This window comes from Serratia sp. PL17 (assembly GCF_017832355.1).
Classification (GTDB): domain Bacteria; phylum Pseudomonadota; class Gammaproteobacteria; order Enterobacterales; family Enterobacteriaceae; genus Serratia.
Genome location: NZ_JAFIBY010000002.1, coordinates 516,287 through 573,957, shown reverse-complemented (window position 1 = coordinate 573,957; position 57,671 = coordinate 516,287). Strand labels below are relative to the sequence as shown.

Annotated in this window: 49 protein-coding genes and 2 pseudogenes (2 of these 51 running past the window's edge); 21 read left to right on the top strand and 30 right to left on the bottom strand. The window is 53.9% G+C overall.

From position 1 onward, the window contains the following. Positions 1 to 673 carry the final stretch of a DNA mismatch repair protein MutS gene (gene mutS / locus JOE25_RS11370; protein WP_209635198.1) on the top strand. The gene continues 1,883 nt to the left of window position 1, outside the view, so the window shows 673 of its 2,556 coding nt (coding positions 1,884–2,556); the start codon falls outside the window, past its left edge; its stop codon occupies positions 671 to 673. A gap of 82 nt (positions 674 to 755) precedes the next feature. Here mutS and rpoS read toward each other — a convergent pair whose 3' ends face one another. The 4 genes from rpoS to surE form a co-directional block, all read right to left on the bottom strand. After that, positions 756 to 1,754, bottom strand: coding sequence for an RNA polymerase sigma factor RpoS (rpoS, locus tag JOE25_RS11365; protein WP_209635196.1), 999 nt, complete (start codon positions 1,752 to 1,754; stop codon positions 756 to 758). 53 nt (positions 1,755 to 1,807) lie between these two features. Next, complete coding sequence (gene nlpD / locus JOE25_RS11360) at positions 1,808 to 2,794, bottom strand: murein hydrolase activator NlpD (RefSeq protein WP_209635194.1); 987 nt, start codon at positions 2,792 to 2,794, stop codon at positions 1,808 to 1,810. A 325-nt stretch (positions 2,795 to 3,119) separates the two neighbouring features. Continuing rightward, the gene (locus JOE25_RS11355; protein ID WP_209635192.1) at positions 3,120 to 3,746 is read right to left on the bottom strand and encodes a protein-L-isoaspartate(D-aspartate) O-methyltransferase; all 627 of its coding nucleotides are present in this window, start codon (positions 3,744 to 3,746) and stop codon (positions 3,120 to 3,122) included. Continuing rightward, a complete protein-coding gene (surE, locus tag JOE25_RS11350) occupies positions 3,740 to 4,501 on the bottom strand; it encodes a 5'/3'-nucleotidase SurE (RefSeq protein ID WP_209635189.1) in 762 nt (253 codons plus the stop codon). The genes JOE25_RS11355 and surE overlap by 7 nt, the downstream gene beginning before the upstream one ends. A gap of 277 nt (positions 4,502 to 4,778) precedes the next feature. On the opposite strand from surE, the gene JOE25_RS11345 reads away from it, so the two are divergent. Further along, entirely contained in the window at positions 4,779 to 5,891 is a 1,113-nt protein-coding gene (locus tag JOE25_RS11345) for an acyltransferase (protein WP_209635188.1), read from the top strand. 38 nt (positions 5,892 to 5,929) lie between these two features. Here the strand turns inward: JOE25_RS11345 and truD are convergent, their stop codons facing one another. The 4 genes from truD to ftsB are packed head-to-tail and all read right to left on the bottom strand — an operon-like array spanning position 5,930 to position 8,496. Further along, on the bottom strand, positions 5,930 to 6,976 hold the full coding sequence (gene truD / locus JOE25_RS11340) for a tRNA pseudouridine(13) synthase TruD (RefSeq protein ID WP_209635185.1): 1,047 nt from the start codon (positions 6,974 to 6,976) through the stop codon (positions 5,930 to 5,932). 4 nt (positions 6,977 to 6,980) lie between these two features. Further along, the gene (gene ispF / locus JOE25_RS11335; RefSeq protein ID WP_004950274.1) at positions 6,981 to 7,454 is read right to left on the bottom strand and encodes a 2-C-methyl-D-erythritol 2,4-cyclodiphosphate synthase; all 474 of its coding nucleotides are present in this window, start codon (positions 7,452 to 7,454) and stop codon (positions 6,981 to 6,983) included. 10 nt (positions 7,455 to 7,464) lie between these two features. Beyond that, a complete protein-coding gene (gene ispD, locus JOE25_RS11330; RefSeq protein ID WP_209635183.1) occupies positions 7,465 to 8,172 on the bottom strand; it encodes a 2-C-methyl-D-erythritol 4-phosphate cytidylyltransferase in 708 nt (235 codons plus the stop codon). A gap of 3 nt (positions 8,173 to 8,175) precedes the next feature. Continuing rightward, on the bottom strand, positions 8,176 to 8,496 hold the full coding sequence (ftsB, locus tag JOE25_RS11325) for a cell division protein FtsB (protein WP_037424733.1): 321 nt from the start codon (positions 8,494 to 8,496) through the stop codon (positions 8,176 to 8,178). A gap of 406 nt (positions 8,497 to 8,902) precedes the next feature. Between ftsB and JOE25_RS11320 the strand changes: the two genes are divergently transcribed. From JOE25_RS11320 to JOE25_RS11310, 3 genes are all read left to right on the top strand, one after another. Then, complete coding sequence (locus tag JOE25_RS11320) at positions 8,903 to 9,673, top strand: basic amino acid ABC transporter substrate-binding protein (protein WP_209635182.1); 771 nt, start codon at positions 8,903 to 8,905, stop codon at positions 9,671 to 9,673. A gap of 215 nt (positions 9,674 to 9,888) precedes the next feature. Further along, positions 9,889 to 10,608, top strand: a complete 720-nt coding sequence (locus JOE25_RS11315; RefSeq protein WP_209635297.1) for an amino acid ABC transporter permease — start codon at positions 9,889 to 9,891, stop codon at positions 10,606 to 10,608. Continuing rightward, positions 10,592 to 11,314, top strand: a complete 723-nt coding sequence (locus tag JOE25_RS11310; protein ID WP_209635299.1) for an amino acid ABC transporter ATP-binding protein — start codon at positions 10,592 to 10,594, stop codon at positions 11,312 to 11,314. Before JOE25_RS11315 ends, JOE25_RS11310 begins: the two co-directional genes overlap by 17 nt. Positions 11,315 to 11,367: 53 nt before the next feature. On the opposite strand, the gene JOE25_RS11305 is transcribed toward JOE25_RS11310, so the two are convergent. The 5 genes from JOE25_RS11305 to cysG all read right to left on the bottom strand — a co-directional run bounded on the left by JOE25_RS11305 (position 11,368) and on the right by cysG (position 16,189). Continuing rightward, positions 11,368 to 11,685 (bottom strand): DUF3561 family protein, encoded by a 318-nt coding sequence (locus tag JOE25_RS11305; RefSeq protein ID WP_209635180.1) that lies wholly within the window; start codon positions 11,683 to 11,685, stop codon positions 11,368 to 11,370. Between the two features lie 85 nt (positions 11,686 to 11,770). Next, positions 11,771 to 12,400: an adenylyl-sulfate kinase gene (cysC, locus tag JOE25_RS11300; RefSeq protein WP_209635178.1), complete on the bottom strand. Its 630-nt coding sequence runs from the start codon at positions 12,398 to 12,400 to the stop codon at positions 11,771 to 11,773. A gap of 1 nt (position 12,401) precedes the next feature. Continuing rightward, positions 12,402 to 13,829: a sulfate adenylyltransferase subunit CysN gene (gene cysN / locus JOE25_RS11295; protein ID WP_209635175.1), complete on the bottom strand. Its 1,428-nt coding sequence runs from the start codon at positions 13,827 to 13,829 to the stop codon at positions 12,402 to 12,404. Between the two features lie 11 nt (positions 13,830 to 13,840). After that, positions 13,841 to 14,749, bottom strand: a complete 909-nt coding sequence (cysD, locus tag JOE25_RS11290; protein WP_037424720.1) for a sulfate adenylyltransferase subunit CysD — start codon at positions 14,747 to 14,749, stop codon at positions 13,841 to 13,843. Positions 14,750 to 14,758: 9 nt separating this feature from the next. Further along, positions 14,759 to 16,189, bottom strand: coding sequence for a siroheme synthase CysG (gene cysG / locus JOE25_RS11285; protein ID WP_209635173.1), 1,431 nt, complete (start codon positions 16,187 to 16,189; stop codon positions 14,759 to 14,761). Positions 16,190 to 16,450: 261 nt separating this feature from the next. Here cysG and JOE25_RS11280 point away from each other — a divergent pair, with 261 nt between their 5' ends. After that, positions 16,451 to 17,524, top strand: coding sequence for an aminopeptidase (locus JOE25_RS11280; protein ID WP_209635171.1), 1,074 nt, complete (start codon positions 16,451 to 16,453; stop codon positions 17,522 to 17,524). 60 nt (positions 17,525 to 17,584) lie between these two features. Here the strand turns inward: JOE25_RS11280 and JOE25_RS11275 are convergent, their stop codons facing one another. From JOE25_RS11275 to cysJ, 3 genes are all read right to left on the bottom strand, one after another. Next, positions 17,585 to 18,319, bottom strand: coding sequence for a phosphoadenylyl-sulfate reductase (locus JOE25_RS11275; RefSeq protein ID WP_209635169.1), 735 nt, complete (start codon positions 18,317 to 18,319; stop codon positions 17,585 to 17,587). Between the two features lie 119 nt (positions 18,320 to 18,438). Then, entirely contained in the window at positions 18,439 to 20,154 is a 1,716-nt protein-coding gene (gene cysI / locus JOE25_RS11270) for an assimilatory sulfite reductase (NADPH) hemoprotein subunit (RefSeq protein WP_209635167.1), read from the bottom strand. Continuing rightward, the gene (cysJ, locus tag JOE25_RS11265; RefSeq protein ID WP_209635165.1) at positions 20,154 to 21,953 is read right to left on the bottom strand and encodes an NADPH-dependent assimilatory sulfite reductase flavoprotein subunit; all 1,800 of its coding nucleotides are present in this window, start codon (positions 21,951 to 21,953) and stop codon (positions 20,154 to 20,156) included. Before cysJ ends, cysI begins: the two co-directional genes overlap by 1 nt. 437 nt (positions 21,954 to 22,390) lie before the next feature. On the opposite strand from cysJ, the gene queD reads away from it, so the two are divergent. After that, the gene (gene queD, locus JOE25_RS11260; RefSeq protein ID WP_209635163.1) at positions 22,391 to 22,750 is read left to right on the top strand and encodes a 6-carboxytetrahydropterin synthase QueD; all 360 of its coding nucleotides are present in this window, start codon (positions 22,391 to 22,393) and stop codon (positions 22,748 to 22,750) included. Positions 22,751 to 22,889: 139 nt separating this feature from the next. Here queD and queE read toward each other — a convergent pair whose 3' ends face one another. Next, positions 22,890 to 23,561 (bottom strand): 7-carboxy-7-deazaguanine synthase QueE, encoded by a 672-nt coding sequence (queE, locus tag JOE25_RS11255; protein ID WP_209635162.1) that lies wholly within the window; start codon positions 23,559 to 23,561, stop codon positions 22,890 to 22,892. A 324-nt stretch (positions 23,562 to 23,885) separates the two neighbouring features. Between queE and JOE25_RS11250 the strand changes: the two genes are divergently transcribed. From JOE25_RS11250 to JOE25_RS11235, 4 genes are all read left to right on the top strand, one after another. Beyond that, the gene (locus tag JOE25_RS11250) at positions 23,886 to 25,232 is read left to right on the top strand and encodes an aromatic acid/H+ symport family MFS transporter (protein ID WP_209635160.1); all 1,347 of its coding nucleotides are present in this window, start codon (positions 23,886 to 23,888) and stop codon (positions 25,230 to 25,232) included. 484 nt (positions 25,233 to 25,716) lie between these two features. Beyond that, positions 25,717 to 27,408, top strand: coding sequence for a urocanate hydratase (gene hutU, locus JOE25_RS11245; RefSeq protein ID WP_037424785.1), 1,692 nt, complete (start codon positions 25,717 to 25,719; stop codon positions 27,406 to 27,408). Next, a complete protein-coding gene (gene hutH / locus JOE25_RS11240; RefSeq protein WP_209635157.1) occupies positions 27,405 to 28,940 on the top strand; it encodes a histidine ammonia-lyase in 1,536 nt (511 codons plus the stop codon). Before hutU ends, hutH begins: the two co-directional genes overlap by 4 nt. Positions 28,941 to 29,040: 100 nt before the next feature. After that, a complete protein-coding gene (locus JOE25_RS11235) occupies positions 29,041 to 30,435 on the top strand; it encodes an amino acid permease (protein ID WP_209635155.1) in 1,395 nt (464 codons plus the stop codon). A gap of 46 nt (positions 30,436 to 30,481) precedes the next feature. On the opposite strand, the pseudogene JOE25_RS11230 reads toward JOE25_RS11235, so the two are convergent. The 8 genes and pseudogenes from JOE25_RS11230 to rumA form a co-directional block, all read right to left on the bottom strand. Continuing rightward, positions 30,482 to 31,673, bottom strand: a pseudogene (locus tag JOE25_RS11230) (methionine gamma-lyase). 46 nt (positions 31,674 to 31,719) lie between these two features. After that, positions 31,720 to 32,091, bottom strand: coding sequence for a hypothetical protein (locus JOE25_RS11225; RefSeq protein ID WP_209635153.1), 372 nt, complete (start codon positions 32,089 to 32,091; stop codon positions 31,720 to 31,722). Between the two features lie 10 nt (positions 32,092 to 32,101). Continuing rightward, a complete protein-coding gene (locus JOE25_RS11220; protein WP_209635152.1) occupies positions 32,102 to 33,292 on the bottom strand; it encodes an FAD/NAD(P)-binding oxidoreductase in 1,191 nt (396 codons plus the stop codon). A gap of 299 nt (positions 33,293 to 33,591) precedes the next feature. Next, positions 33,592 to 34,887 carry a phosphopyruvate hydratase gene (eno, locus tag JOE25_RS11215; RefSeq protein WP_209635150.1) on the bottom strand — a complete coding sequence of 432 codons (1,296 nt, stop codon included), beginning with the start codon at positions 34,885 to 34,887 and terminating at the stop codon, positions 33,592 to 33,594. 206 nt (positions 34,888 to 35,093) lie between these two features. Beyond that, the gene (pyrG, locus tag JOE25_RS11210; RefSeq protein ID WP_209635148.1) at positions 35,094 to 36,731 is read right to left on the bottom strand and encodes a glutamine hydrolyzing CTP synthase; all 1,638 of its coding nucleotides are present in this window, start codon (positions 36,729 to 36,731) and stop codon (positions 35,094 to 35,096) included. Positions 36,732 to 37,098: 367 nt separating this feature from the next. Beyond that, positions 37,099 to 37,893, bottom strand: a complete 795-nt coding sequence (gene mazG, locus JOE25_RS11205) for a nucleoside triphosphate pyrophosphohydrolase (RefSeq protein WP_209635146.1) — start codon at positions 37,891 to 37,893, stop codon at positions 37,099 to 37,101. A 150-nt stretch (positions 37,894 to 38,043) separates the two neighbouring features. Then, positions 38,044 to 40,275, bottom strand: coding sequence for a GTP diphosphokinase (gene relA / locus JOE25_RS11200; RefSeq protein ID WP_209635144.1), 2,232 nt, complete (start codon positions 40,273 to 40,275; stop codon positions 38,044 to 38,046). Between the two features lie 9 nt (positions 40,276 to 40,284). Further along, positions 40,285 to 40,871 (bottom strand): annotated as a pseudogene (gene rumA / locus JOE25_RS11195) (23S rRNA (uracil(1939)-C(5))-methyltransferase RlmD); the annotation flags it as partial. 111 nt (positions 40,872 to 40,982) lie between these two features. Between rumA and barA the strand changes: the two are divergent. Then, positions 40,983 to 43,703 carry a two-component sensor histidine kinase BarA gene (gene barA / locus JOE25_RS11190; RefSeq protein ID WP_209635142.1) on the top strand — a complete coding sequence of 907 codons (2,721 nt, stop codon included), beginning with the start codon at positions 40,983 to 40,985 and terminating at the stop codon, positions 43,701 to 43,703. A 64-nt stretch (positions 43,704 to 43,767) separates the two neighbouring features. Here the strand turns inward: barA and degP are convergent, their stop codons facing one another. Together degP and dgt are read right to left on the bottom strand one after the other, a co-directional pair. After that, on the bottom strand, positions 43,768 to 45,204 hold the full coding sequence (gene degP / locus JOE25_RS11185) for a serine endoprotease DegP (protein WP_209635140.1): 1,437 nt from the start codon (positions 45,202 to 45,204) through the stop codon (positions 43,768 to 43,770). A gap of 190 nt (positions 45,205 to 45,394) precedes the next feature. Then, positions 45,395 to 46,912: a dGTPase gene (gene dgt / locus JOE25_RS11180; RefSeq protein ID WP_209635139.1), complete on the bottom strand. Its 1,518-nt coding sequence runs from the start codon at positions 46,910 to 46,912 to the stop codon at positions 45,395 to 45,397. 129 nt (positions 46,913 to 47,041) lie between these two features. Here dgt and mtnN point away from each other — a divergent pair, with 129 nt between their 5' ends. From mtnN to JOE25_RS11160, 4 genes are all read left to right on the top strand, one after another. Beyond that, a complete protein-coding gene (gene mtnN, locus JOE25_RS11175; RefSeq protein WP_209635137.1) occupies positions 47,042 to 47,743 on the top strand; it encodes a 5'-methylthioadenosine/S-adenosylhomocysteine nucleosidase in 702 nt (233 codons plus the stop codon). A gap of 1 nt (position 47,744) precedes the next feature. Further along, positions 47,745 to 48,551: a vitamin B12 ABC transporter substrate-binding protein BtuF gene (gene btuF, locus JOE25_RS11170; protein ID WP_209635134.1), complete on the top strand. Its 807-nt coding sequence runs from the start codon at positions 47,745 to 47,747 to the stop codon at positions 48,549 to 48,551. Next, complete coding sequence (locus JOE25_RS11165) at positions 48,551 to 49,165, top strand: TRIC cation channel family protein (RefSeq protein WP_012005233.1); 615 nt, start codon at positions 48,551 to 48,553, stop codon at positions 49,163 to 49,165. Before btuF ends, JOE25_RS11165 begins: the two co-directional genes overlap by 1 nt. 229 nt (positions 49,166 to 49,394) lie before the next feature. Then, on the top strand, positions 49,395 to 49,640 hold the full coding sequence (locus tag JOE25_RS11160; RefSeq protein WP_245209819.1) for a hypothetical protein: 246 nt from the start codon (positions 49,395 to 49,397) through the stop codon (positions 49,638 to 49,640). Between the two features lie 57 nt (positions 49,641 to 49,697). Here the strand turns inward: JOE25_RS11160 and erpA are convergent, their stop codons facing one another. Together erpA and clcA are read right to left on the bottom strand one after the other, a co-directional pair. Then, the gene (gene erpA / locus JOE25_RS11155) at positions 49,698 to 50,042 is read right to left on the bottom strand and encodes an iron-sulfur cluster insertion protein ErpA (RefSeq protein WP_004950184.1); all 345 of its coding nucleotides are present in this window, start codon (positions 50,040 to 50,042) and stop codon (positions 49,698 to 49,700) included. An 89-nt stretch (positions 50,043 to 50,131) separates the two neighbouring features. Next, positions 50,132 to 51,571 (bottom strand): H(+)/Cl(-) exchange transporter ClcA, encoded by a 1,440-nt coding sequence (clcA, locus tag JOE25_RS11150; protein ID WP_209635110.1) that lies wholly within the window; start codon positions 51,569 to 51,571, stop codon positions 50,132 to 50,134. A gap of 178 nt (positions 51,572 to 51,749) precedes the next feature. On the opposite strand from clcA, the gene hemL reads away from it, so the two are divergent. Then, a complete protein-coding gene (gene hemL, locus JOE25_RS11145; RefSeq protein WP_209635108.1) occupies positions 51,750 to 53,039 on the top strand; it encodes a glutamate-1-semialdehyde 2,1-aminomutase in 1,290 nt (429 codons plus the stop codon). A gap of 72 nt (positions 53,040 to 53,111) precedes the next feature. Here the strand turns inward: hemL and ampE are convergent, their stop codons facing one another. Continuing rightward, positions 53,112 to 53,966, bottom strand: a complete 855-nt coding sequence (gene ampE, locus JOE25_RS11140) for a beta-lactamase regulator AmpE (protein ID WP_209635105.1) — start codon at positions 53,964 to 53,966, stop codon at positions 53,112 to 53,114. 250 nt (positions 53,967 to 54,216) lie between these two features. Here ampE and nadC point away from each other — a divergent pair, with 250 nt between their 5' ends. The 4 genes from nadC to hofC all read left to right on the top strand — a co-directional run. Continuing rightward, the gene (gene nadC, locus JOE25_RS11135) at positions 54,217 to 55,107 is read left to right on the top strand and encodes a carboxylating nicotinate-nucleotide diphosphorylase (RefSeq protein ID WP_209635103.1); all 891 of its coding nucleotides are present in this window, start codon (positions 54,217 to 54,219) and stop codon (positions 55,105 to 55,107) included. 190 nt (positions 55,108 to 55,297) lie between these two features. Continuing rightward, the gene (ppdD, locus tag JOE25_RS11130; protein ID WP_209635102.1) at positions 55,298 to 55,747 is read left to right on the top strand and encodes a prepilin peptidase-dependent pilin; all 450 of its coding nucleotides are present in this window, start codon (positions 55,298 to 55,300) and stop codon (positions 55,745 to 55,747) included. Then, the gene (gene gspE, locus JOE25_RS11125) at positions 55,744 to 57,195 is read left to right on the top strand and encodes a type II secretion system protein GspE (protein ID WP_209635099.1); all 1,452 of its coding nucleotides are present in this window, start codon (positions 55,744 to 55,746) and stop codon (positions 57,193 to 57,195) included. Before ppdD ends, gspE begins: the two co-directional genes overlap by 4 nt. Further along, positions 57,192 to 57,671 carry the 5' portion of a protein transport protein HofC gene (gene hofC / locus JOE25_RS11120; RefSeq protein ID WP_209635097.1) on the top strand. 720 nt of this gene lie beyond the right edge of the window, so only the first 480 of its 1,200 coding nucleotides appear in the window; it begins with the start codon at positions 57,192 to 57,194; the stop codon falls past the right edge of the window. The genes gspE and hofC overlap by 4 nt, the downstream gene beginning before the upstream one ends.

The following is a 57,671-nucleotide window of genomic DNA, read 5'->3' as shown; positions in this document are numbered from 1 at the left end:
GCTGATCGTGTTGATGGCACATATCGGCAGCTACGTGCCGGCGAGTAAGGCCGTGATCGGCCCGGTTGACCGCATCTTTACGCGCGTTGGTGCCGCGGATGACCTGGCCTCTGGCCGCTCTACCTTTATGGTGGAGATGACTGAAACAGCCAATATCCTGCATAACGCCACTGAAAACAGCCTGGTATTGATGGATGAAATTGGCCGCGGTACGTCAACCTACGACGGTTTATCCCTGGCTTGGGCCTGTGCCGAAAACCTGGCCAACCGCATTAAAGCCATGACGCTGTTCGCCACCCATTACTTTGAGCTGACGACCCTGCCGGAGAAAATGGAAGGCGTGGTTAACGTGCACCTGGATGCGCTGGAACATGGCGACACTATCGCCTTTATGCACAGCGTACAGGACGGTGCAGCCAGCAAGAGTTATGGTTTGGCTGTGGCCGCACTGGCCGGTGTGCCACGTGAGGTAATCAAACGTGCACGGCAGAAGTTACGTGAGCTGGAAGCTATCTCAAGCCATACAGCCAGCGGCACCGTTGACGCGACCCAGATGACGCTGCTAAATGAGGAAAGCTCACCGGCAGTCGAAGCGCTCGAGGCGCTGGATCCGGATTCGCTGTCGCCACGCCAGGCGCTGGAGTGGATTTACCGCCTGAAAGGTATGGTCTAACCCGCGTATCATTTTGCGGGCATAAAAAAACGGTGAGCATTATGCTCACCGTTTTTATTTTAATGCGATTCACCTTCCAGCGTTACTCGCGGAACAGTGCCTCAATACTCAGGCCCTGCATCTGCAGAATTTCACGCAGGCGACGCAAACCTTCAACCTGGATCTGACGTACACGCTCACGAGTCAGGCCAATCTCACGACCTACATCTTCGAGCGTTGCCGCTTCGTAGCCCAACAGACCAAAACGACGTGCCAGCACTTCACGCTGTTTAGCGTTCAGTTCGAACAGCCACTTAACGATGCTCTGCTTCATGTCATCGTCTTGTGTGGTGTCTTCCGGTCCGTTGTCTTTTTCGTCCGCCAAAATGTCCAGCAACGCTTTCTCTGAATCCCCGCCCAACGGCGTATCAACAGAAGTGATACGTTCGTTCAGACGCAGCATACGGCTGACATCATCGACCGGCTTGTCGAGTTGCTCTGCAATCTCTTCTGCGCTCGGTTCATGATCCAGTTTATGAGAAAGTTCGCGCGCGGTGCGCAGATAGACATTCAGTTCTTTGACAATGTGGATAGGCAAGCGGATGGTACGGGTTTGGTTCATGATCGCCCGTTCAATCGTCTGCCGGATCCACCAGGTTGCGTAAGTCGAGAAACGGAAACCACGTTCTGGGTCAAACTTTTCCACTGCGCGGATCAGACCGAGGTTACCCTCTTCAATCAGATCCAGCAGCGCCAGGCCGCGATTGCTGTAACGGCGGGCGATTTTCACCACCAACCGCAGGTTACTTTCAATCATTCGGCGGCGGGACGGCACGTCACCGCGCAGTGCACGCCGCGCAAAATAAACTTCTTCCTCTGCGGTCAGCAGCGGAGAATAGCCGATTTCGCCAAGATAGAGCTGCGTCGCATCCAATACGCGTTGGGTCACGCCTTGTGACAACAACTCTTCTTCCGCTAGATCACTCTCACTGGCCTCTTCTTCAACCAGTGCTTTTTCGTCGAATGATTCCACTTCCGTTGCGTTCTCGTCGAAATCCGCATCATCATGTAACTCGTTAACTTTCAGCGTATTTTGGCTCATATGCTGCTCCTACCCGTGATACCGCGAGCAGAATACAGCGTATTCTGCCCAATCTATCGCTGCGGAAGATAACGCAGCGGGTTTACGGATTTCCCCTTGTAACGAATTTCAAAATGCAAACGTACTGAACTGGTTCCGGTGCTACCCATGGTGGCTATTTTTTGACCCGCCTTCACTTCTTGTTGTTCCCGGACCAGCATTGTGTCGTTGTGAGCGTAGGCGCTCAGGTAATCATCATTGTGTTTAATGATGATTAGATTACCGTAACCCCGTAAAGCGTTGCCTGCATACACTACACGACCATCGGCGGTAGCGAGAATCGGCTGCCCACGGGACCCGGCGATATCGACTCCTTTATTCCCACCTTCTGATGAGGAAAAGTTATCAATAATCTTACCGTCAGTAGGCCATCTCCAGGTACTTACTGGGGCACTATTGCTGACGGTGCTGCTCACTGGTGGAGCAACGACCGGTGCGGTAACAGGGGCTGTTGCGGTAGTTGCCGCCACTGCGCCTGCTGCAGGTAACATCTTACCTACATTCTGTTTACCCGAGTTATCAGAATACGCGTTAGTTGATTGAGAATCAACCGTTGCAGTTTGTATCTGAGTGCTCGATGGCGGCTTAGGAACACCGCCGCTGGTCGCGTCTGTTGCCGCCAACATGCCGCCATTTCCGTTGGCAGAACCATTACCAAGCTGAATGTTTTGACCCACATTCAGGCTGTATGGTTCAGGAATATTATTGCGCTGAGCCAGGTCACGGTAGTCGTTACCGGTGATCCAGGCGATATAAAACAGCGTGTCTCCGCGCTTAACCGTATAGGTATTACCGCTGTAGCTCCCTTTGGGAATCGACGTGTAACTGCGGTTGTAAACAATATGGCCTTCAGAGCTCACCGGCACACCGGCATTGTTGGATGCGGCAGATCCGCCACCGTCCACACTACTGATAGGGGCCGATGTCGACGCGTTGTTTGTACAACCCGCCAACCACAAACTTACCATCGTACACACCGCAACCCGGCGTAATGTAATCATTGGGCTTCCCGTGCTCATGCTTCCCCCATGACAGCAATATCAGCGATATATCCAAAATACCCTTTACATCGTAGCTGAGCTTTTACCATTCTCTCAGTTTCTACCATGAAAGGTGCCCGCGGCCGATCCCTGAACGTCAGGAAATTTCATGCCCGAGCCTCAAAACAGCGCGCCAATGCTAACCACATTAGCGGTGCTGCACCATAAGACAACTACGCAGAAAGGCAATTGTATTGAAAATTAGTTTTATTGAAACGGTAAAACCTTAACCAGAGGTGATGAAAGTGCAACAGATTTCGTATCCTGTCGAAAATTCAGACAATCGCTAGGCTAACTCACCCTTCACCAAGGGTACAAAGCGCACGGCTTCGACGATATCGACGACAAACTCGCTCCCTTGTCGTTGAATGCGCTTGAGGATTTGAGACTGCTCACCCACTGGCAATACCAGAATGCCGCCGTCATCCAACTGCTCCATCAACGCGGGGGGGATTTCCGGCGGCGCGGCAGTGACAATAATGGCATCAAACGGACCACGAGATGCCCAGCCCTGCCAGCCATCACCGTGACGAGTTGAAACATTGTGAAGATCAAGTTGCTTCAGGCGGCGTTTGGCCTGCCATTGCAACCCCTTGATGCGTTCAACGGAGCAAACATGTTGCACCAGATGCGCCAAAATAGCGGTTTGATAGCCTGAGCCGGTACCGATCTCCAACACCCTTGACGTGGGTGTCAGGTTCAGGAGTTCGGTCATCCGTGCGACCATATAAGGCTGGGAGATCGTTTGGCCAGACCCGATGGGCAACGCAGTATTCTCATAGGCTTTGTGTTCAAGTGCTTCATCAACAAAACGTTCGCGCGGCACCGCCTCGATCGCCTGCAGCAACCGCTCGTCCCGGATCCCTTGTTGACGCAGCTGCGTCAGCAATGTTTGCATACGCTTGTTCACCATTCCCCGCCAACCCCTGCTTTGGTTAACCACGTTTTTACCACGTCTTGGGCCGTATAGGCGGTTAAATCCACCTGCAATGGTGTGATTGCCACGTAACCCTGCTCAACTGCAGCGAAATCCGTGTCCGGCCCGGCATCAAACTTATCACCCGGTGGCCCAATCCAATAGAGGTTTTGCCCACGAGGATCCTGCTGGCAGAACACTTTGTCGGCAGGGTGTCGGCTACCGCAGCGTGTCACGCGAATTCCCTTGATCTGTTCCAAGGGTAAATCAGGCACGTTGATATTCAGAATTTTACCGGTACGTAACGGCTCACGCTGTAGCGCTCGCAGTATCCGGCAGGTAATCACTGCGGCAGTAGCATAATGCTGGTGGCCGTTCAGCGACACCGCCAGCGCCGGTAAACCCAAATGGCGTCCTTCCATGGCGGCGGCAACAGTACCGGAATAAATAACATCATCACCCAAATTAGGGCCGGCGTTGATACCAGAAACCACGATATCCGGCGCGGGTTGCATCAGAGCATTCACGCCCAGATACACGCAATCGGTCGGCGTCCCTTGCTGTACAGCAATATCCCCATTGGGCATCGTCAGGGTGCGCAATGGGGATTCCAGCGTCAACGCATTGGAAGAACCGCTACGGTTACGATCGGGCGCTACAACTTGTACTTCGGCGAACTCACGCAGTGCCGCCGCCAGCACCTGAATGCCTGGGGCGGTCACGCCGTCGTCATTACTCAGCAATATCCGCATATGAGGTTATCTTCTTTTTATCTCTCAACCAGACCCCTTGCAACGCGGCCCAGCATGTAAATACTTGGTAGAAAGTGCCTAAAAGGAGGCGCTTAACCAGCAGATATTATGTTTACTCCCCCCGGCATGTCCAGTCACCAAGGGAAAAGCCCCCCAATGCTGCAACCCTGCTCACAGAGAATATCTGAAGATCATCACGCAATCCTTACGAAAACCTGACAATACGGTCGCACTCAAGTAAAATCGTAATTCAATAACTTCAAGGTTTCTCTCCTCAATGCCAATAACAAGACTAAAATATTTAGATGGTTTACGTGGTGTGTTTGCGTTAACTGTCGCGCTAAGCCATTTTTTTGGTAGTCAATATGGGTGGAATGACTATCCCTTCCAAAATGCGTATATATCCGTTGATTTCTTTTTTATTCTTTCGGGTTTTGTTTTGTCACATGTTTATGGCCAAGCCTTATCATCAGGCTTAATGAGTGATAGAAAGTTTATCTTCTATCGCTTCGCACGGATGTACCCGTTGCATATTGCCACTATGATTATCGTTGGTATCATTTATCTGCTGACCCAACGAGGTTTTCCCTTTGACGAGCCATTTATTTCTGGCATTGCAAATATTTTTCTTCTGCAGAATATGGGTTTTGTCAACAACTGGAACTGGAATGATCCTAGCTGGTCAATCTCAGTCGAGTTTTGGGTTTCCGTATTTTTGGTTCCTTGGTGTATCCGTCGTGTAAAAACCAACCTTCTGCTATTTATTTCCTTAATGTGTTACACCGTTTTATATACATCATTCGGTTCACTGATGGTCGCTCATGAAATGATGTACGGTATTGTCACCTCAGGCTTTGTTAGATGCATCGCCGGCGTCACACTGGGGATCGCAGTTTGTAGAATGGCCCAAGGAATGAGGCCAGTAGGACTTACCCACATACAGAAATCTATCATTGGTTGCCTTGACGTCATTCTTTTCGCAACCGTTGTATACTTAGTTTATCAAAAGACTCCGATTGGAAAACTTAGCTTCTTACCGATTCCACTTATCGCGTTACTCATTTTAAGCTTGGCAACACTAAGTTCGTGGTTCCATCAGATTATCAGTAGTCGAATTCCAGCTTGGCTCGGTGATATCAGCTACTCTGTTTACCTTATACATACTCCTATTATTTTGATCATGGGAGCGATACTCTCCCCACTAAACTTACCATTCGGAATAAAATTCGTCGTTTTTGTTGCGTTGACATTATTCTTATCACAACTCACTCATCGCTTCTTTGAGAAGCCCTGTTATGAATGGTTAAAAAAGCGTTTCTCCGAACAATCGCAAGCCAATGTGAAAGAGATAAAATTAAATGCAGAAAAAAAATTAGCCAATCAACGCTAAGGTATCTGATAAAAAAACCTGCTTTCGCAGGTTTCTTATTACTCGCTAATGTCCGTATCACTGTTGTCCTGCCGCATAATTTCGCGCACCACGCTGGTGGCGAAACTGCCGGCAGGTAGCCAAAAACGCAGTTCAACGGTGGCATCGTCCCACCAGTCCCACTGCATATTTTTTGGCTGTAACAACAGCGCACGGCGTGCCGGATCAACGCGCTCGCGCGTTAATAGCGCCATCAGTTCAGGTTGTTCCAGCAGGCATTGCTGTTCAAAACTCAACGCCTCCCCGGCAGTGCCTGGTTCGCCGTCACCCGGCAGGGGAGCCGTAATCAGCAATTCACCGGCATCAAGCCGTTGCTGTAAAGTATCCAGTTCGTCCGCTTTGGCAACAAACCAGCTACCACGGCCGCTGAGCTGCAAGGCATCGCCTTCAAGCACAGTGTGTTGCTGCTGATTAGCCAAACGTCGACTTGCAATCAGGTTAAACAGTGCACTACGACTGGCGGACAGATAAAAGCTGCGTTTACTGCGTTCTTTTACCCGGATCTCATCCTTCGCCCAACGCCGTGCCATCACCAGGTTATTTCCGCCACGGCCAAAACGCTGGCTGCCAAAGTAGTTTGGGACGCCACCGGCCGCAATCGCCTGCAGGCGAGATTCAACATCCTGGCGATCGGAAATATGGCGCAGCACTAACGTGAAGGCATTGCCTTTCAGCGTGCCGATGCGCATTTTGCGTAGATGGCGGGCACTGGCCAGAACTTCGCAGCCTTCCAGTGAGAACTGGGTGAAATCGGGAGTTTCTTTCCCCGGTAGATGCAGACAGAACCACTGCTCGGTCACGGCATGGCGATCTTTCAGACCGGCATAGCTGACAGAGCGGGCATGAATACCCGCAAAACGCGCCAGGTAATCTGCGACAAACTGAGTGTTACATCCATTTTTACGGATGTTCACCAACACATGTTCGCCTTCCCCGTCCGGCTCAAAGCCCAGGTCTTCCACCACCACGAAATCTTCCGGGTTGGCTTTCAGCACGCCAGTGCTCTGCGGCTGGCCGTGGAGCCAGGTCAAGTTAGCCATATCCATGCAGTTATTCCTTGATCAACAAGGCAACCGCTTCGCAGGCAATGCCCTCACCGCGTCCGGTAAAACCGAGCTGTTCGGTAGTGGTGGCCTTAACGTTGACATCGTCCATATGGCACTGCAGGTCTTCCGCCAGGAAAATACGCATTTGCGGGATATGCGGCGCCATTTTAGGTGCCTGAGCAATAATGGTAATGTCCAAATTCCCCAGACGATAGCCTTTCGCACGGATACGCTTCCAGGCTTCGCGAAGCAGCTCACGGCTGTCGGCACCTTTGAAAGCGGGGTCGGTATCCGGGAACAGTTTACCAATATCCCCCAGCGCCGCCGCACCCAACAAGGCATCGGTCGCTGCATGCAGCGCTACATCACCGTCGGAATGGGCCAGCAAACCTTTCTCATAAGGGATACGAACACCACCGATCACCAGCGGCCCTTCGCCACCAAATTTATGTACGTCAAAACCGTGACCGATACGCATGATGCGCTCCTTAATTGTCCAACTGAGTTAAATAGAATGCTGCCAGCGCCAAATCTTCTGGTCGCGTGACTTTAATGTTGTCCGAACGCCCGGTTACCAACAGCGGATGATAGCCGCAATGCTCTAGGGCTGAGGCTTCATCAGTGACTGTTGCACCTTCATCCAGCGCCCGCTGCAAACAGAGTTTAAGCAACGCCAATGGAAATAGCTGTGGTGTCAATGCATGCCACAGGTCCTGACGTTCAACGGTATGTGAAATTGCGTTGCGACCCGCTTCGGCGCGCTTCATGGTATCACGCACCGGCGCAGCCAAAATGCCGCCCACATCGCTGTGCTCAGTAATCGCCAGCAGACGTTCGAGATCGTCTGCATGCAGACATGGCCGAGCCGCGTCGTGCACCAGAACCCATTTAGCGTCGCCGGCCAGTTGTAGCCCGGCCATTACCGAATCAGCGCGTTGTTGACCGCCGATGGTCACCCGCACACGGGGGTCTTTTGCTATGGGTAACTGGCGGAACTGCTGGTCATCTGGGCCGATCGCGACAATCACCTGAGGAATACGCGGATGCCGCAACAATGCATGGATCGCGTGTTCGAGAATGGTTTGATGGCCGATCGTTAAATACTGCTTTGGGCAATCCGCCTGCATACGGCTGCCAATACCGGCAGCGGGCAGGACGGCAATCACCGATGGAAAGGTTCCTGCGGAGTGATTCATGCGTTACTTTTGTAGGTTATTTTGCGAGGAGGACGCCGCGTTGCGTCTGGATTGATCAGGAACCAAACGATAGAAAGTCTCACCGGGCTTAATCATGCTCAGTTCATTGCGCGCACGCTCTTCGATCGCTTCCTGACCGCCGTTCAAATCGTCGATTTCGGCGAACAGCTGATCGTTACGCGCTTTCAATTTTGCATTGCTGCCCTGTTGGAGCGCAACGTCATCATTGACCCGCACATAATCGTGAACACCATTTTTGCCCAGCCACAGTGAATACTGTAACCAACCGAGCAATGCCAGCAATAACAGCGTAAGTTTTCCCATCTCCGCCCCCTGAAAAACCGCCTAATCATCCCACAACTTTTCGTTGGACTCCACACTGGGAACGGCATTTCACCGCCAAATTCAGAGTAGGATGAGAATTTCCTCAGTTTATAACCTAAATTCGAGCCGAAAGCGGCAAAAAAAAGCACTTTCGCCCATTCGTAAACCTACCAGATAAAGCAGCACGCTCTCATTTAGCAATTTCCCCGTTATGCAGTAAGAAAAACTGGCTGATTCCACATTTGACCAACGCTTCTTCCAAACACCAACAGAAATTGCATATTTAACACCATTAAAAAATCCATCATCAGGTAGGAGTTGTATTTTTATTCATTAAAGATTATTTTTATGCATCAATAGTGCATAAATAAACTTCAAGCACGACATTTAATTACCGGGGATATCGATGTTAAAACACCTAGTTCTGATTGGCGCCTGTCTGGCCGCCACCCTGTCGGCGTCAGTCTTGGCGGCTGAACCGACTTATGTCGTCGGCTCCGGCGGCACCTATCGTCCCTTCGAGTTTGAAAACAGCAGCAAACAGCTGGAAGGTTTTGATATTGATATTATCAAGGCGGTGGCCAACGCAGAGAGCTTTCAAGTCAAGCTGGTAAATACGCCGTGGGAAGGCATCTTTGCCACGCTAAACTCCGGCGATCGTGACATCATTATTTCGGGTATCACCATTACCGACAAACGTAAGCAAATGGTCGACTTTTCCGCACCTTACTTCCCGGCCGAACAGGCTATTGTCGTACCCAAAGAGTCCACCGTGGATTCTATCGCTGCACTCAAAGCCTTGAGGGTCGGCGTTGTGAACTCCAGCACCGGCGACATTGTGGTGTCCGACACTCTGGGCAAGAACAGCACCGCCATTAAGCGTTTCGACAATACGCCGCTGATGTTACAGGAATTGTATGAAGACGGTATTGGCGCCGCGGTCGGCGACGTCGGGGTAGCCAAGTTCTACATCAAGACCCACCCGGATAAAGAATTCAAATTGGTGTCCGACGCCAAATTCGAACGCCAATATTTCGGTATCGCCGTCGCCAAAGGCAACGACGAACTGCGCGGTAAGATTAACGCCGGTTTGAAGAAGATCGTTGCTGACGGGACCTACGCCAAAATCTACCAGACCTGGTTTGACAGCAACGTCCCTACGCTGCCCGTCGAGTGAACCAACGGATGCCAACCTGCCGATCGGCAGGCGTAACGAGCTAGCCATAGCGGGTGCGGGCAGCGCACAGCCACCGGAGTGGACATGCAGTCCATGAGGATGGCGTTCACTGCCCAATCCCAATATGGCGACGCGCAGTAGCCTGAACTCGCTAAAAAAGGAACGAGAAAGTGAATTTCCGTTGGGAGATTATCCAAGAGTATGCCCCATTGTTTATGGAAGGCGCCTGGATGACCATCAAATGCACCATTATCTGCGTGATACTGGGTACCACCTGGGGTCTGATCCTCGGGCTAGGTCGTCTGGCGCAAGCGCCGCACGGCATCTGGAAACCTATCTTGCATTACGGCGTACAATGGCCCGTGCGCATTTACATCAGCGCCTTTCGCGGTACGCCACTGTTTGTGCAGATTATGGTGGTGCACTTCGCATTAGTGCCGTTGTTTATCAATCCCCGTGACGGCCTGCTGGTCACCAGCGGCCTGATGAGCAGCGACTTCGCCCGCGCACTGCGCTCGGATTACGGCGCGTTTCTTTCCTGCGTCGTGGCGATTACGCTCAACGCTGGCGCTTACGTCTCGGAAATCTTCCGTGCAGGCATTCAGTCAATCGATCGTGGGCAGATGGAAGCGTCGCGCTCACTGGGCATGAGCTACGGCAAAACCATGCGCAAAGTGATCTTGCCACAGGCATTCCGTCGCATGTTGCCTCCGCTGGGCAATAACGCCATTGCCATCGTCAAGGATTCCTCATTGGCCTCCGCCATCGGCCTTGCAGACCTGGCCTATGCAGCCCGTACCGTTTCGGGAGCTTATGCCACCTACTGGGAACCCTATCTGACAATTTCATTGGTCTATTGGGTCCTCACCTTCCTGCTTTCGCTGATGGTGCAACACATGGAAAAGAGGTTTGGGAAAAGTGATTCGCGTACATAACCTGCAAAAACAATTTGGCGATAGCCATGTGCTGCGAGGTATCTCCTGCGAGATCGCGGCAAACGAAGTGATCTGCGTCATAGGCCCATCAGGATCGGGTAAAAGCACTTTCCTGCGCTGCATCAATGCGCTGGAGACGCTTTCTGGCGGTGAGATTATGGTCAACGGTTTTGCCATACACAGCCAGAAAACCGATCTCAATAAAATGCGTGAAAGCGTCGGCATGGTGTTTCAGCGTTTTAACCTGTTCCCGCATATGACGGTGTTGGAAAACATCATCATGGCGCCGATGGGCGTGAAAAAGCTGTCACGCGCAGACGCCATCCTGCGTGCCGAAGCCTTGCTCCGCAAGGTGGGCCTGCTGGACAAGATTGACGCCTATCCCAATAGTCTGTCAGGTGGTCAGCAACAGCGCGTGGCCATTGCTCGTGCGCTAGCGATGGAGCCGAAAATCATGCTGTTCGACGAACCCACCTCAGCGCTCGATCCCGAGCTGGTTGGCGAAGTGCTGGCGGTAATGAAATCATTGGCGCACGAAGGTATGACCATGGTGGTGGTAACCCATGAAATGGGCTTCGCCCGTGAAGTGGCCGATCGGGTATTGTTTATTGATCAAGGGATCATTCAGGAAGAAGGGACACCACAGCAGATTTTCAGTCACCCTGCCAACCCAAGAACTCAGGCTTTTCTAAGCAAAGTTTTGTAACCTTCAGCACGGCTTTGCAATGCGTCGGGCGCAGGAGACTGCGCCTGACTCTGTCACCAGCCGGTCAAAAAACTGAATACCAGCCAGAACAGACAAAGCACAATAGTCCCCGTCAACAGCAACGTCAGGATCAAGCGTCCACGCAGCAGCATGCTAAGTGTAATGCCTATCAGTACCGAAACCGGCATCAGGGCCAGGAAGAATGGCCAGGTATAGAGCAGGAAGAAGAGTGTGTTAGAGCCGTAGATCAAAAACGGCACCGCGAACGCCAGCCAGTAGAAAACAAAGCCGCAGACGCCGCCCAGGAAAGAATAAGAGGGTTCCTCTTTCTCCTGGTTTGAGTCAATCAAGATTGGCGAGACATTTTGCATAGTGATCCCTGGTTATTCGGCACGCTCTTCGGCGGGCTTAGCGTAAAAAGCGTATGACGCAAAAACGCCACACGCTTTTCTGAATTCAGGGTTTGATAATAGCCCGACCACGCAGTACGTCTAACAATTGCGCAATCAAATTTGTTACCAATTGTTGGCCATCAAGATGAATATCCGGCCGTTCCGGTGCCTCATAAACCGCGTCAATTCCGGTGAAATTTCTCAGCTCACCGGCACGGGCTTTTTTGTACAATCCTTTTGGATCACGTGCCTCACAAATCGCCAGAGGCGTGTCGACAAACACTTCGATAAAACGATTTTCATCGAGTAATTCGCGTACCATCTGCCTTTCGGTACGGTGCGGTGAAATGAACGCGGTGAGTACCACCAGCCCTGCATCTACCATCAACTTGGACACTTCGCCCACCCGACGAATATTCTCGCGTCGGTCATCGTCGGAGAAGCCCAGATCGCGACACAGACCGTGGCGCACATTGTCACCGTCCAGGAGATAAGTGTTGATGCCAAGGGCATGTAGCGCCTGTTCCAACGCCCCCGCCACGGTGGACTTACCCGAACCAGATAACCCGGTAAACCACAACACCACACCTTTATGACCCTTACGCGCTTCGCGATCCGCACGCATTACTGCATGCGGATGCCAAACCACATTGTCATCATCCGGCCCGGTTGGCCGTTGTTGAGACTCGGTCACGCTATTTGCCCCCGATCAGGTCACGTGCACCCCAATGTGGGAAATGCTTACGCACCAGCGCATTCAGCTCCAGCTCAAACGCGCTGAAATCCCCGGTCGATGCCTGAACGTCTTGCAAAGCTTCGCGGATCAACCCGGCACCGACCGTGACGTTACTCAAACGATCGATAAAGATCAGTCCGCCAGTGACATGGTTGCGCTGATAGTTGTCCAGTACGAGTGGTTCATCGAAGATCAGTTCCACCAGACCAATGCCATTCAGCGGCAATGTGTCCGCCTGATGTTGTGCCAGTGAGTTGATTTCGACTTGGTGGCGAATGCCTTCAACGCGGGCACGTGTCTTCTTACCCGCCACCTTGATGTCATAGCTTTGACCCGGTAACAACGGTTTCTCAGCCATCCACACCACGTCGACCAACGCGCTTTGCACCGCTTGCAGCGTTTCCCCGGCATCCACCAGTAAATCGCCACGGCTGATGTCCACTTCATCTTTCAGCACCAGGGTAATTGCCTCACCCGGCACGGCCTCCTGCAAGTCACCGTCAAAGGTGACAATGCGCGCAACGGTAGATTCAACGCCAGAAGGCAGAACCTTCACACGTTGGCCCACACGTACGACACCGGCCGATAACGTCCCCGCGTAACCACGGAAATCCAGATTCGGGCGATTAACGTATTGCACCGGGAAGCGCAAAGGCTGCGTCTCACGTTCGCTGATCACATCCACGCTTTCCAGCACCTGCAACAGCGTTGGACCGCTGTACCAAGGCATATGGGTACTTTCGCTAGCCACATTATCGCCGTCCAGCGCTGAAAGCGGGACAAACTTGATGTCCAGATCGTTCGGCAATTGCTCAGCGAAGCTCAGATAATCCTGTTTGAACTGCTCAAATACCGATTCTTGATAATCCACCAGGTCCATCTTATTGACCGCAACCACCAGATGGCGAATCCCCAACAGCGTTGCGATAAAACTGTGTCGACGAGTTTGATCCAGCACCCCTTTGCGCGCGTCGATCAACAGGATCGCCAAATCGCAGGTAGAAGCGCCCGTCGCCATATTCCGGGTGTACTGCTCATGCCCCGGCGTATCGGCAATAATAAATTTGCGCTTTTCGGTCGAGAAATAGCGATAGGCAACATCAATGGTGATGCCTTGCTCGCGTTCAGCCTGCAGGCCGTCTACCAGCAGCGCCAAATCGAGTTTTTCACCCTGAGTACCGATACGCTTGCTGTCACTGTGCAACGTTGACAGCTGATCTTCGTAGATCTGGCGAGTATCGTGCAGCAGACGACCGATCAAGGTACTTTTTCCGTCGTCTACGCTGCCGCAGGTCAGGAACCGTAACAGACTTTTATGTTGTTGCGCGTGCAGGTAGGATTCGACACCGCCCTGTTCAGCGATTTGTTGTGCAATTGCGTTGTTCATCCGGCGGCTCCTTAGAAATACCCTTGACGCTTTTTCAGCTCCATCGAGCCGGATTGATCGCGGTCGATCATCCGTCCCTGGCGTTCACTGGTGGTGGATACCAACATCTCTTCGATGATTTCCGGTAACGTTTCCGCCTCCGACTCCACCGCACCGGTCAACGGCCAGCAACCCAGCGTACGGAAGCGAACCATACGCTGACTGATCACTTCACCCGGCTGCAGATCGATACGATCGTCGTCCACCATCAGCAGCATGCCATCGCGCTCAACCACCGGACGCGGTTTCGCCAAGTACAGCGGAATGATGTCGATCTTTTCCAGGAAGATGTATTGCCAGATGTCTAGCTCGGTCCAGTTCGACAATGGAAACACGCGGATGCTCTCGCCTTTGTTGATCTGGCCATTATAGTTGTGCCACAGCTCCGGACGTTGGTTCTTCGGATCCCAACGGTGGAAGCGGTCACGGAAAGAATAAATACGCTCTTTGGCGCGTGACTTCTCTTCATCACGACGAGCACCGCCAAAGGCAGCGTCAAAACCGTATTTGTTCAGTGCCTGTTTCAGACCTTCGGTCTTCATGATATCGGTGTGCTTGGCGCTGCCGTGAACGAACGGGTTAATGCCCATCGCCACGCCTTCCGGGTTTTTGTGGATCAGCAGCTCGAAACCGTACTCCTTGGCCGTACGGTCACGGAATTGGTACATTTCACTGAATTTCCAACCGGTATCCACATGCAGCAGCGGGAACGGCAACGTACCCGGGTAAAAAGCCTTACGCGCCAAGTGCAGCATCACGGAAGAGTCTTTGCCGATGGAATAGAGCATCACCGGGTTGCCGAATTCAGCGGCGACTTCACGGATGATATGGATACTCTCCGCCTCCAATTGCCGCAAATGAGTGAGTCGTTTTTCGTCCATAACAGATCCTTAAGCCAAATTCACGACGGCTGGGCGTGATACCCCTTCCGCCTTCGGTTGATGCCCAAACCAGGCGATTTGGTGATGCAATTCCACCACTTCGCCGATCACCAGCAGCGCCGGTAACGGTGCCTGTTGAGCTAATTCTTCAAGCTGTTGCAGCGTGCCGATTTGCACCCGCTGATCCGCGCGCGTACCGCGGCTTATCACCGCCACCGGCGTTGTGGCTGCGCGACCGTGGGCAATCAGGCGTTGGCTGATATCCGCCGCCTTCATGGTGCCCATGTAGATAGCCAGTGTCTGGCGCGCACGCGCCAAATCTGCCCAATCCAACCCCTCGCCGTCGGGACGGCAGTGGCCGGTAATAAAAGTGACGCTCTGCGCATGATCGCGGTGCGTCAGTGGGATACCGGCATAGGCCGTTGCCCCCGCAGCAGCGGTCACACCCGGCACCACCTGGAACGGAATACCCGCGGCGGCAGCCACCTGCAGTTCTTCACCACCACGGCCAAAGATAAAAGGATCGCCCCCCTTCAACCGCACCACGCGTTTGCCCTGTTGCGCCAACTCCACCAGCAGACGGTTGGTTTCTTCCTGAATCACAGAATGCGCGCCAGCACGTTTGCCCACGCAGATGCGTTCCGCGTCACGCCGTACCAAGTCCAAAATCTCATCGCTGACCAAATGGTCATACAGCACCACGTCAGCTTGCTGCATCACCTGTAATCCACGCAGGGTCAGTAATCCCACATCGCCGGGGCCAGCCCCTACCAGCGCAATTTCGCCCTGAGAGCCTTCGCTGCCCAATGCGAACTCCTGCAAGTTTTGCTCCAACTGCCGCTCAGCCTCTGCGGTTTGACCACTGGCCACCAACGTTGAGAACCGGCCGCTGAAGGTTTTCTCCCAAAAACGACGGCGTTCGCCGATCGCATTCAGCTTGTGTTTCACTTGGCCACGCCAGCGCCCGGCGACTTCAGCCATCTGCCCCAGGCTGGCGGGCAATAAAGCTTCAAGCTTTTCACGCAGCATGCGCGCCAGTACGGGTGCCTGACCGCTCGAAGAGACGGCCACGACCAGTGGCGAACGGTCAATAATCGACGGGAAAATAAACGAGCAACGCGGCTGATCATCAACCACGTTAGCCAGCACCCGGCGTTTATCCGCTTCGGCAAATACCTGCGCATTCAGCGCGCTGTCGTCAGTCGCCGCGATCACCAGAAAAACCTCGTCCAATTGCTGCGCGGCAAAAGCCTGCCCCAGCCAGTGGATATGCCCCTGCTGACGTAATTGTTCGAGTATTGGCGAGAGTGACTGCGCAACTATCCGTATTTCAGCCCCAGCGCGCAGGAGAAGATCAACTTTGCGCGCAGCCACTTCACCGCCGCCAACGACCAACACCGGGCGTTGTTTCAGGTCGGCAAATATAGGTAGATAGTCCACAACAGCCTTTTCATATATGCAGGAAGATAGTGTGACTATACGGGCTGAGATTTGGCCTCTGAAATGACGAAAAGGAATGACTAGTTCCTTTATGGAATATAGGCCGCAGCATAGGGCTTACGCGGTGATAACCCTGATGGAAGTTTGCACATTTGCACCAAATTTAAGAGCGGGAGAAATTGTTTAATCTCGCGCAGCGTCTCATACTGGACACCGCAATAAATAATCGGTCTCACCGATATCAAAGAAGGATTTTTCGGTATGTTTTCCCGTTTTAATCTGAAAACCGGCCTGCTGGTAGCGGTGCTCGGCGGTGTTTTCAGCGTTTCGGCTGCCGCTCAGTCTGCAAAGGACGCCCCGATGGGCAAATTTGCCGCTGACCAGATCCGTCACATTGCCACCTATTTCCCCGGCCGCATGGCGGGCAGCCCGGCGGAATTGCTCACCGCAGACTATCTGAAACAGCAGTTCAGCAAAATGGGCTATCAGAGCGACATCCGCAGTTTCAATACCCGCTACATCTACACCAGCAAAGACGGCAAAAAGAACTGGAATAACGTCACCGCCAGTTCAGTGATCGCCGCGAAAAATGGCAGCAGCCCGCAACAAATTCTGATCGTGGCACATTTTGATACCTATACGCCGCAAAGCGACGCGGACCTGGATAACAACCTCGGTGGATTGACGCTACAGGGCGTCGATGACAATGCTTCTGGCGTCGGTGTGATGCTGGAGTTGGCGGAGCGTCTGAAGAATATTCCCACGGCGTACGGTCTGCGCTTTGTCGCTACCAGCGCAGAAGAAATTGGCTCGCAAGGCGCACAGAACTATCTGCAGCGCATGAGTCCCGAGGAAAAACGCAACACGGTGCTAGTGATTAACCTCGACAGCCTGATTACAGGCGATCGCCTGTACTTCAATGCAGGTCTCAAAACGCCGCCGAAAATGGCGAAGCAGAGCCGCGATCGCGCGCTGGACATTGCCCACCGCTACGGTATCGCCGCCGCCACTAACCCAGGCAGCAAGGCGCACCCGAAAGGCACCGGCTGTTGTTCCGATCAGGATGTATTTGATAAAGCCGGTATTCCCGTGCTGGCCGTCGAAGCCACCAACTGGTCGCTGGGCGATAAAGACGGTTATCAGCAGCGTGCCGTCAGCCCGCACTTCCCGCAGGGCATGAGCTGGCACCGCCCGCAATACGATAACCTGCAATACCTGGAGCGTAATTTACCAGGACGGATCGACAAGCGCAGTCGCGAGAGCGTGCAGATCCTGCTGCCGCTGATCAAAGAGCTGGCACAGGCGCACCCGGTGAAAGTGCCAAAGAAAAAATAGCCCCCACCGAAACAATAAGGGCCCAGCACATGCTGAGCCCTTGGCGGGTTGCTGACGGCATTAGCCTTCGTGCAAACCGCACTCACGCTTCAGGCCAAAGAAGCGCGTTTCTTCCTCGCTCATCCCCGGTTCCCATTTCTGCGTCGTGTGAGTATCCCCGACAGACAGATAACCTTGTTCCCACAACGGGTGGTAACTCAGGCCGTGTTCGGTCAAGTATTGATAAATCTTGCGGTTATCCCAGTCGATAATCGGCAAAATTTTGAATACCCCACGCTGTACGGCTAACACCGGCAAGTTGGCACGACTACCCGATTGTTCCCGGCGCAACCCTGCAAACCAAGTCTGTCCACCCAAGGTTTCCAGCGCACGGTTCATCGGCTCAACTTTGTTGAGCTGGTTATACTTCTCGATGCCCTCGACGCCCTGCTCCCACAGTTTGCCGTAGCGCGCTTCCTGCCAGGCAGGCGATTGTTCGGCGCGGAATACCTGTAGATTCAGCTTCAGTTTGTCGGTCAACTGATCGATAAACTGATAGGTCTCTGGGAACAGATAGCCGGTATCAGTGAGGATCACGGGAATATCCGGTTTGATCTTGGTCACCAGATGTAGGCATACCGCCGCCTGAATACCAAAGCTTGAAGAGAGCACAAACTCGCCAGGCAGATGCTCCAGTGCCCACTCCACACGTTGCTCGGCGGAAAGGGTTTCCAACTGACCATTAACGACAGCCAGTGCCAATGCTTGCCCAGATTTGGGCAGCGCATTCAGCTCTGCCAGATTGAATTCAGCCATGTTGTCTGCCTCCTGATTCTTGAATCCTATACCCGTCATACTTGATGTTGCCTCTGAGTGGGTTGCGTTCACTTACCCGGTTGATGCAACACCCAGTATTTAGGGTATAACTCGCTCGCTCAGTCCCAGAAATCCTGCGCCGGATCAACCACCGGCTTAACCACACCGGCGCGGATGGTGAAGTCACCAAAACCTTCCCCCGCCTTGCGTTCTGTGGCCCAGCGGCCCACCAGTTGGTCAATCTCTCGCAGAATTTCTTCTTCGTTAATATTTTCACGGTACATGCGCGGAATGCGTGTGCCTTCCCGGTTGCCGCCCAAATGCAGGTTATAGCGACCAACCGCTTTACCCACCAGGCCAATTTCCGCCAGCAGCGCGCGGCCGCAACCGTTCGGGCAACCGGTGATGCGCAAGACAATATGCTCATCGCCTACGCCATGCCGATGCAGGATCCCTTCGACCTTGGTAACAAACTCCGGCAGGAAGCGCTCCGCCTCTGCCATTGCGAGTGGGCAGGTCGGGAAGGAGACACAGGCCATCGAATTTTGACGCTGAACGCTGATACCATCGTCGATCAGACCATGATCCCGCGCCACAGCTTCGATCTTCTCCTTCTCGCTTTCCGGCACGCCGGCAACGATCAGGTTCTGGTTAGCGGTCAGACGGAAATCGCCTTTGTGGATCCTGGCGATCTCGGCAATGCCGGTTTTCAGCGGACGCCCCGGATAGTCCAACAGGCGACCGTTCTCGATAAACAGCGTCAGGTGCCATTGGTTATCAATACCTTTCACCCAGCCAATACGATCACCGCGGCCGGTGAATTCATACGGGCGGATCGGCTCAAAGGTGATACCGGCGCGTTTTTCCACTTCGGCGCGGAACGTATCAACCCCGACGCGTTCCAGGGTGTATTTGGTTTTGGCATTTTTGCGATCGGTACGGTTACCCCAGTCACGTTGGGTGGTCACCACCGCCTCGGCAACGGCCAACGTATGTTCCAACGGGATATAGCCGAACTCACTGGCCTGGCGTGCATAGGTTTTCTTGTTGCCGTGTTCAATCGACAGGCCACCGCCCACCAGTAGGTTGAAGCCCACCAGCTTGCCATGTTTGGCGATCGCGACAAAGTTCATGTCGTTGGCATGCAGATCGACATCGTTTTGCGGCGGGATCACCACCGTCGTTTTGAACTTGCGCGGCAGATAGGTCGCACCGAGGATCGGTTCTTCGTCGGTTGTCGCCACTTTTTCCTGATCCAGCCATACTTCCGCATAGGCACGGGTACGGGGTAACAGGTGTTCAGAAATCTTCTTCGCCCACTCGTAGGCTTCCTGATGCAGCTCGGACTCCACCGGGTTAGAGGTACAGAGCACGTTGCGGTTAACGTCGTTAGCGGTCGCCAGCGCGTCCAACCCCAAACGGCTCAACAGTTGGTGAACCGGTTTAACGTTGCCCTTCACAATGCCATGGAACTGGAAGGTCTGACGGTTAGTAATACGAATGCTGCCGTACAAGGTGCTTTCCTGTGCGAACTTATCAATGCCCAGCCACTGCTGCGGAGAGATAATGCCCCCCGGCAGACGGCAGCGCAGCATCATCGCGTGGCGCGGTTCCAGCTTCTGCTCGGCACGTTCGGCGCGAATATCGCGGTCATCCTGTTGGTACATGCCGTGAAAACGGATCAGCAGGAAGTTGTCGCCGGTAAAACCGCCGGTCAGGCCGTCCTTTAAATCTTCAGCGATGGTGCCGCGTAAGAAGTTACTTTCTTTCTTCAAACGCTCGGCATCGGCCAATTTGCCTTCAACCACCAGAGGCCCCGGGTGTTTATCACTCATCAGTAAACATCTCGCTGATAACGGCGCTCAAGGCGCAGCTCACTTAAAAATTCATCCGCCAGCTCGGTATCCATGCCACCGTGCTCGGCCACCAGTTCCAGTAATGTGTTTTCCACGTCTTTCGCCATGCGGTTCGCATCGCCACAGACGTAAATGTGCGCGCCTTCCTGGATCCAGCGCCACACCTCTGCGCCCTGTTCGCGCAGCTTATCTTGTACGTAAACTTTATGTTGTTGGTCGCGCGACCAAGCCAGATCAATGCGGGTCAGTAAGCCATCCTTCACATAACGCTGCCATTCGACCTGATACAGGAAATCCTCAGTAAAGTGCGGATTGCCAAAGAACAACCAGTTCTTGCCACCGGCACCGTCAGCGTCTCGTTGTTGCATAAAGGCGCGGAACGGCGCAATGCCAGTACCAGGACCAATCATGATGACTGGCGTTTCCGGGTTAGCCGGCAGACGGAAGTTATCGTTATGCTCAATGAAAACCCGCACATCGCCGTCTTCTTCCAGGCGATCGGCCAGGAAACTGGAGGCGCCACCGGCACGGGCACGACCATTGATGTCGTAACGCACCACGCCCACGGTAACGTGGACTTCGTTTTCGTTCTCGGCCTGCGAGGAAGCAATGGAGTACAGGCGCGGCGTCAGCGGACGCAGCAGACCAATCAACTGTTCGGCGTTGAGATCGGCCGGGGCCTGACGCACCATGTCAACAATCGGCGTGTTGTGCGCGTAATGCTGCAACGCAGCTTTATCCGCCAGCAGGCCAATCAATTTCTCGTCGCGCGACAGGGCCGCGTATTTGTCGACGATCAGTGTGGTGTTCTGCGTCAGTTCAAAATGGCTGCGCAATGCGTGCGAAAGCGGCAACGTTTTACCCTCGACGTCCACCGGTTCGTCGCCTTTCAGCCACAGCAGTTGCACCAATTCCTCGACCAGCGCGGGGTCATTATCGAACCACACACCCAGAGCATCACCCGGCCGGTAACGCAGGCCAGAATCACCCAAGTCGATCTCGATATGGCGAACATCTTTATCGGACGCACGGCCCGTAATTTTTTGCTTCACCGCCAATTGTGCAGTCAGTGGCTGTTCCTTGCTGTACGGGCTGCTATCAAGCAGATCGACAGCACCGCTGGCCAGTACCCCCGGCGCCGCATTTTCAGCCGGAGCGCGCGCTTTCAGTACTTCCACAACCTGTTTGCGCCAGGCGGCAGCCAGTTCCTGATATTCCACATCGGCGTCAACCCGTTCGACCAGGCGCTCAGCACCCAATTCGGCCAGTTTGCTGTCGAAGTCTTTGCCCGATTGGCAGAAGTTCTCATAGGACGTATCCCCCAATCCGAATACCGCAAATGCGGTCTCGTTAAGCTTGGGCGCTTTCTTTGAGAACAAGAATTTGTGCAGTGCCACTGCCTCTTCCGCTGGCTCGCCTTCCCCCTGTGTGGAGGCGACGATCACCAACAAACGTTCTTGGGCAATTTGCTTGAATTTGTAGTCCCCGGCATTCACCAGGGTGACGCTCAATTTGGCAGCCAACAGATCGTCACGCAACTGTTCGGCCAGACGGCGTGCATTGCCGGTCTGCGACGCGGAAATCAGCGTGATACTGGCGGCGGCAGAAGCCACCGGCGCAATAGCTACGGCACCAGGCTGTTGATTAACCATTCCCCAGAAATAACCTGACAGCCACGCCAGCTGCGTTGGTGAATATTCACCAATCGTCGCCTGCAGGCGCGCCAGCTGTTCGGGCGTCAGCGGGAGCAAAGATGTTGGAGGAACCTGAGTCGTCATTGCGGTACTTATTTCCTATACTTGGCACCTATGCAGCCAGGTGCTCGCCAGTGTCAGTCGCTGTCTTTTCGTTCAGTCTGCGATCCTGAAAAGATCAGGAGAGTTTGTAAGGTTACCGAGCAGATTAGCAACGATTAAATAAGGGATAGCAATAAATAATAACTAAAATGACTAAGCTGTTTTTCTGGTAAGCCATAACGATTAAAACGTTAAAGAAGGATTTTTATCCCTATGATAACAAGCGTCTTTTTTTAACGTTTATTGAATGAATCGCATTTACCGCTCATTACTCCAATCGATAGGTCTGACTTAGACCAAACAAAAAAAGTGTTAATGCGACTTTTTCAGCACGACCCGTAGACTAAAGCGGTATAAATGGCAAGCAAGCTCCGTTTCCGGTAAACTTCGGCGGTTTTTGAGTCAATGAGGCCGTAATAATGGCAACCACGCTGTTTAAAGATTTTCAGTTTGAAGCCGCACATCGCCTGCCGAACGTAGCGGAGGGCCATAAGTGCGGCCGTCTGCACGGGCATTCGTTTATGGTGCGTCTGGAAGTGACCGGTGAAGTAGATGCTCACACCGGTTGGGTGATGGATTTCGCCGAGCTTAAAGCCGTGTTCTCCCCGATTTGGGAGCGCTTGGATCACCACTATCTGAACGATATTCCAGGATTGGAAAATCCCACCAGCGAAGTCCTAGCCGCCTGGATCTGGCAGCAGCTCAAACCCCAGTTGCCGGAACTGACTGCGGTGATGGTGAAAGAGACTTGTACCGCAGGATGCGTATATAAAGGCTGAGTTCCTTCATACTTGAAGTGGCATCGGTGTTGGCTGCGCTCACTCACCCGAATCACTGACCCATGTCAGCTCATCGGGCGTCGTTTGCTGTCTGCCTTGATGCCACTCCCATTATTTTGGAGATCGGGTTTAACCGTTCTTAAGCAATATTCAAATACTTATGCGTCTGCATCGACAAGCGCCAGTTGCGCGCTATACAGGTTTCAATGCACAGGCGCGTCGCCTCTTCCTTTTGACTGATCGGCTGTAACGCAATAATCCGCGGTTTTTCATCGTGCAGCGTTGCCAGCAGCGCATCCAGAGCTTCAATATCACGCTCGCGTCCCACTGGGTGCTTCACTTCATCAGCACGCTGCAAAGCCTGATCCAACACCTTCATGCCGCCGCGCATATTCACTTTGGGGGAAACCGTCACCCAGGTTTTCGCCGAGCATTGGATCTCATGGGTGCCGCTGGTTTCAATCTGGCAGCCGTAGCCGTTATCTTCCAGCAATTGGGTCAGCGGGACGAGATCGTAAATACAAGGCTCACCACCGGTGATCACTACATGGCGTGCGGTATAGCCCTGCTGGCGCATCACCCCCAGCAACTGTTCGGCACTGGCACTGCCCCAGGCGTCGCTTTCTTCGGTTTTTACCAAGATCCGCTGCATGTCGACTTCCCGATTGGCTTCCTTTTCCCAGGTATGTTTGGTGTCGCACCAGCTGCATCCTACCGGGCAGCCCTGCAGGCGAATGAAAATGGCCGGAACGCCGGTGAAAAAGCCTTCGCCCTGCAAGGTTTGGAACATTTCATTAATCGGGTACTGCATCGGTTTCTCAATCTGGAAAGGTAAAACGCGATTATCGCAGATTCCGGTCCGGCGACCAAACGGGCAAAATTGTATTAAATTTTATCCTCAGCAGCGCAAGCAGCATATCTCACCGGTTATGACCTTCATTTAATTCACTTACAGAGAAACCTTCACCGATCGGCGGTGTAAGCTGCTTCGCAAAAAACAACACCAATGCAACAAATAAGATAAATATATTTGACATAATGCGTTGACATGCAGATGTATATACAAGCAAACACAAGCCGGGCAACAGTTCCGGCAAGGTATTTATCACAATCACATCTGCGTTAAGAGGGTGCCATGGCTCATTCCACCGAGTTGAATATTCAGCAGGCCATCGACGACAGCAAATTCTCGCTGTTTCACTGGACCTTGATCATTTTGGGATTCCTGATTCTGGCCATTGATGGCTTTGACACTGCGGCAATGGGGTATATCGCCCCTTCGGTCGCCAAAGACTGGGGCATTGTGAAACAGGATCTCGGCCCCGTGCTCAGCGCCGCGCTGTTGGGTCTGTCCCTTGGCGCATTGGTTGCCGGCCCTATTTCAGATCGCATTGGTCGCAAACGCGTATTGGTGTTTTCTTGCCTGTTTTTCGGCCTGTCGAGCCTGGCGACTGCTTATGCCGGCTCACTCAATAGCCTGACGCTGTGGCGCTTTCTAACCGGCCTGGGGCTAGGTGCAGCCATGCCGAACGCCATCACACTGATTTCTGAATATGCACCGCAACGCTGCCGTTCATTGGCGATTAACACCATGTACTGCGGCTTCCCGCTGGGTGCTGCCGGTGGCGGTGCGATTTCATCATGGCTTATTCCAGCCTACGGCTGGCACAGCGTGCTACTTCTGGGGGCCATCGCGCCGTTGGTACTGACCCTGCTGCTGATTCTGTTCTTGCCGGAATCGGTGAAATACATGGTTAACCGCGGTAAGGATGTGGCAAAAATCAAACGCATCGCCCAACGCTTTGTCAGCCAGGATCTCGACAAGGTATCGCGTTTCTACCTGTATGAAGAGAAGCTGGCGCAGTCAAAAACCAGCGTCGGGCTGCTGTTCACCCGCCCTTATCTGACCGGTACGCTGATGCTGTGGCTGACCTACTTTATGGGCCTGGTGATTTATTACGTGCTACTGAGCTGGATGCCGATCCTGATGCAGGGGCTGGGTTATCAGTTGGAGCAGTCAGCAATCCTGACATCGCTGTTCACCTTCGGCGGTACCCTCGGCATTCTGGTCGCCGGCTGGCTAATGGATCGCTGGAACGCCCACAAAGTGGTGTCGAGCGGTTTTGTCATTACGGCCCTGTTGATTGTGGCAATGGCGACCGAAGACAGCCATATCGTGTTACTGGGTACCTTTATTTTCCTGATGGGTATCACCATGAATGGCGCACAGTCAGGCTTACAAACGCTGGCAGCTACTTTCTATCCGACCCACAGCCGCGCAACCGGCATTGCCTGGATGCAAGGCATTGGTCGCTTTGGCGGCGTGGCGGGTACCATGATGGGCGCGCAGCTACTGGCCATGCAGTGGGAAGTACAAAGTATTTTGATGTTCCTGTGCGTACCGGCGTTGATCGCAGCTATCGCCACAGTATTCAAAATGACCCGTCGAACGGTGTTACAACCTGCTGAAAAAACCGCATAAGGCTAAATCGATAGGGACGGGCATCTTCGCCCCTATTTAACTCATGGATTATGCGACAAGGCGCAGCATGCAGCGCCCCTGACACGAAACAAAAAAACCGGTTGCTAACGGCCTCACGCCCGCCATTTGGCGGGCTTTTTGCTTTCAGCGATAGGACTTTTTTATCGCTCGCCCTAACTTGTAATAGGTATGTAAAATTATTGTGATTTGACGCTCAAAATTGACCCATTTTTAATTCATTTTTGTTGAATAGCTCACTGTTCTTCCGTGCCTTCCTGATGAATTTACCCCCTACAAAATAAATATATTATTGATTAAAAACACAAATAACTTTCTCTTATGCCATTTTCGTCATCCACTGGTCGGTGTTGCATATGCTTGTACATACAAGTATATGTTAATAAAACCTACCCATTGTTATGGCGTGGTGATTTACCCCCACCGCACCATGGGATCTGCACCGATACTGTTTGAGGAAAATGCTGTGACTGCAAATAACAAAGTTCGCAATGTCGATGTACGCGCGCCACGCGGCACAAAATTAAATGCAAAAAGCTGGCTGACCGAAGCGCCGTTGCGCATGCTGATGAACAACCTCGATCCGGAAGTCGCGGAGAACCCACATGAGCTGGTGGTGTACGGCGGTATTGGCCGCGCCGCGCGTGACTGGGACTGCTACGACAAAATTGTCGCGACCCTGAAAACCCTGGAAGATGACGAAACACTGCTGGTGCAGTCCGGCAAACCCGTCGGGGTTTTCAAAACTCACAGCAACGCACCACGCGTGCTGATCGCCAACTCCAACCTGGTCCCACACTGGGCGACCTGGGAACACTTTAACGAACTGGACGCCAAGGGTCTGGCGATGTACGGCCAGATGACCGCAGGGAGCTGGATCTACATCGGTAGCCAAGGCATCGTACAAGGCACCTACGAGACCTTCGTAGAAGCAGGTCGCCAGCATTACGACGGCAGCCTGCAAGGCCGCTGGGTGCTGACTGCGGGTTTGGGCGGCATGGGCGGGGCACAACCGCTGGCGGCTACGCTGGCCGGAGCCTGTTCACTTAACATCGAATGCCAGCAGAGCCGCATCGATTTCCGTCTGAAAACGCGCTATGTCGATGAGCAAGCGACAGATCTGGACGACGCACTGGCCCGTATCAAAAAATACACAGCCGAAGGGAAAGCCATCTCCATCGCCTTGTGCGGTAACGCAGCCGACATTCTGCCGGAACTGGTACGCCGCGGCGTACGCCCGGATATGGTCACCGATCAGACCAGCGCCCACGATCCACTGAACGGCTATCTGCCAAAAGGCTGGAGCTGGGAAGAATATCGCCAGCGCGCACAGAGCGAACCCGCGCAGGTGGTCACCGCCGCCAAACAATCTATGGCTGAACATGTAGAAGCTATGCTGGCCTTCCAGAAAATGGGCGTGCCAACCTTCGACTACGGCAACAACATTCGCCAAATGGCGAAAGAAATGGGCGTCAACAACGCCTTCGATTTCCCGGGCTTCGTCCCCGCTTACATTCGCCCCCTGTTCTGTCGCGGCATTGGCCCATTCCGCTGGGCTGCGCTGTCAGGCGATCCACAGGACATCTACAAAACCGACGCGATGGTTAAAGAGTTGATCCCAGATGACGAGCACTTGCACCGCTGGCTGGATATGGCGCGTGAGCGTATCAGCTTCCAGGGCCTGCCGGCGCGTATTTGCTGGGTCGGTTTGGGCCAACGCGCCAAGCTGGGACTGGCTTTCAACGAGATGGTACGCAGCGGCGAGCTGTCAGCACCTATCGTGATTGGTCGTGACCATCTGGACTCTGGCTCCGTCGCCAGCCCGAACCGCGAAACAGAATCGATGAAAGACGGTTCAGACGCCGTATCTGACTGGCCATTGCTCAACGCCCTGTTGAACACTGCAAGCGGCGCAACCTGGGTTTCTCTGCACCATGGCGGCGGCGTTGGCATGGGCTTCTCACAGCATTCAGGTATGGTTATCGTTTGCGACGGCACCGATGAAGCTGCCGAACGTATCGCCCGAGTATTGCACAATGATCCCGCCACCGGCGTGATGCGTCATGCCGATGCCGGTTACGACATCGCCATTGAATGCGCCCGCGAGCAAGGTTTGAACCTGCCGATGGTAGCTGCGACTCAAGGAGACAAAGCATGAAAGCGCTAACGATCCGCCCTGGCCAACTGACACTGGCGCAATTGCGTGAAATTTATCAACACCCGGTAACCCTGACGCTGGACGACAATGCATACGCAGATATCCAGAAAAGCGTTGCCTGCGTTGAGCGCATTGTTGAGGAAAACCGTACCACATACGGTATTAACACCGGTTTTGGCCTGCTGGCATCCACCCGCATCGCCCGCGAAGACCTGGAAGATTTGCAGCGTTCGATCGTGTTGTCCCACGCCGCCGGCGTTGGTGCGCCCACCGACGACAATCTGGTGCGCCTGATCATGGTGCTGAAAATCAATAGCCTGTCGCGCGGCTTCTCTGGCATTCGTCTGGAAGTGATCCAGGCGTTGATGGCACTGGTCAATGCCGAAGTGTATCCGCATATCCCACTCAAAGGTTCCGTGGGCGCATCAGGCGACCTGGCACCCTTGGCACACATGAGTCTGGTGCTGTTGGGCGAAGGCAAGGCGCGTTATCAGGGCGAATGGCTACCTGCCTCTGAAGCGCTGGCTAAAGCGGGCCTGAAGCCGCTGACGCTGGCAGCAAAAGAAGGCCTGGCGCTGCTGAACGGTACTCAGGTCTCCGCTGCCTTTGCGCTGCGTGGCCTGTTTGACGTTGAAGATCTGTATGCCGCAGCGACTGTCACCGGCAGTCTGACGGTGGAAGCCGCGCTGGGCTCACGCAGCCCGTTTGATGCACGCATCCATGCCGTACGTGGGCAACGCGGCCAGATCGACGCCGCATCAGCCTACCGCCACTTGCTGGGCGAGCGCAGCGAAGTGTCTGATTCACACCGCAACTGTGAGAAAGTGCAGGATCCGTACTCCCTGCGCTGCCAGCCTCAGGTTATGGGCGCCTGCCTGACGCAAATTCGCCAGGCCGCCGAAGTGCTGGAAATCGAAGCCAATGCGGTGTCCGACAACCCACTTGTCTTTGCCGAACAGGGCGACGTGCTGTCCGGTGGCAACTTCCATGCCGAACCTGTCGCGATGGCCGCTGACAATCTGGCGCTGGCATTTGCCGAAATCGGCTCACTGTCCGAACGTCGCATTTCATTGATGATGGATAAACACATGTCACAACTGCCACCGTTCCTGGTGGACAACGGCGGTGTAAACTCCGGCTTTATGATTGCCCAAGTTACCGCCGCGGCGCTGACCAGCGAGAACAAAGCGCTGGCGCATCCGGCAAGCGTCGACAGTATCCCGACGTCTGCCAACCAGGAAGATCATGTGTCTATGGCGCCGGCGGCGGGCCGTCGCCTGTGGGAAATGGCAGATAACGTTCGCGGCATTCTGGCCGTTGAGTGGCTGGCTGCCTGTCAGGGGTTGGATCTGCGCAAAGGCTTGAAAACCAGCGAAAGTCTGGAACAGGCACGCCGCGTATTACGTGAGCAGGTCAGTTACTACGACAAGGACCGTTTCTTCGCCCCTGACATTGAAGCTGCCAGCCTGCTGTTGGCAGCCGGTCATCTGACCTCACTGATGCCTGCAGCACTGCTGCCTAGCCAAGCATAAATAAAACCTATCACGCAGTTTGTTCTGTCCCACCGGGTGCGTTCCACCCGGTGCGGATAGCGCGTGCCTGCTCTGCCGTAAAAACGTGACGGGAAGCAACATGCATAACGAAAAAACACAACTCAGACGCGGACTAAACGCGCGACATATCCGCTTTATGGCGCTCGGATCAGCCATCGGTACCGGCCTGTTCTACGGCTCTGCCGGGGCAATCCAACTGGCTGGCCCTGCTGTGCTACTGGCCTATCTGGTAGGCGGTGCAGCCGTATTTATGGTGATGCGCGCACTGGGTGAAATGGCGGTGCATCAACCGGTGTCCGGTTCATTCGGCCATTACGCCAGCCACTACCTTGGCCCGCTGGCCGGCTTCCTCACCGGCTGGACTTATACCTTCGAAATGGTGATCGTCGCTCTCGCGGACGTGACCGCCTTCGGCATCTATATGGGGCTGTGGTTCCCTGACGTCGCACAATGGGTCTGGGTGCTCAGCATTATCATGTTTATCGGCGCACTCAACCTATGCAGTGTGAAAGTGTTCGGCGAAATGGAGTTCTGGCTGTCGTTGATCAAGGTCGCAGCGATTGTGGCAATGATCGTCGGTGGTGCGGCGGTGATGCTGTTTGGCTTCGGTCAGACCCAGCATGCCACCGGCCTCAGTAACCTGTGGCAACACGGCGGCTTTATGCCTAACGGCATCGGCGGCGTGGTCGCATCGCTAGCGGTGGTGATGTTTGCCTTCGGCGGCATTGAAATCATCGGTATCACGGCCAGCGAGGCAAAAGACCCGGCGAAAGTGTTACCAAAGGCGATTAATGCCGTGCCGATTCGTATTCTGCTGTTCTATGTACTGACGCTGCTGGTACTGATGGCTATCTATCCGTGGAACAGCATCGGCCAAAACGGCAGCCCGTTTGTTGAGATCTTCAGCAATCTGGGTATTAGCTCTGCCGCCAACGTCCTGAACGTTGTGGTGATCACTGCCGCCATTTCCGCCATTAACAGCGATATCTTCGGCGCAGGCCGCATGATGTACGGCATGGCACAGGATGGCCAAGCACCAAAAAGTTTCTCTAAACTGACCTCCAGCGGCGTGCCTTGGATGACGGTGTTGGTGATGTCAATCGCCCTGCTGCTGGGTGTGGTACTCAACTACCTGATCCCAAAACAGGTATTTATGATCATCGCCTCCATCGCGACCTTCGCCACTGTCTGGGTATGGTTGATGATCCTGCTGTCGCAGATAGCCATGCGCCGCACATTGTCACCACAGGAGGTCAGTAAGCTGAGCTTCCCAGTGCCGTGGTGGCCAGTCGCCCCCGCGCTGGCGACGCTATTTATGCTGTTCGTCATCGGCCTGCTCGGCTACTTCGAAGACAGCCGCATTGCCCTGTACGTTGGGCTGGTGTGGGTGGCATTCCTTACTGTGGCTTACTGGTTGTGGGTGCGTAAAAAAGGCGGGGGTTCACCTGTCACTACTGCAACACAAAACACCTAAGTGCATGATGTCACCATGATAAAACCCGCATCAGCGGGTTTTATCATCAGATCAACGCCAAGGCCTGACGGATATCCGCCTGAAGATCATTAAGATCTTCCAGCCCAGCGGATAAACGTATCAGTCCGTCGCTAATATGATGGCGCTGACGCTCTTCGGGGTTGTAGGCCGAGTGGGTCATGCTGGCAGGATGCTGCGCCAGCGACTCACAATCCCCCAGGCTGACCGCACGCAAGATCAAACGCAGCGCATTGAGGAAGCGGATCCCCGCAGCCATACCGCCTTTTAATTCAAATGCCAGCATGCCGCCCGGCCGAGCCATTTGACGCTGTGCCAACTCATATTGGGGGAAATCCTCCAGACCGGGATAATAGACGCGCTCTACCGACGAATGCTGCATCAACATTTCCGCCAGCCATTGGGCGTTATCGCAATGGCGTTCCATACGCAGCGGCAGGGTTTTCAACCCGCGCAGCAGCAATGCGGCGTCCTGGGCCGACAACACTGCACCGTTCATGTCTTTGAGTCCGACTAAACGGATATCCTGCGCCAAATCTTGACGCGTCACCACCAGCCCGGCCAGCAGATCTCCGTGCCCGCCAATGTATTTTGTGGCCGAATGCACCACAATGTCCGCCCCCAATTCCAACGGCCGTTGCAGATACGGCGCGCAATAGGTGTTATCCACCAGTAACAGCGCCTTGTGGCGGTGAGCAATCTCAGCCACCGCGGTAATGTTGACCAAACGCATATTCGGGTTGGCTGGCGTTTCACAATACACCATGCGTGTGCGTGGACCTATCGCCGCCGCCAACCGCTCCGGACGGGTTAGGTCGACATGGGTGATTTTTACGCCGTAGCGCGCCAATCCATGATGAAAGTAGCTGAAGGTACAACCGTAAATGGTCTCATCGACTATCAGCTCATCACCCGGATTGAGCAGCGTCCAGCAGCAGGCGGTAATCGCCCCCCATACCGGAGGCAAACGCCACCGCCGCTTCCCCGCCTTCCAGATTGGCTATTCGCTGTTCCAGCAAGTTGAGGGTCGGGTTGGCGATGCGTGAATAAAAATACCCCGGCTCGCTGCCGTCAAAGCAAGAACCGCCATATTCTGCCGTCGGAAAGGAAAAGGTCGAGCTCATAAACACCGGAGGACAAAGTGCTCCCAGATACTGCTGAGGATCGTAACCGTGATGGATAGCGCGTGTTGCAAAGGCTTGCCTGAAGGTGGCAGACATAACAACTCCTTATCTGAGTGAATGAAAGCAATGACGCTTAGCGCGATCAAACATCCGTAGGCAGTGCACTGCTGCTTATACGCTGGCCGATGATTTGTAATGTGCGCAGCACCAGCAGCAGGCCCAGCAAAGTATCTGGCTGTCGCAACAAAGCGTACAGCGCACGAAAATTGACGGGTGACGGATCCAACTGCAACTCGGTATGCGCCATCTTAAGCGCCATTCCGCCCTCCCATCCCGCAGCGACCAAGCCTTCAAAGACGCCGGCCAATTTCTCCACCAGCGCATTATCGGCGATATCCACTAGATCAGACAGCAGCGACAGCAGGTCGACCGCGTTATCGAGCCGCCCACCGTCCAGCAACGGTTGCAACTTGTCCAGCAATGCTGCCAAGGGTTCATGTTCAGATGCGTTCATAGGCCCTCCGTTATATCAGTCCGCGTACCGTCGCCCAGTAGAGCCCGCGATTAAAGCCATTGCGCAGCATGCCGCCCACTTTGGTTGAGGGTGTCGGCAGCACATCGTGCCGATAGTCGTAAACTAGCGGCATCCCGGCCTGCAGCCCCATTTGGGCAATGGCCTGCACTTTGCCGTCGTAGTGGCTGACTGTCTGGCCCAGTCTCAGTTCCGCCACGATATTGTCGGCAATGACGGGAGCCTGATTGTGGCAGGAACCTCCGGCCTTGCTAACCGGCAGATCTACCGTATCGCCGATGACATAAACCCCCTGCTGACCATAGACCTGCAGCGTTTGGTGATCGGTCGGCAACCAGCCCTCTCCATTGTTACCTTCACTCAGGCCAGTATTGCGCACCGCTTCTACTGCGCGGATGGGTGGGGTAGCCATCAAAATATCGAACGGCTGCTGCTCACCCTCTGCGGAATAAGCGATTTTCTGCTGTGCATCTACGTGACTAAGAGTAAACCCGCGCTGATGGCGGATATCGCGCGCCGCGAAGATACCGGGCAAAGCCTCTGCCGTTGGACGCTGCAGAAACAGGCAGTTACGCAGCAACTGTGAGACGCTGGGATAGGTATAAACAATCTCAACCGCCTTGCGTACTCCTCGCCGACGTAGGTAATCATCAAGCATCAGGGTGGTTTCTATCGGTGCAATACCGCATTGGTGCGGCACATTGGGCGTTTCGGGGAAAGAAACTGTGATAAAAATCCGCCCTTTTTCAATGCTCGACAGTTTTTGTGCCAACTGCCGGGCGGCCTGATACTGGTAAAAATGATCCCCTGCCTGCGCCAGCCCCTCGATACGCTCCGGCCAAGGCACACAACCAGTAGCAAAAACCAAAAAATCATACGGGTACTGTTTGTCGCTACGGGTATGAATCACGCGCTGAGATAAATCAAACCGCTCCGCTTTATCAACAATAAACTTAATTTCCGGGCACAGCAGGCTCTGCTGAGAACGGATTAATTCCTGTTTAAAAAAAGCGTTGAAGGCCACATACATAAAAGCGGGCTTATAATAATGGACGGGAGAGTCCGAGATCATTAATAACTCGACTTTATTATTCAAGATCTCCCGGTGTAATTTAACAGCCAATAAATTGGCCAATATGGTCCCTCCGGTACCGCCACCAACAATCACTATTCTTTTTCGCATCAAGCCCTCGCCTAGCCGGCTTACGGGTCGGCAATCTTATGGGGAAACGAACGGAGGCAGGAATACGGGTTTTATTTTCCTGCCTTATTGGCAGTCTAGTAACGAAAGGATATAAAGCAATGAAAAATGGAATATATAAATAGGAATTTTATTACTATAATTAATACATCAAGTTATAAAACAATAAATAGATATTAATTTATAAACAATAAATAACTCACTATCACTCATGTAAATAATAAGTGATAAAAAAAACCCGCCGTAGCGGGTTTTTTATTTAGCAACGAACCAAACCGTAATTACTGACCTTTAACTTCTTTCAGGCCATTGAACGGCGCGCGTGAACCCAGCGCTTCTTCGATACGGATCAGTTGGTTGTATTTAGCAACGCGGTCAGAACGGCTCATAGAACCGGTCTTGATCTGGCCAGCCGCAGTACCAACCGCCAGGTCAGCGATGGTTGCGTCTTCAGTTTCACCTGAACGGTGAGAGATCACCGCGGTGTAACCTGCGTCTTTAGCCATCTTGATAGCAGCCAGAGTTTCGGTCAGGGAACCGATCTGGTTGAATTTGATCAGGATGGAGTTAGCGATGCCTTTCTCGATGCCTTCTTTCAGGATCTTGGTGTTGGTTACGAACAGATCGTCACCAACCAGCTGGATTTTGTCGCCCAGCACTTTGGTCTGGTATGCGAAACCATCCCAGTCAGATTCGTCCAGGCCGTCTTCGATAGACACGATTGGATATTGCTTGGTCAGGTCTTCCAGGAAGTGAGTGAACTCTTCGGAAGTGAAGGCTTTGTTGCCTTCGCCAGCCAGCACATATTTGCCGTCTTTGTAGAACTCAGAGGCTGCACAGTCCATCGCCAGGGTAACGTCTTTACCCAGTTCGTAGCCTGCCGCTTTTACCGCTTCAGCGATAACAGCCAGCGCTTCGGCATTAGAACCCAGGTTTGGCGCATAGCCGCCTTCGTCGCCTACTGCAGTGTTCATGCCTTTGGCTTTCAGTACTTTCGCCAGGTGATGGAACACTTCAGAACCGATACGTACCGCTTCTTTCAGGGTTTTCGCGCCAACCGGCTGAATCATGAATTCCTGAATGTCGACGTTGTTGTCAGCGTGCTCGCCGCCGTTGATGATGTTCATCATAGGCAGTGGCATAGAGAATTTGCCTGGGGTGCCGTTCAGCTCAGCGATGTGCTCATACAGTGGCATACCTTTGGAAGCCGCAGCCGCTTTAGCCGCAGCCAGGGAAACCGCCAGAATGGCGTTAGCACCGAATTGGGATTTGTTTTCAGTGCCGTCCAGGTCGATCATGATTTTATCGATGTTAGCCTGGTCTTTGGCGTCTTTACCCAGTACTGCCTGAGCAATCGGGCCATTTACTGCAGCAACGGCTTTCAGTACGCCTTTACCCAGGAAACGAGACTTGTCACCGTCACGCAGTTCCAGTGCTTCACGGGAACCGGTAGAAGCACCTGACGGCGCAGCAGCCAGACCTACGAAACCGCCTTCCAGATGCACTTCGGCTTCAACAGTCGGGTTACCGCGGGAGTCGATGATTTCACGACCGATGACTTTAACGATTTTGGACATTAGGTTTTCCTCAGTACAAGTTAAACTAAAACTCCAGACAAACAGCGCGCGGTATACCCTTCATACTTGAAGCTGCATCGGTGTTGGCTACGTTCATTCACCCGAATCACTCACTTGTGTCAGTGATTCGGGATTCACTCTCTTGCCACCTTGATGCAACGCCAATTATTTTGGGTAGACATGCCGCGCGCCGCCTACCAAATATTTTATTTCACCTGGCGCTTCTGATACTCACCAGCGGCCTTCACAAAGCCGGCGAACAACGGATGACCATCACGCGGCGTCGAAGTAAATTCCGGGTGGAACTGACAAGCGACGAACCATGGATGATTCGGCAGTTCGATAATCTCAACCAGCTTGTTGTCTGCAGAACGGCCGGCAACCAACAGCCCGGCGGCTTCGATTTGCTTCAACAGCATGTTGTTAACTTCATAACGGTGACGATGGCGTTCAACAATGGTTGGCTCGCCGTACATCTGGCGTACCAGGCTGTTGTCGGTCAGGTGGCATTGCTGACCACCGACACGCATCGTGCCACCCAAATCGCTTTCTTCAGTACGCACTTCGACGTTGCCGTCTTCATCACGCCACTCGGTGATCAACGCCACCACCGGATACTTACAGTCTGGCACAAACTCGGTTGAGTTGGCGTTCTCCATACCCACAACATTGCGGGCGAACTCCATCAGTGCCACTTGCATACCCAGACAGATGCCCAGGTAAGGGATGTTGTTCTCACGCGCATAACGCGCGGTCATCACCTTGCCTTCCACACCACGGTAACCGAAACCACCTGGGATCAGGATAGCATCCAGACCTTTCAGCACTTCTACGCCGCGGGTTTCAACATCCTGCGAATCGATCAGCTTGATGTTCACAGTCAGACGATTTTTCAGGCCACCGTGTTTCAGGGCTTCAATCACCGACTTATAGGCATCTGGCAGTTCGACATATTTGCCGACCATACCAATGGTCACTTCGCCGCCTGGATTGGCTTCTTCGTAAATAACCTGTTCCCATTCGGCCAGGTTCGCTTCCGGCGCGTTGAGGCTGAATCGTTTACAAATATAATCATCAAGACCCTGAGATTTCAAGAGGCCTGGGATTTTATAAATAGAATCAACGTCTTTCAGGGAGATAACGGCTTTTTCCGGCACGTTACAGAAAAGTGCAATTTTTGCACGTTCATTAGCAGGAACTGCGCGATCGGAACGGCAAATCAGCACATCAGGCTGAATACCGATGGAAAGCAGCTCTTTTACGGAATGCTGAGTCGGTTTGGTTTTCACTTCACCGGCAGCAGCCATATACGGCACCAGCGTCAGGTGCATGTACAGCGTGTGTTCACGGCCCACTTCCACAGCCATCTGACGAATGGCTTCCAGGAATGGCAGCGATTCGATATCGCCCACGGTACCGCCGATTTCCACCAACACCACGTCATGGCCTTCGCCACCTTCGAGGATGCGTTCTTTGATCGCGTTGGTGATATGCGGAATAACCTGCACGGTTGCACCCAGATAATCGCCACGGCGTTCTTTGCGCAGAACGTCGGAGTAAATGCGACCCGTGGTGAAGTTGTTGCGGCGCGACATTTTGGTACGGATGTAGCGCTCGTAGTGACCCAAATCCAGATCGGTTTCTGCGCCGTCTTCGGTGACGAAAACTTCCCCATGCTGAATCGGGCTCATGGTGCCCGGATCCACGTTGATGTACGGGTCCAGTTTCATGATGGTAACGTTGAGGCCACGGGCTTCAAGAATAGCCGCCAGAGAGGCTGCGGCAATGCCTTTACCCAGAGAGGATACGACCCCGCCGGTCACAAAAATATAATTAGTTGTCATGCTGAACCTGAGAGTTTAGGTTTAAAGACGATGGAAGAACCAAGACGGGAAAGTAGTATACCCGAACCTCTTCAGACCTACAAACGATCGTTTTACTGTCCATCATCTCTGTCACCATCAGGAGTTCATCCGGGTTTAATCTATCAGCCCACGATCAGCTGCCTTTTTAAAACAATGAGTTAGCATGGAAAAATTCATTTTAACGCCCTTTCACAACAATAAAACGCCTTAGAATTCAGTTTATTGGCGTTTTATTGCTGGTACGTCATGGTTCAGCATAGTATGACACAAAGCTTAACCGTTTCAGCTTGAATGAACCTTATCGCCGATCAACATTGCGATAATCATAGGACAGCACTGTTGTGGATTAGTTTTCCTGACGTTTAACCTGCTGCCACGCCTCTTCCATTTGCTCCAGCGTCGCTTCACCCATTTCCAGCCCGCGCTGTTTAACGATCTCTTCTACCTGACGGAAACGGCGCTCGAACTTGCGATTGGCCGCCTGCAGTGCGTTTTCGGCCTTGTGACCAAGATGGCGTGATAAATTCACCGTGGCGAATAACAGGTCGCCGATTTCTTCTTCCAGCTTCTGTTCATCGACCACTGCCTGCTGGGCTTCATGCATCACTTCGTCGATCTCTTCGTATACTTTGTCCAGCACCGGGCCAATCGTATGCCAGTCGAACCCAACCGCGGCGCAGCGCTTTTGAATTTTATGCGCTTTCATCAACGCAGGCAGCGCCTGCGGAATATCATCCAGCGCCGAATGCAGCTCTTTCTCGGCACGTTCACCGGCCTTCAACAGCTCCCAGCGCGCCGCAACGGCTTCGCTATCCTGTGCATCAGCCTCGCCAAAGATATGCGGATGGCGGCGTTCCAGCTTGTCGCTGATGGCATTGCATACCTCATCGAAGTCAAACAGCCCCTGCTCCTGGCCCATTTGGGCGTAAAACACCACCTGGAATAGCAGGTCGCCCAGTTCGTCACGCAGATCGCTATAGTCCTGACGCTCAATGGCATCCAGCACTTCGTAAGTTTCTTCCAGCGTGTAAGGGGCAATGGTGGCGAAGGTTTGCTTGCGGTCCCATGGGCAGCCGGCCTGCGGATCGCGCAGCGTTTTCATGATGTTCAGCAAGCGTTGCAACGGAGAAGATTGGGTCATATTGGCATCTCTGGAAAAAGGACGGGCACGAGCATGCAAGGGCGCTGCATTCTCGTGCCCGAGTCAATCGGGGCGAACATATTCGCCCCTACAATAACGGAGGCCAAGGAGCTTGGCCAACAACGATGCGGCGCGAAAGACGCAGGGGATTTAGCTGCCGTGCAGGCGTTTGGCGTCTATCACGTCCGGCAGCTGATTGAGCTTTGCAAGCACCCGGCCCAGCACCTGCTGGTTGTAAATCTCGATGTCCATGTCGATGGTTGCCAACTGCTTTTTGGTGTCGCTCCGGCTGGCTACGCCCAGTACGTTAACCTTTTCGTTGGCCAAAATGGTGGTGATATCACGCAATAAACCGCTGCGATCGTTAGCCATCACGCGCACCACCAGCGAGTAACCGCTGGAGTAGCTTTCCCCCCACACCGCATCCACAATACGTTCTGGCGCGTGCGATTGCAGATCAACCAGTTGATCACAGTCCGCTCGGTGAATGGATATGCCGCGCCCCTGGGTGATAAAACCGACAATATCGTCACCCGGGATCGGCTGGCAACAGCGGGCAATGTGGTGCATCAGGTTGCCGACCCCTTCTACCACTACCCGGCCATTGTCTTTGCTGCGCGTCGCTGGCGGGGCTTTATGCTGAACCAACTGACGCAGCGCTTCGCGATCCTGTTCCTCAGCACTTGGCTTGTTGAACTTGCCTTGCAGGAAGTTCACCATCTGATTCAGGCGAATATCTCCACCGCCAATCGCCGCCAAGATTTCATCCAGTGAATTCATGTTGTAACGCGGGATCAGCAGCTTCTCGGCCTCTTTCAGGCTGATACCCAGGTGCTCCAGCTCGCTGTCCAGCATCTGGCGACCAGCCAAAATATTCTTGTCGCGATCCTGCTTACGGAACCAGTTGTGGATCTTGGAGCGTCCGCGGCTGGTTGTGACGTAACCCAGGTTAGGGTTCAGCCAGTCACGGCTTGGGTTTGGTTGCTTCTGAGTGATGATTTCAATCTGATCACCCATCCGTAACTGATAGGTGAACGGCACGATACGGCCACCTATTTTGGCACCGATACAACGGTGGCCGACATCACTGTGAATATGGTAAGCAAAGTCGAGCGGTGTGGAACCGGCTGGCAGATCCACCACATCGCCTTTCGGGGTAAACACATAAACCCGATCGTCGAACACCTGGCTGCGCACTTCGTCGAGCATCTCGCCGGAGTCCGCCATCTCTTCCTGCCAGGCGATCAGTTTCCGCAACCAGGCAATGCGCTCCTCATAACCGGAACGTACCGTCGCGACCGCGCCTTCTTTGTATTTCCAGTGTGCGGCCACGCCCAGTTCAGCATCTTCATGCATCTGACGGGTACGGATCTGGATCTCAAGCGTCTTGCCGCGTGGCCCCAGGACCACGGTGTGGATCGATTGATAGCCGTTGGGTTTCGGGTTTGCCACATAGTCGTCGAACTCATCCGGCAAATGGCGGAAATGGGTATGTACAATCCCCAAGGCCGCATAACAGTCCTGTAAACGTTCGACCACCACGCGCACTGCGCGCACATCAAACAGCTCGTCAAACGCCAGCGCTTTTTTCTGCATCTTGCGCCAGATGCTGTAAATATGTTTTGGTCGACCGTAAATGTCCGCCTTAACGCCTTCGTCGCCCATCGCACTGCGCAGCGAAGCCACAAAGTCATCAATAAACTGTTCGCGATCGATACGGCGTTCATGCAGCAGCTTGGCGATGCGTTTGTATTCGTCCGGGTGCAAGTAGCGGAAGCAGAAATCTTCCAGTTCCCATTTCAGTTGCCCGATACCAAGCCGATTGGCCAGAGGAGCGTAGATATTCGAACACTCTTTGGCTGCCAGCACGCGTTCGTCTTCCGGCGCGTCTTTCACTTCTCGCAGGTGGGCGATACGCTCCGCCAGCTTGATCACCACGCAGCGGAAATCCTCCACCATCGCCAATAACATGCGACGCACGTTATCGACCTGCTCGGAGGCCATCGAGTCGTTTTGGGTAGCTTTCAACTGGCGAATAGCGTCCATATCGCGTACGCCATGTACCAGATAGGTAATACCCTTACCGAACTCTTCGGTCAGGGTATCTTCTTGAACAATGCCGGCATCCACCAACGGGAACAGCAGCGCGGCGCGCATGCTGTCGTTGTCCATGCTCAGAGTCGACAGTATTTCAACCATTTCCAACCCGCGCCACAGTAACAGTGACGAGTTAGGATGGTTCTGGGTTTGTTGCTCACAGTAGCGCCAGGTTGCGGCTAATCGCTCACATGACTGCGGGTTAGGTAGCCCCAAGCTGGCAATCCACTCGTCGAGAGCAAATTCACCAGCCGTGTTCAGATGTGCACTTCTTACCGCAACCATAACCTCTCCCTACTTTGCAGCGACCTCTGGCGCAGAACCGTTAATAAACAGCGCCATTGACTCAAGATGCCCCGTATGCGGAAACCTATCCAACATCCGCACACGCGCAAGACGATAACCGGCGCTCAGCAGCCAGTGCTGTCGCATGCCCGCACAGTAAGGATACAGAAAACGTAAACCTCCCGCTCTGGCGCCAGTTTTACAATATGTGACATCATGCTGACCGCACCCGCACGGGCCAGTTCCAGCATCACCTTATAAAATCCTTGTGCTGCCCAAGGTTGCTGCTCAATGTCTTCGTCCCCATTATCGAGGAAGAAGCAGGCGTTACTCAGCCTTTTCTTATGTGCATTATATTGCCCATTCGCTACCGGTGTGGCAACACCTTCTATGCCCACCACAGCAGCGCATCACGCCAGCGGCAGGATAAAATTGCCCATGCCGCAGGGACAGATCCAATACACGATCATTGGGTTGAATCCTGAGCCATTCAAGGGCCCGCCCCCCCTTTACCGATTTACGCTGTTATTTTCCTGAAGAAAGTCACGCAGACCGAAGTCTAAGCGTAGTCCGTCGACCTGATCATACGGCACTTCTCTGCACGGTTTTTCGCGCTGGCGACGAAATAAATTGCACCATATTTGTCGATTGAGTGCCGGTTCATTTAAAGTAGGCTGTGTTCGGCAATTCTCCCACATTGGACTCCCATGACCAAATACAGCCTGCGGGCGCGCATGATGATCCTTATTCTGGCCCCAACGCTGTTGATTGGTCTGTTGCTCAGCACCTTCTTCGTAGTACATCGCTACAATGAATTACAAGAACAGCTGGTTGATGCCGGTGCCAGTATTATTGAACCCTTGGCGGTGGCCAGCGAGTACGGCATGACATTCCGCAGCCGTGAGTCGGTCAGGCAGTTGGTCAGCCTGTTGCACCGCCGGCATTCAGATATTGTGCGTTCCATTACCGTATTCGACGCGCAGAACAATCTGTTCGTCACCTCGAATTACCATCACAACGTTGCCCAATTGCAGTTGCCGAAAGGGGTTCCTATCCCCACCGATCTGATGTTAACGCGTCGCGGAGACTCACTGATCTTACGCACCCCAATCCTGGCAGAGAGCCAATATCCGGATCAAACGGCCAATAACGATCCTCAGCAGGACAACCGTCTGGGGTATGTCGCGATCGAACTGGATCTGCAATCAGTCCGGCTACAGCAATACAAGGAGGTGTTTGTCTCCACCCTGTTGCTGCTGTTGTGTATGTGCATCGCCATCTTGTTTGCTTACCGCCTGATGCGCGACGTCACCGGCCCGATCCGCAATATGGTCAACACCGTTGACCGCATCCGCCGTGGACAGCTCGACAGCCGCGTCGAAGGCTTTATGCTCGGCGAACTGCATATGCTAAAGAACGGCATCAACTCAATGGCAATGTCGCTCACCGCATATCACGAGGAGATGCAACAGAACATCGATCAGGCCACCTCTGACCTGCGCGAGACGCTGGAGCAGATGGAGATCCAGAACGTTGAACTGGATCTGGCGAAGAAACGCGCCCAGGAGGCGGCACGTATTAAATCCGAATTCCTGGCAAACATGTCGCACGAGCTCCGTACCCCGCTCAATGGTGTGATCGGATTTACCCGCCAGATGCTGAAAACCGAAATGAGCGTCACGCAGACCGACTATCTGCAAACCATTGAACGTTCGGCCAATAACTTACTGACCATCATCAACGACGTCCTGGACTTCTCTAAACTGGAGGCCGGCAAGCTGGTGCTGGAACATATTCCGTTCTCACTGCGTGAGACCCTGGATGAAGTGATTGTTTTGCTGGCGCCTAGCGCCCATGAGAAAGGGCTGGAACTCACGCTCGACGTACACAACGACGTGCCAGAGCAAGTGATCGGCGATTCGTTACGTTTGCAGCAAATCATTACCAACCTGCTCGGCAACGCGATCAAATTTACCGAGACAGGCAACATTGATATCCGCGTCGAGCTGCGAAGCCAACAAGATCGCCAGATCGAGCTGGAAGTACAAATCCACGACACCGGCATTGGTATATCCGAACGGCAACAGTCGCAATTGTTCCAGGCGTTCCGACAAGCAGATGCCAGTATTTCACGCCGCCACGGCGGGACCGGCCTGGGCTTGGTGATAACCCAGAAGCTGGTGAAAGAAATGGGGGGCGATATTTGCTTCCACAGCCAACTGAATCGCGGATCGACCTTCTGGTTCCACATCACACTCGATCTGCACGAGGGCATGCTGTCGCTGTCGACAAATTTGCCGGACCTGCAAGGCAAGACGCTAGGGTATATCGAAGCTAATCCGATGGCGGCTCAGGCAACGCTCAATATGTTGAGCGCCACCAACCTGGTAATCACCCATACGCCGACGCTCGCCCAATTGCCGAAGAAAAATTACGATTTCCTGCTGGTAGGGGTGCCGATCCCTTTCCGCGACAATATGGCACAGCACGAAAGCAAACTGCTGGCAGCACTGCAGATCGCCAATCGTGTGATTCTGGCACTGCCTTGCCAGTCGCAGATCAACGCAGAACAACTTAAACAGCAAGGCGCTGCCGGCTGCCTGATCAAGCCGATCACCAGCAACCGTCTGTTCCCACTGCTGCGTATGGAAGCCCCGCTGCGCTTGCCTGCCCTGCCGGAACGTAAACGTCTGCCTCTCACCGTAATGGCCGTTGATGACAACCCAGCCAATCTGAAGCTGATCGGTACGCTGCTCGCTGAGCAAGTGGAAAAAACGCTGCTGTGTGAAAGTGGAGAAGAAGCGTTAGTGTTGGCACGCGACAACGTGCTGGATTTGATCCTGATGGATATTCAGATGCCAAATATCGACGGTATCCGCACCAGCGAACTGATCCGTCAATTACCACACCACAATTCAACGCCAATCGTCGCCGTCACCGCCCATGCCGTCAGCGGTGAACGCGAGCATCTGCTGCAGGCCGGTATGGATGACTATCTGGCAAAGCCGATTGACGAAGCGATGCTCACCCGCGTATTAGCTCGCTACCACAGTGATGAGTCGGAACCATTGGCATCAACCGATGCCCCACTGCAGTCGCTCGATTGGCCCCTGGCACTGCGTCAGGCAGCGAACAAGCCCGATCTGGCGCACGACCTACTCCAGATGCTGCTCGACTTCCTGCCCCAGGTCAGTGGACGGGTACAAGCCCTGCTGGACGGCGCAGCAGACGACAATATTCTCGATTTGATCCACAAGCTGCACGGCAGCTGCAGTTACAGCGGCGTACCGCGTCTGAAACATCTGTGTTTCTATCTCGAACAGCAGCTACGCCTGGGCGTCAGCAATGACGAGTTAGAGCCGGAATGGCTGGAACTGTTGGATGAAATTGGGTTGGTCAGCCAGGCAGCGCGCACTCATCTGGCTTGATACTGTACGCGCACCGGAAATAAAAAAGGCACGCTGTCGCGTGCCTTTTAGGAAGAACGAGCAATTACTGCATCAACAGATACAACGTGGTATCGCCGCGCAGGATGTTCAGTGCCAGCACCGAAGGTTTGCTGTCGAGGATTTTACGCAGTTCACCCAGGTTCTGAATTGGCTGCTGATTAACCCCGAGGATAAAGTCGCCTTTTTTCAAGCCAATACGTGCTGCGGCACTGCCGGCTTTAACGTTATCCACTTTCACGCCTTTCTGGCTACCGGTTTGGCCGTTGCTCAACTCGGCACCTTCAATGCCGGTGTAGATGTTGCCAGATTCAACCTGCGTTTGAGTGCTTTGTTCCAGCGTGACGTCCACGGTGATCGGTTTGCCGTCGCGAATGATACCCAGCGACATTTTGCTGCCGACCGGCAGAGTCCCGATTTCCGCGCGGAATGACGCGAAGCTGGAGATGGCTTTGCCGTTCATGGTAACAATCACGTCACCGGCCTTGATGCCCGCCTTGGCGGCAGAAGACTTCGGCATTACCTGGCTGACAAATGCCCCGCGCTGCGCGTCAACTTTCATCGCTTTCGCCAGTTCAGAGTTCAGCTCGGTACCCATAATGCCCAACTCACCGCGTTTCACCTGGCCATACTCAACCATTTGCGCGGTCAGGTTTTTCACCATGTTGCTTGGTATAGCGAAACCAATACCAATGTTACCGCCATCTGGCGCCAGAATCGCGGTGTTGATGCCGATCAGCTCGCCGTTCAAATTAACCAGTGCGCCACCGGAGTTACCGCGGTTAATTGCCGCATCGGTCTGGATAAAGTTCTCGTAGTTCTCAATATTCAGTCCACTGCGGCCCAGGGCAGAAACGATACCAGAAGTGGCTGTTTCACCAAGCCCGTACGGGTTACCGATCGCGACGGTATAATCACCCACACGCAGTTGGTCCGAGTCCGCCATTTTAATCGCCGTCAGGTTTTTAAAGTCTTTCAGCTGGATCAACGCAATATCAGAGCGAGGATCTTTACCAATCACCTTGGCGTCAAACTTACGGCCGTCGCTCAGTTGAACCTGAATTTTATTGGCGTTGTCCACCACGTGGTTGTTGGTCACCACGTAGCCTTTAGTGGCGTCAATCACCACCCCAGCACCCAACGCCTGGAATTTTTGCTGAGTGCCTTGACCAGGAGCCCCCTGCTCACCACCAGCTCCCTGGCACATCGGCGACCCCTGGAACGGGGAACCATCCTGGCAGAACGGTGAATCCTCACCGAAGAACTGCTGGAACTGTTGCGGCATCTTCGGTGTATTCACGGTGGTGCTGCCTTCAACGTTAATGCTGACCACCGAAGGCATCACTTTCTCCAACATCGGTGCCAAACTCGGCAGTTGCTGGGTACTGGAGGACGCGGTTTCTGCAGCGCTGGCCGTCACCGGGCCCATCGCCATACCAATGCTAAATGCCAGCGCGCTCAGGACTAATACGGTTTTTTTCATCTGTGTGTCTCTTATAAAGTCGTTCAAAAGTATTAGGGTCTTTGTGCATAGTCAGAACATATTAATAACCCGAAGTTCCGGCGCAGATTATTGGTAATAGTAAACAAATATTGTCCGTCTTTACAAAACTAGAAATATGCGCCGAACGGCTAACGAAAATGCTTAAAATAACATTTATTAGCTCAAGGAATTATTCCGCAGCCATCAATCGGCGGTATTCATCATAAGCATAAAGATCGGTCATACCGCTGATATAATCCTGCAGCAAACGGGCACGGAAATAATATTCACGGATCGCCAATTGCTCGGACGACAGATGCTGCAATCCTTCAACCGCTTCCACATAGGCCAGCCGATGTTTGGTAGAAAGTTTATGAAACAGGCGCGTTTCAATTGGGTAAGCGCGGTGGCTGTCTTCCTGTACCAGACGGGTAAAATCTGCCAATGGCATGGCCAGTAATGGGCTATAGATATCCAGTAACCCGCTGATTACACGGTAACCCTGCAGCTCTAGTTGCTCAACTTCCGGGTGGTTGAAGACATGTTTGAACGCAACATTCTTGAATATTTTCAGCAGTTGATACGCTGGGCTCGAGTCTTCCAGCAAGGCCTGATTAAAGTTGCCTTGATACACCGCGTCCAGGTTATCAATAAAGCGCTGCGCTGCATGCGGGACTAAACGTGCCACGGTGAACACGCGCAGATACATGAAGAATTGATCTTCGGCACTGCGCCGTGTGCCACCGCGATCGCTCTTGCGAAAAGCACTGGCCACCGTTTTATCAAACAGATCGCCTGGCGAGACTTCGCCCCATTCCTGAGTTAAATGCTGGTAAAGCTGTTCGACAGTGAAAATGTTTTTTTCCACTGCGTCTTCCAGGTCGGCGATACAATAAGAAATATCGTCTGCGGCTTCCATAATATAAGTCAATGGGAAACGATCGAATTCCCCCATATTTAGCTCACGCCGCAGCTTATCGACAAATGCTTCCTCTGCCAGATAAAAACCCGGCTTTTTCATCAGATAGTCGTGACTGGCAGGAATGTCGGCGGCCCAATAGGCTGGACGAGTGTATTTCAGGATACACCCCACCTGCGCATACGTCAGATTTAGCTTCAACAGGGTATACACCAGCCGGATCGCTTGGGCATTGCCTTCGAAATGGCTAAGATCGTGGCGTATGCGGCTACGCAGGCGGTTAAGATCGCTCTCGCCCTCATGCAAACGTAATACGCTGACTTGGCAGCGATCGTGACTGGCAGGCTCGCTGCCGCAACTGGCGGGATCAAGCCGCTGCGAAAACCAGTCATTGATCGCCGACTCGCCAAAATGACCGAAGGGCGGGTTGCCGATGTCATGCATCAGACAGGCCATTTCAACAATACTTTCAAAGGGGTCGAGCAGTTTGGTCAGACCAAGAGCGTCTATCCGCCCATCCTGCTTGAAGCGATTGAGTATTTCTTTAGCGATATGCCGCCCCACTTGTTGCACCTCCATCGAATGCGTCAGGCGGCTGCGTACCGCTGCATTACGCTCGAGGGGAAACACCTGGGTTTTTTGCTGCAGGCGACGAATGGCGGCTGAATTGACAATGCGCCCGCGATCGCTCTCGAACTGCCGCACAATGTCGTATTCTTCTTCGGCTTCAATTGGCTTGCTGAATGGCCGCTGGAAGCTGATTTTCTGCTTAAAGTCGATCCCGGACATCTGTTTCTCCGCCGTTGCGCCCTGCCTCCGTGATAACAATTCCCGGCGGCATATGCAACGGATTATCTCTCTATGAGAGCCATGATAGACTATGGCGCAATTCCCACACCCAATCAGCGAGTCTTATTTATGAAAGTAGGCATCATCGGCGCAATGGAACAGGAAGTCACCCTGCTGCGCGATCAAATTGAAAACCGTCAGACCATTCAACGCGCGGGTTGTGAAATCTATACCGGCCAGATCGGCGGCGTTGACGTGGCCCTGCTCAAGTCAGGTATCGGCAAAGTCTCTGCGGCGATGGGTACCACTCTGCTGCTGGAACACTGCAAACCGGACGTGGTGATTAATACCGGTTCTGCCGGTGGCCTGGCCAGCACGCTCAAGGTCGGCGATATCGTGGTATCCGAAGAAGTACGTTATCACGACGCCGACGTGACCGCCTTCGGTTACGAACCGGGCCAAATGGCCGGTTGCCCTGCAGCCTTCGTGGCAAACGACGCGCTGATTGCGCTAGCGGAAAGCTGCATCAAACAACTGAATTTGAACGCGGTACGCGGCCTGATTTGCAGCGGCGACGCCTTCATCAACGGCGCTGAGCCGTTGGCACGCATTCGCGCCACGTTCCCGAACGTTGCTGCTGTGGAAATGGAAGCCGCTGCCGTCGGCCATGTTTGCCACTTGTTCGGTACGCCGTTTGTGGTCGTGCGCGCGATCTCTGACGTTGCTGACAGTGAGTCGCACATGAGCTTTGACGAGTTTCTTTCCGTCGCCGCCAAGCAATCTACACTGATGGTTAACACCATGCTGCAAACCTTGGCTAAGCGCGGTTGATGTGACGCAACGCTTTTCAGTCCTGCTGTGGCTGCTGGCATTATGGATGGCGCTGCCTGCCGGCGCCGCCCAACGGGTGATCAGCCTGGCACCCAACACAACCGAACTGGCCTATGCCGCTGGCATGGGGGATACCTTGCTGGCGGTAAGCGCTTATTCCGACTACCCGCCCGCCGCCCAGAAGCTGGAACAAGTTGCCTCGTGGCAAGGGATCAACCTGGAGCGGGTGCTGGCACTGAAGCCGGATCTGATCCTGGCATGGCGCGGCGGCAATCCACAGCGAGTACTGGATCAGCTCGCCGCCTTCGGTATCCCGATCTTTTATGCAGATGCCACCACGATTGATGATATAGCCCAATCTCTGGACAAACTGGCGCAATATAGCCCGCACCCTGAGCAAGCGCATCAGGCCGCAGAGGCTATCCGTAAACAAATTGCCGATCTGAAAGCAAAATACCCGCACAATCAGTCACGGCGGGTCCTGCTGCAATTTGGCACCCAACCGCTGTTCACCAGTTCCGGTGCCACGCTACAAAGTCAGGTATTGTCGCTGTGCGGCGCGGAGAACATCTTTGCAGACAGCCGTATGCCGTGGCCGCAAATCAGCCGGGAACAGGTGCTGGCTCGCCAGCCACAAGCGATCGTTATCGCGGGCGACCAAAAAGAGATCGCCAGCGTGAAAGCCTTTTGGGCACCACAATTGCAGGTGCCGGTGATTGCGCTGAATGGGGATTGGTTCAACCGTCCCGGGCCGCGCATCATGCTGGCAGCACAGCAATTGTGTCATCAATTGGCGGAGCTTCATTAATGCTGGTGTTCTGGCTGGATATTCTCGGCACTGCGGTTTTCGCCATTTCAGGCGTATTACTGGCGGGCAAGTTGCGTATGGATCCGTTCGGCGTGCTCGTCCTGGGCGTCGTCACCGCGGTCGGTGGTGGTACCATCCGCGATATGGCGTTGGCCAACGGCCCGGTCTTTTGGGTTAAAGATCCAACCGATCTGGTGGTAGCAATGATCACCTGCGTGCTGACACTGCTGCTGGTACGTCAGCCACGCCGCTTACCAAAATGGATCCTGCCGGTGTTGGACGCCGTTGGACTGGCGGTTTTTGTCGGCATTGGGGTAAATAAAGCCTTTGCCGCCGATGCCAGTCCATTGGTGGCAATCTGTATGGGTGTCATTACCGGGGTTGGCGGCGGCATTATCCGTGACGTGCTGGCACGGGAAATCCCGATGATTCTGCGAACCGAAATTTACGCCACCGCCTGTATTATCGGTGGCATTGTCCATGCGACCGCCTACGCGACCTTCGGCATGCCCTTACAACAGGCGATGATGCTCGGTATGGGCATTACGCTGGCTATCCGGCTCGCGGCTATCCGCTGGCACCTCAAACTCCCTGCCTTCATCCTTGAACGATAACCAAATCCCGCCCGTATCGGGCGGAATCTTATGACATCGATACGCCATAAGTCGGAATATTAGACCAATTAGTAGCCAAATGTTATTATCAACGCCTTAAAAACCGCTGGAAATCAATGTAATAAACTTTTTAACCCCAAGTTAATTATTCCCCAGCCTTGTTAAAACTTATTAACTTTTTGCCGATAAGCCATTATGTGATTGCTTACGGATGGCTATTCCCCAAACTATGAAGAATATTCTCTTTTTATTCAGCGTGCTGCTGTGCAGCTCTTTCGTTTACGCCGGCAATATGAGCGGGCAAATTGGTGTCAGCCTGACCATCGCCCCAATCTGTAGCGTGGATACAGGGGGTTCAACGCCACAGGTAACATGCGGTAATACGGCCAGTGCCCAGCCTAAAGTCACCCACAGTCCGTTAGCCACAGAGGGCGAAAATGATGCTTACCGAGAACTGATCACGGTGGAATGGTAACCATAAAAAAACCCGCAAACCGATGGGGTTGGCGGGTTTATACGCTGGCTGGTGGGATCACACGCTGAACGAGGATCCGCAGCCGCAGGTAGTTTTGGCGTTCGGGTTAGTCACCACGAAGCGCGAGCCTTCCAGCCCTTCGGTATAATCAACCGAGCCACCGACCAGATATTGCAGGCTCATCGGATCAACAACCAGAGCAACACCCTGTTTCTCGATGGTCATATCACCGTCATTGACCTTATCGTCAAAAGTGAAGCCGTACTGGAATCCGCTGCAACCGCCACCGGTAATGTAAACCCGTAACTTCAGATTCGGGTTTTCTTCGTCAGCAATCAGGACTTTAACCTTACTTGCTGCTGCCTCGGTAAATTGCAGGGGCAGTGCTGTTTCATCACTCATACTCTTTACTCCCAACATTGTTCTGCATCAGGTCGCTACAATGGCGGCCGGATTAATGTTAATGATTATCCAATACCTGAGTGTTGCGTTCAAGTATTCACCGCATTTGTTGTATTTTCTTTACCTGTTTTATCTGCCGCTTCACTGGCCTGCTGCGCTTCCTGACGCTGTAGCGTACGGGCCAATATCGAGGAATACAACGGCTTGCCCCCAAGGAACTGAGCCACCAGCGTAGCACCAAGGCAGGTAATAATCATGGGCAGTATGAGCTGATAGTTATCGGTCATTTCCAACACCAAGACGATACCGGTCAGGGGCGCGCGCACTGTCGCAGCGAACAAGGCTCCCATGCCGGCAATGGCGAATGTGCCAGCCTCGATGCCATACTGCGGGAACAAATGAGCACCGGCCAAGCCAAAAGCCGTACCAAACAGCGTGCCCAACGCCAGCATCGGTGCAAAAATCCCCCCCGGGGCACCGGAACCGAAGCACAGTAACGTGGTGATGACCCGGGTAATGAAAATAAACATCAGCATACCGACGCTGTAGTTACCTGCCGCAGCGATCGGGATCAGGCCAAAGCCTCCACCTGCGGCCTCCGGTTGGATCAACCCCAGGATGCCGCAAATGCCGCCGAGCAATCCCCCCATCAGCAAAATCTTGCGCATCTTGCCGCCGTGCAGACGAGCAAACATGTCCTGAGTGCGGAAAATTAGCGCGTTGAACATCACGCCAACCGCGCCGAATATGGCCCCCAGCACCAGGTATAACCAAAGGGTATTAATCGGTGCGGAGGAAAGCTTGCCCACCGCAATCACCGATCCTTCGCCATTGAACAACTGAAACACCACGCTCGACATAATAACGCCGATAAACACCGCTTTAATTGAGATCAGGTTATAGCGGAACTGCGGGCGCATCTCTTCAATGATGAACAGAATGCCGGCCAGCGGCGCATTGAAGGCGGCCGAGAGGCCGGCAGCCGCACCGGTAGCCAGCAGCGAATGACGCGCCTCTGCGCCGCGCATACGGAAAATATCCAGCACCATACGCCCAACGTTGCCCCCCATCTGCACCGTCGGCCCTTCACGACCTAGCACCATGCCCGCCCCAAGCGTACCCATGCCGCCAATAAACTTCACCGGAATCACTCGCCACCAGCGTACTGGGCGCAGTTCTTCCAATGCGCCTTCAATTTCCGGAATACCCGATCCCCCGGCTTCAGGGGCAAAACGGCGGACCAAATAATAGCCCAGCACGGCCAGCCCGGCAGAAAGAACAAAAGCCAACGGCCACACCAGAATCCAGTAATCAGCGACCTGTGCCAACGCAGAAAGGCGCTGCTGCTGCACCCAATCCACCGCTTTATCAAATGCCACGCCAAGCAAACCGGCCAGAGTCCCCACCACCGCGGCCATGAACAAGACAGCCACGGGCGTTTTATCACGACGCATAAACTGACGCACCATGTCACTCCGTTTGAGTCTTGGAGCCCGTGCGAGCGGTGATTGTTGCTGTAATTCAGTCATAATGGGCTATTCATTAGTGGAGTTAAATGTAATACAAATAGGCAAGTCGAATATTCTAGCGCACCCACTGACCAACCGCCCCCCTAAATAGGTATCTGACTGTGATCGTTTCATATCAGCGAACACTTCACTAGAATAGCGCGGTCAAATCATTCAAAGAGAATCCAGGAGCCGATTTATGAGCTTACACAACAAGTCCGAAAATCTGTATGCGCAGGCACAACAGGTAATCCCAGGCGGGGTTAACTCTCCGGTGCGTGCATTCAGCGGCGTTGGTGGTGTGCCACTGTTTATCGAGCGTGCAGACGGGGCTTACCTGTTTGACGTCGACGGCAAAGCCTATATCGACTACGTCGGTTCCTGGGGCCCGATGGTACTGGGGCATAACCACCCGGCGATCCGCAACGCAGTGATCGAAGCGGCACAGCGTGGCCTGAGCTTTGGCGCGCCTACCGAGATGGAAGTCAAAATGGCCGAGCTGGTCACCGAACTGGTGCCCACCATGGACATGGTGCGAATGGTGAACTCAGGCACCGAAGCCACCATGAGCGCAATCCGCTTGGCGCGTGGCTATACCAATCGCGATAAAATCATCAAATTTGAAGGCTGCTACCACGGTCACGCCGACTGCCTGCTGGTAAAAGCCGGCTCCGGCGCACTGACGCTGGGCCAACCGAACTCACCGGGCGTACCGGCCGACTTCGCCAAACACACCCTGACCTGCACCTTTAACGATCTGGATTCGGTACGTACCGCATTTGAGCAGTACCCTTCAGAGATCGCCTGTATCATCGTTGAGCCAGTCGCAGGCAACATGAACTGTGTACCACCGTTGCCTGAATTCCTGCCAGGTCTGCGCGCACTGTGTGACAAGTACGGTGCCCTGCTGATTATCGACGAAGTCATGACCGGCTTCCGCGTGGCGCTGGCAGGGGCGCAGTCCTATTACGATGTAGAACCCGACCTTACTTGCCTGGGCAAAATCATCGGTGGCGGCATGCCCGTTGGCGCGTTCGGCGGCCGTCGTGACGTGATGGCCGCACTGGCGCCCACCGGCCCGGTTTATCAGGCAGGTACACTGTCCGGTAACCCGATTGCAATGGCCGCGGGCTACGCCTGCCTTACCGAAGTTTCGCAGGTGGGTATCCACCAGACACTGACCGAACTCACAGATATGCTGGCGGATGGCCTGCTGCATGCGGCAAAAGAAGAAAACATCCCGTTGGTGGTAAACCACGTTGGTGGCATGTTCGGCTTGTTCTTTACCGATGCTCCGTCAGTCACCTGCTATCAGGATGTGATGCAGTGCGATGTAGAGCGCTTCAAGCGCTTCTTCCACCTGATGCTGGATGAAGGCGTTTATCTGGCGCCTTCCGCCTTTGAAGCGGGCTTTATGTCTGTTGCGCATAGCAAAGAAGATATCCAACGCACCATCGACGCTGCACGCCGCAGCTTCGCCAAACTGTAAGCTTCGGCAATCCAACAAAAACGGGCGCTAAGCGCCCGTTTTTTATTTCTGGTGGTTAAGCCAAATACCGTCTTAGAGCAGGGTGCCGTAAATCGTCAATAGCGCCACCACCACCACAATGATCATTGTTACCTTACGCGCCAACGTTACCGCTGCCCGTGGGGTCTGCACTGGATCCATATGGGGTTCCCGCGCTAATGAGAACTGCGCCAATCGCGTCAACACCTGATACTGCGAAGAATGGCGATCCCCCAACGATGCCACCCATGCCGGCAGCGCTTTCTCACCATGCCCGATCAATGCATAGGCCACACCGGCCAGGCGTACCGGGATCCAGTCTAACCAGTGCAGCAGATGATCGATGCCCGACTGTGAACGTTCCAACGGGGTATTATGACGCGCCAACCAGGTTTGATAGGCACGCAGGAAAGAATAGCCCGCCAAGGCAATCGGTCCGTAGGGCCCGCAGACGACAAACCAGAACAGCGGCGCCAAATAATAGCGGAAGTTAATCCACAGCAACGCGTTCTGCAGTTCACGCAAGCGCAGCTCTTCGCTGCAATCCACTGGCAAGCCGTGAATTAGCGCCAGTTCTTCCGCCATCTGATCACTGGCATGTACATCTCCCTGACGTGCCGCCTTCAGATAGGCACGGTAGTGTTTGCGCTTAATACCCGCGCCCACACACAGCAAATCAATAATGATCCACAGCAACAGCGTCACTACGCCGAAAAACAGCCCCTGAGCCAGCCACAGAATCCCCCCTACCACAACCATCCAGGCAAGAGTCATCAGTAACGTCTGTGCTAGTGAAAATCGATGTAACCGATGAAACACCACCTCCAGGCGGTGATCCAACTGCCAATGCTCCCCTAGCTTGAACAAACGTTCCCACGCCAGAACCAGTAACAGCGTAAACAGCGTCATTAGCGACTCCTCTCCTTTTCCATTATTCCAAGCATAGCGTCATCGGGCTTGCCGGGTTGTTCCAGAGATGCCAGATATAACTCCCCGTCAAACACAGGGCTGGGACGATCCTGCTGTGCATCGCGATGTGCGGTGCAGGCATCGGATAATGTATGATTAGCAGCGCAACCAACGTGCTGCTGTGGTACTTGTCACGGCAACAGAGTAGCATGTTCCCTCTACGAACTTACCGTCCATTTCGGAGTTTTCTATGCCGACACGCCGCTACAGTGCCGACAGTCGCCGCACCGAGCTTCTTGAACGAATTGAAAGCGATATCCCCTATGCCGTTGCCCAGGCCCTGCGTGAAGACCTGGGGGGCGAAGTCGATGCCGAACGCGATATTACCGCGCAATTGTTACCGGCCGACACCCAAGCCGAAGCGACCATCATCACCCGTGAACCCGGCATATTTTGCGGCCAACGCTGGTTGAACGAAGTCTTCATCCAATTGAGTAACCAGGTGAAGGTGGAATGGCTGGTGGCAGACGGCGATAGCCTGGTGCCCGATCAACTGCTCTGCAAACTGACCGGCCCGGCACGAGTGCTACTGACAGGTGAACGTACCGCACTGAACTTTGTACAGACGCTTTCTGGCGTAGCGACCGAAGTCAGCCGCTATGTGGCACTGTTACAAGGCACGCAAACTCGCCTGCTGGACACCCGTAAGACTTTGCCTGGGCTGCGCACCGCGCTGAAATATGCGGTGTTGTGCGGCGGTGGCAGCAACCACCGGCTGGGGCTATCCGACGCCTTCCTGATCAAAGAAAACCACATCATTGCCTCCGGTTCGATTAAAAAGGCGGTCGAGAAAGCGTTCTGGCTGCATGCCGACGTGCCCGTCGAAGTCGAAGTGGAGTCGCTGGATGAATTACAACAGGCGCTGGATGCCGGCGCCGACATCGTCATGCTGGATAACTTCAGCGTTGAGATGATGCGCACCGCTGTGGCGCAAACTCAGGGCCGTGCTCAACTGGAGGTTTCAGGTAATGTCACCAGTGACACCCTGCGCACCTTCGCCGAAACCGGCGTGGACTACATTTCCGTTGGTGCTCTGACCAAGCACGTGACCGCCCTCGATCTGTCGATGCGCTTCAAATAATGCCCCGCCTTCCCGCTGCAGCGGGGAGGTATTCCCCATCAACATTGCGACATCCCCCCCAATGTTGTAACCCCTGCTGCAAACACAACGCATTACGCTGGAAACACACCGCAAAACGCCGCTAAGCCCCTCGAAGCCTCTATCCCTAGCGTTTACCCTGCCCTCCACATTCATTAGGAGGCAACAACAGATGGAAACACAGCGCGGTTTTACCTTGATCGAATTGATGGTGGTGATCGCCATTATTGCGATCCTCAGCGCCATTGGCATTCCCGCCTATCAGCGGTATATCCAAAAAGCAGCGATGACCGACATGCTGCAAACCATGACCCCATATAAAATGGCCGTTGAGTTATGTGTACTCGACAATGGCGTACCCACTGCGTGCAACGCCGGCAGTCAAGGCATTCCTACAGGCGGGACATCACGTTATGTCAGCGCAGTTCAGGTCAGCCAAGGTGTTATTTCGCTGACCGGCACACAAACGCTTCAGGGGCTGACGGTGACGCTCACCCCAACTCAAAATACCCGCGGTCTGACCCGCTGGACCCGCCAGTGCAGCAGTGACAACACCAACTTGCAAGAGACCTGCCAAGAGGTCTTCCGTTTTGATACAACCAACACGACGCCAACACCATGAGTGTGACGATCAGCGATGAAATCCATGCACTGTGCCGACGCTATCAGGCGTTGGCACTCAGTGAAGACGAGTACTGCCTGAACGTTGCCCTGGCTGAAGAAGCGCCTCCAGCATTGCTAACGGCCCTGCGTTTCGCCACCGGTAAACGCATTCATCTGGAACAGTGGCCAGCAGCCCGGTTAGAGCTGGAGCTAAATCACCGTCAAATACAGGGCGACCACTTCCAACAAGCCCTTCAGGAACCTGAACCAGAGACCCCCTCATTAAATGATGACAGTGACGCCCCCGTCGTACAGTTCATTAATCAGACCTTGCGCATCGCCATTCAACGGCGCGCTTCGGATATTCATGTTGAACCTTACCAGCAGACGCTGCGTATCCGACTGCGCATCGACGGCGTACTACAAGCCATAGCGTCACCACCTTTTGCACTGGCCGCACGCCTTACCGCCCGGCTGAAGATCATGGGGCAACTGGACATTGCCGAACGACGCCTGCCGCAAGATGGTCAGCTCAGCGTACAGTTGGATAACGCGACATACTCAATGCGCATCGCCACCTTACCCACGCTGCACGGTGAAAAAGTGGTACTGCGGATCCTGCACACTGAGCGTCAGGAGCTACCGTTGGAGCAGTTGGGTATGGATCAGACTGCGCTGGCACAGTTTGCCGCAGCGCTGTCCTGTCCTCAGGGCCTGATCCTGGTCACCGGCCCGACGGGTAGCGGTAAAACCGTTACCCTCTATAGCGGCCTCCGCCAGTTAAATGACGCGCAGAGCAATTTATGCAGTGTCGAGGACCCCATTGAGATCCCGCTGTTTGGCGTCAACCAAACGCAGATTAACGCCAAAACCGATCTGGATTTCTCTCGCGTTTTGCGCGCCTTACTGCGGCAAGATCCGGATATCATCATGATCGGTGAAATCCGCGATCGAGAAACGGCAGAAATCGCGGTTAAAGCCGCGCAAACCGGTCATCTGGTGCTTTCTACATTGCACACCAATTCCACCAGCGAAACGCTAACGCGCCTGACCCATATGGGCATTCCCGGTTATTTGATTGCCGCCTGCCTGAAATTGGTGATTGCCCAACGACTGGTGCGCAAACTTTGCCGTCACTGCCGTTATCAACAAAGCGGGGCGGTGCACTTCCCCACTGCAATTTGGGCTGACCCTCTGCACCCCTGGCAAGCCGATGGCTGTGAACACTGTTTCAGCGGTTACTATGGCCGTATCGGAGTCTATGAATTGTTGACCATCACACCAGAGGTGCAGACCGGCCTATTGCAAGGTGCAGCCCCTGCTCAATTAGCCGATATTGCACGACAGCAGGGGCAAGCAACATTGTTGCAAGCCGGGTTAACGTTGGTTTCTCAAGGTGTTACCTCGCTTGAAGAGGTGTATCGCATTGTCGGCATCATTATTGCCGACACCGGAGAGGCACCGTGAAAAACTTACGTCTTTTCCTCTGGCAGGCGATTGACTCCCAAGGGCAACTGCACCAAGGGGAATTGATGAGCCCCGAAAAGAACAGGGTCAGCCTGTGGCTTATCGAACAAGGGCTACAGCCCTACAAAATTGACAGTGGTAAACGCATTCCCCCCAGCCAGTGGCGCGGAGACCCCCTGATCCAATTCACTCGTCAGCTTGCCACTTTGTTGCAGGCCGGGCTACCGCTGGTTAGCGGATTACAACTCCTGGCAGCAGAACACCCTTCCGCCGCCTGGCGCTGTTTGCTACGGGAGCTCAGCGAATTGGTGCAGCAAGGCCAGCCGTTTTCGGAAGCCATCGCCGGACAAACGGCCATATTCCCTTTGATCTACCGCCAGTTGATCGCCATTGGGGAGCTCACCGGCCACCTGGATGAATGCTGCCTACAGCTGGCCCAACAGCAGGAAGCCCATCAAAAGCTGCAGAAGAAAGTG

Bases quoted from the DNA above. Each gene is read 5' to 3' on its own strand.
- JOE25_RS11345 (WP_209635188.1), top strand. From the start codon at position 4,779: ATGCCAATAACAAGACTAAAATATTTAGATGGTTTACGTGGTGTGTTT.
- clcA (WP_209635110.1), bottom strand. From the start codon at position 51,571: ATGACTGAATTACAGCAACAATCACCGCTCGCACGGGCTCCAAGACTC.
- dgt (WP_209635139.1), bottom strand. From the start codon at position 46,912: ATGTCCGGGATCGACTTTAAGCAGAAAATCAGCTTCCAGCGGCCATTC.
- JOE25_RS11250 (WP_209635160.1), top strand. From the start codon at position 23,886: ATGGCTCATTCCACCGAGTTGAATATTCAGCAGGCCATCGACGACAGC.
- JOE25_RS11315 (WP_209635297.1), top strand. From the start codon at position 9,889: ATGGAAGGCGCCTGGATGACCATCAAATGCACCATTATCTGCGTGATA.
- surE (WP_209635189.1), bottom strand. From the start codon at position 4,501: ATGCGGATATTGCTGAGTAATGACGACGGCGTGACCGCCCCAGGCATT.
- pyrG (WP_209635148.1), bottom strand. From the start codon at position 36,731: ATGACAACTAATTATATTTTTGTGACCGGCGGGGTCGTATCCTCTCTG.
- queD (WP_209635163.1), top strand. From the start codon at position 22,391: ATGGCAACCACGCTGTTTAAAGATTTTCAGTTTGAAGCCGCACATCGC.
- JOE25_RS11305 (WP_209635180.1), bottom strand. From the start codon at position 11,685: ATGCAAAATGTCTCGCCAATCTTGATTGACTCAAACCAGGAGAAAGAG.
- relA (WP_209635144.1), bottom strand. From the start codon at position 40,275: ATGGTTGCGGTAAGAAGTGCACATCTGAACACGGCTGGTGAATTTGCT.
- ftsB (WP_037424733.1), bottom strand. From the start codon at position 8,496: ATGGGAAAACTTACGCTGTTATTGCTGGCATTGCTCGGTTGGTTACAG.
- hemL (WP_209635108.1), top strand. From the start codon at position 51,750: ATGAGCTTACACAACAAGTCCGAAAATCTGTATGCGCAGGCACAACAG.
- JOE25_RS11355 (WP_209635192.1), bottom strand. From the start codon at position 3,746: ATGGTGAACAAGCGTATGCAAACATTGCTGACGCAGCTGCGTCAACAA.
- JOE25_RS11280 (WP_209635171.1), top strand. From the start codon at position 16,451: ATGTTTTCCCGTTTTAATCTGAAAACCGGCCTGCTGGTAGCGGTGCTC.
- ampE (WP_209635105.1), bottom strand. From the start codon at position 53,966: ATGACGCTGTTTACGCTGTTACTGGTTCTGGCGTGGGAACGTTTGTTC.
- mtnN (WP_209635137.1), top strand. From the start codon at position 47,042: ATGAAAGTAGGCATCATCGGCGCAATGGAACAGGAAGTCACCCTGCTG.
- eno (WP_209635150.1), bottom strand. From the start codon at position 34,887: ATGTCCAAAATCGTTAAAGTCATCGGTCGTGAAATCATCGACTCCCGC.
- JOE25_RS11225 (WP_209635153.1), bottom strand. From the start codon at position 32,091: ATGAACGCATCTGAACATGAACCCTTGGCAGCATTGCTGGACAAGTTG.
- ispF (WP_004950274.1), bottom strand. From the start codon at position 7,454: ATGCGTATCGGTCACGGTTTTGACGTACATAAATTTGGTGGCGAAGGG.
- ppdD (WP_209635102.1), top strand. From the start codon at position 55,298: ATGGAAACACAGCGCGGTTTTACCTTGATCGAATTGATGGTGGTGATC.
- erpA (WP_004950184.1), bottom strand. From the start codon at position 50,042: ATGAGTGATGAAACAGCACTGCCCCTGCAATTTACCGAGGCAGCAGCA.
- JOE25_RS11275 (WP_209635169.1), bottom strand. From the start codon at position 18,319: ATGGCTGAATTCAATCTGGCAGAGCTGAATGCGCTGCCCAAATCTGGG.
- barA (WP_209635142.1), top strand. From the start codon at position 40,983: ATGACCAAATACAGCCTGCGGGCGCGCATGATGATCCTTATTCTGGCC.
- JOE25_RS11220 (WP_209635152.1), bottom strand. From the start codon at position 33,292: ATGCGAAAAAGAATAGTGATTGTTGGTGGCGGTACCGGAGGGACCATA.
- JOE25_RS11235 (WP_209635155.1), top strand. From the start codon at position 29,041: ATGCATAACGAAAAAACACAACTCAGACGCGGACTAAACGCGCGACAT.
- degP (WP_209635140.1), bottom strand. From the start codon at position 45,204: ATGAAAAAAACCGTATTAGTCCTGAGCGCGCTGGCATTTAGCATTGGT.
- JOE25_RS11320 (WP_209635182.1), top strand. From the start codon at position 8,903: ATGTTAAAACACCTAGTTCTGATTGGCGCCTGTCTGGCCGCCACCCTG.
- JOE25_RS11160 (WP_245209819.1), top strand. From the start codon at position 49,395: ATGAAGAATATTCTCTTTTTATTCAGCGTGCTGCTGTGCAGCTCTTTC.
- cysI (WP_209635167.1), bottom strand. From the start codon at position 20,154: ATGAGTGATAAACACCCGGGGCCTCTGGTGGTTGAAGGCAAATTGGCC.
- cysN (WP_209635175.1), bottom strand. From the start codon at position 13,829: ATGAACAACGCAATTGCACAACAAATCGCTGAACAGGGCGGTGTCGAA.
- ispD (WP_209635183.1), bottom strand. From the start codon at position 8,172: ATGAATCACTCCGCAGGAACCTTTCCATCGGTGATTGCCGTCCTGCCC.
- rpoS (WP_209635196.1), bottom strand. From the start codon at position 1,754: ATGAGCCAAAATACGCTGAAAGTTAACGAGTTACATGATGATGCGGAT.
- cysD (WP_037424720.1), bottom strand. From the start codon at position 14,749: ATGGACGAAAAACGACTCACTCATTTGCGGCAATTGGAGGCGGAGAGT.
- queE (WP_209635162.1), bottom strand. From the start codon at position 23,561: ATGCAGTACCCGATTAATGAAATGTTCCAAACCTTGCAGGGCGAAGGC.
- JOE25_RS11165 (WP_012005233.1), top strand. From the start codon at position 48,551: ATGCTGGTGTTCTGGCTGGATATTCTCGGCACTGCGGTTTTCGCCATT.
- gspE (WP_209635099.1), top strand. From the start codon at position 55,744: ATGAGTGTGACGATCAGCGATGAAATCCATGCACTGTGCCGACGCTAT.
- nadC (WP_209635103.1), top strand. From the start codon at position 54,217: ATGCCGACACGCCGCTACAGTGCCGACAGTCGCCGCACCGAGCTTCTT.
- nlpD (WP_209635194.1), bottom strand. From the start codon at position 2,794: ATGATTACATTACGCCGGGTTGCGGTGTGTACGATGGTAAGTTTGTGG.
- mazG (WP_209635146.1), bottom strand. From the start codon at position 37,893: ATGACCCAATCTTCTCCGTTGCAACGCTTGCTGAACATCATGAAAACG.
- truD (WP_209635185.1), bottom strand. From the start codon at position 6,976: ATGGATATGGCTAACTTGACCTGGCTCCACGGCCAGCCGCAGAGCACT.
- cysJ (WP_209635165.1), bottom strand. From the start codon at position 21,953: ATGACGACTCAGGTTCCTCCAACATCTTTGCTCCCGCTGACGCCCGAA.
- hutH (WP_209635157.1), top strand. From the start codon at position 27,405: ATGAAAGCGCTAACGATCCGCCCTGGCCAACTGACACTGGCGCAATTG.